This window comes from Anaerocolumna sp. AGMB13025, assembly GCF_029689925.1.
Taxonomy (GTDB): Bacteria; Bacillota; Clostridia; order Lachnospirales; family Lachnospiraceae; genus Anaerocolumna.
Genome location: NZ_CP121445.1, coordinates 6,223,871 through 6,281,541, shown reverse-complemented (window position 1 = coordinate 6,281,541; position 57,671 = coordinate 6,223,871). Strand labels below are relative to the sequence as shown.

The 57,671-nt window shown below is 37.7% G+C and carries 49 protein-coding genes and 1 pseudogene (2 of these 50 running past the window's edge); 28 read left to right on the top strand and 22 right to left on the bottom strand.

Annotated features, from left to right (window positions below):
- Nucleotides 1-2,353, top strand: partial view of a GH36-type glycosyl hydrolase domain-containing protein gene (locus QA584_RS26290; protein ID WP_278272062.1) — the 3' portion only. It extends 62 nt beyond the left edge of the window; the window shows 2,353 of its 2,415 coding nt (coding positions 63-2,415); its start codon lies beyond the left edge, outside the window; it ends in the stop codon at nucleotides 2,351-2,353.
- A 225-nt stretch (nucleotides 2,354-2,578) separates the two neighbouring features.
- Here the strand turns inward: QA584_RS26290 and QA584_RS26285 are convergent, their stop codons facing one another.
- Nucleotides 2,579-3,349, bottom strand: a complete 771-nt coding sequence (locus QA584_RS26285; RefSeq protein ID WP_278272061.1) for a helix-turn-helix transcriptional regulator — start codon at nucleotides 3,347-3,349, stop codon at nucleotides 2,579-2,581.
- A 252-nt stretch (nucleotides 3,350-3,601) separates the two neighbouring features.
- On the bottom strand, nucleotides 3,602-4,198 hold the full coding sequence (locus QA584_RS26280) for a TetR/AcrR family transcriptional regulator (protein ID WP_278272060.1): 597 nt from the start codon (nucleotides 4,196-4,198) through the stop codon (nucleotides 3,602-3,604).
- Nucleotides 4,199-4,472: 274 nt separating this feature from the next.
- Here QA584_RS26280 and QA584_RS26275 point away from each other — a divergent pair, with 274 nt between their 5' ends.
- The 13 genes and pseudogenes from QA584_RS26275 to QA584_RS26215 all read left to right on the top strand — a co-directional run bounded on the left by QA584_RS26275 (nucleotide 4,473) and on the right by QA584_RS26215 (nucleotide 20,680).
- Nucleotides 4,473-5,006: a nitroreductase family protein gene (locus QA584_RS26275; RefSeq protein ID WP_278272059.1), complete on the top strand. Its 534-nt coding sequence runs from the start codon at nucleotides 4,473-4,475 to the stop codon at nucleotides 5,004-5,006.
- Nucleotides 5,007-5,266: 260 nt separating this feature from the next.
- Nucleotides 5,267-6,481 carry a hypothetical protein gene (locus QA584_RS26270; protein WP_278272058.1) on the top strand — a complete coding sequence of 405 codons (1,215 nt, stop codon included), beginning with the start codon at nucleotides 5,267-5,269 and terminating at the stop codon, nucleotides 6,479-6,481.
- Between the two features lie 191 nt (nucleotides 6,482-6,672).
- Nucleotides 6,673-7,341: a 4'-phosphopantetheinyl transferase family protein gene (locus QA584_RS26265; RefSeq protein WP_278272057.1), complete on the top strand. Its 669-nt coding sequence runs from the start codon at nucleotides 6,673-6,675 to the stop codon at nucleotides 7,339-7,341.
- A gap of 132 nt (nucleotides 7,342-7,473) precedes the next feature.
- Nucleotides 7,474-8,225 (top strand): annotated as a pseudogene (locus QA584_RS26260) (GNAT family N-acetyltransferase).
- Nucleotides 8,226-8,720: 495 nt separating this feature from the next.
- Complete coding sequence (locus QA584_RS26255; RefSeq protein WP_278272056.1) at nucleotides 8,721-10,493, top strand: glycosyltransferase; 1,773 nt, start codon at nucleotides 8,721-8,723, stop codon at nucleotides 10,491-10,493.
- A complete protein-coding gene (locus QA584_RS26250; RefSeq protein WP_278272055.1) occupies nucleotides 10,471-11,925 on the top strand; it encodes an MFS transporter in 1,455 nt (484 codons plus the stop codon). Before QA584_RS26255 ends, QA584_RS26250 begins: the two co-directional genes overlap by 23 nt.
- Nucleotides 11,926-12,365: 440 nt before the next feature.
- Entirely contained in the window at nucleotides 12,366-13,481 is a 1,116-nt protein-coding gene (locus QA584_RS26245) for a GntR family transcriptional regulator (RefSeq protein ID WP_278272054.1), read from the top strand.
- A 405-nt stretch (nucleotides 13,482-13,886) separates the two neighbouring features.
- A complete protein-coding gene (locus QA584_RS26240) occupies nucleotides 13,887-14,765 on the top strand; it encodes a carbohydrate ABC transporter permease (protein ID WP_278272053.1) in 879 nt (292 codons plus the stop codon).
- Nucleotides 14,766-14,786: 21 nt separating this feature from the next.
- Nucleotides 14,787-15,653: a carbohydrate ABC transporter permease gene (locus QA584_RS26235; RefSeq protein WP_278272052.1), complete on the top strand. Its 867-nt coding sequence runs from the start codon at nucleotides 14,787-14,789 to the stop codon at nucleotides 15,651-15,653.
- 53 nt (nucleotides 15,654-15,706) lie between these two features.
- A complete protein-coding gene (locus QA584_RS26230) occupies nucleotides 15,707-17,038 on the top strand; it encodes an ABC transporter substrate-binding protein (RefSeq protein ID WP_278272051.1) in 1,332 nt (443 codons plus the stop codon).
- 193 nt (nucleotides 17,039-17,231) lie between these two features.
- The gene (locus QA584_RS26225; protein WP_278272050.1) at nucleotides 17,232-18,257 is read left to right on the top strand and encodes a glycoside hydrolase family 76 protein; all 1,026 of its coding nucleotides are present in this window, start codon (nucleotides 17,232-17,234) and stop codon (nucleotides 18,255-18,257) included.
- Between the two features lie 17 nt (nucleotides 18,258-18,274).
- On the top strand, nucleotides 18,275-19,474 hold the full coding sequence (locus tag QA584_RS26220) for a glycoside hydrolase family 76 protein (protein WP_278272049.1): 1,200 nt from the start codon (nucleotides 18,275-18,277) through the stop codon (nucleotides 19,472-19,474).
- Nucleotides 19,475-19,816: 342 nt separating this feature from the next.
- The gene (locus QA584_RS26215; RefSeq protein ID WP_278272048.1) at nucleotides 19,817-20,680 is read left to right on the top strand and encodes a DUF368 domain-containing protein; all 864 of its coding nucleotides are present in this window, start codon (nucleotides 19,817-19,819) and stop codon (nucleotides 20,678-20,680) included.
- Nucleotides 20,681-20,979: 299 nt separating this feature from the next.
- On the opposite strand, the gene QA584_RS26210 is transcribed toward QA584_RS26215, so the two are convergent.
- The 7 genes from QA584_RS26210 to QA584_RS26180 form a co-directional block, all read right to left on the bottom strand.
- Entirely contained in the window at nucleotides 20,980-22,755 is a 1,776-nt protein-coding gene (locus QA584_RS26210) for an oleate hydratase (RefSeq protein WP_278272047.1), read from the bottom strand.
- A 131-nt stretch (nucleotides 22,756-22,886) separates the two neighbouring features.
- On the bottom strand, nucleotides 22,887-23,471 hold the full coding sequence (locus QA584_RS26205; RefSeq protein ID WP_278272046.1) for a TetR-like C-terminal domain-containing protein: 585 nt from the start codon (nucleotides 23,469-23,471) through the stop codon (nucleotides 22,887-22,889).
- A 250-nt stretch (nucleotides 23,472-23,721) separates the two neighbouring features.
- Nucleotides 23,722-24,486 (bottom strand): ABC transporter permease, encoded by a 765-nt coding sequence (locus QA584_RS26200; RefSeq protein ID WP_278272045.1) that lies wholly within the window; start codon nucleotides 24,484-24,486, stop codon nucleotides 23,722-23,724.
- The gene (locus QA584_RS26195; RefSeq protein ID WP_278272044.1) at nucleotides 24,487-25,245 is read right to left on the bottom strand and encodes an ABC transporter ATP-binding protein; all 759 of its coding nucleotides are present in this window, start codon (nucleotides 25,243-25,245) and stop codon (nucleotides 24,487-24,489) included. It abuts the gene before it with no gap.
- 15 nt (nucleotides 25,246-25,260) lie between these two features.
- The gene (locus QA584_RS26190; protein WP_278272043.1) at nucleotides 25,261-25,611 is read right to left on the bottom strand and encodes a DUF1048 domain-containing protein; all 351 of its coding nucleotides are present in this window, start codon (nucleotides 25,609-25,611) and stop codon (nucleotides 25,261-25,263) included.
- Nucleotides 25,612-25,620: 9 nt separating this feature from the next.
- Nucleotides 25,621-25,968: a DUF1048 domain-containing protein gene (locus QA584_RS26185; RefSeq protein WP_278272042.1), complete on the bottom strand. Its 348-nt coding sequence runs from the start codon at nucleotides 25,966-25,968 to the stop codon at nucleotides 25,621-25,623.
- Nucleotides 25,968-26,300 carry a PadR family transcriptional regulator gene (locus tag QA584_RS26180; RefSeq protein WP_331487763.1) on the bottom strand — a complete coding sequence of 111 codons (333 nt, stop codon included), beginning with the start codon at nucleotides 26,298-26,300 and terminating at the stop codon, nucleotides 25,968-25,970. The genes QA584_RS26185 and QA584_RS26180 overlap by 1 nt, the downstream gene beginning before the upstream one ends.
- A 467-nt stretch (nucleotides 26,301-26,767) precedes the next feature.
- Between QA584_RS26180 and QA584_RS26175 the strand changes: the two genes are divergently transcribed.
- The 4 genes from QA584_RS26175 to QA584_RS26160 all read left to right on the top strand — a co-directional run bounded on the left by QA584_RS26175 (nucleotide 26,768) and on the right by QA584_RS26160 (nucleotide 31,077).
- Nucleotides 26,768-28,048: an O-acetylhomoserine aminocarboxypropyltransferase/cysteine synthase family protein gene (locus QA584_RS26175; RefSeq protein WP_278272041.1), complete on the top strand. Its 1,281-nt coding sequence runs from the start codon at nucleotides 26,768-26,770 to the stop codon at nucleotides 28,046-28,048.
- 25 nt (nucleotides 28,049-28,073) lie between these two features.
- The gene (locus QA584_RS26170; RefSeq protein WP_278272040.1) at nucleotides 28,074-28,835 is read left to right on the top strand and encodes a GNAT family N-acetyltransferase; all 762 of its coding nucleotides are present in this window, start codon (nucleotides 28,074-28,076) and stop codon (nucleotides 28,833-28,835) included.
- A gap of 906 nt (nucleotides 28,836-29,741) precedes the next feature.
- Complete coding sequence (locus QA584_RS26165) at nucleotides 29,742-30,098, top strand: PadR family transcriptional regulator (RefSeq protein WP_278272039.1); 357 nt, start codon at nucleotides 29,742-29,744, stop codon at nucleotides 30,096-30,098.
- Complete coding sequence (locus tag QA584_RS26160) at nucleotides 30,085-31,077, top strand: HAAS signaling domain-containing protein (protein WP_278272038.1); 993 nt, start codon at nucleotides 30,085-30,087, stop codon at nucleotides 31,075-31,077. Before QA584_RS26165 ends, QA584_RS26160 begins: the two co-directional genes overlap by 14 nt.
- A 205-nt stretch (nucleotides 31,078-31,282) precedes the next feature.
- Here QA584_RS26160 and QA584_RS28775 read toward each other — a convergent pair whose 3' ends face one another.
- The 3 genes from QA584_RS28775 to QA584_RS26145 are packed head-to-tail and all read right to left on the bottom strand — an operon-like array spanning nucleotide 31,283 to nucleotide 32,271.
- On the bottom strand, nucleotides 31,283-31,396 hold the full coding sequence (locus tag QA584_RS28775) for a cysteine-rich KTR domain-containing protein (protein ID WP_278272037.1): 114 nt from the start codon (nucleotides 31,394-31,396) through the stop codon (nucleotides 31,283-31,285).
- Nucleotide 31,397: 1 nt separating this feature from the next.
- A complete protein-coding gene (locus QA584_RS26150; RefSeq protein ID WP_278272036.1) occupies nucleotides 31,398-32,051 on the bottom strand; it encodes a DUF998 domain-containing protein in 654 nt (217 codons plus the stop codon).
- Nucleotides 32,038-32,271, bottom strand: coding sequence for an AbrB/MazE/SpoVT family DNA-binding domain-containing protein (locus QA584_RS26145; RefSeq protein WP_278272035.1), 234 nt, complete (start codon nucleotides 32,269-32,271; stop codon nucleotides 32,038-32,040). Before QA584_RS26145 ends, QA584_RS26150 begins: the two co-directional genes overlap by 14 nt.
- 472 nt (nucleotides 32,272-32,743) lie before the next feature.
- On the opposite strand from QA584_RS26145, the gene QA584_RS26140 reads away from it, so the two are divergent.
- A complete protein-coding gene (locus tag QA584_RS26140; protein WP_278272034.1) occupies nucleotides 32,744-34,009 on the top strand; it encodes an MFS transporter in 1,266 nt (421 codons plus the stop codon).
- A 282-nt stretch (nucleotides 34,010-34,291) separates the two neighbouring features.
- Nucleotides 34,292-35,389, top strand: a complete 1,098-nt coding sequence (locus QA584_RS26135; protein WP_278272033.1) for an ArsR/SmtB family transcription factor — start codon at nucleotides 34,292-34,294, stop codon at nucleotides 35,387-35,389.
- A gap of 9 nt (nucleotides 35,390-35,398) precedes the next feature.
- On the opposite strand, the gene QA584_RS26130 is transcribed toward QA584_RS26135, so the two are convergent.
- Nucleotides 35,399-36,424, bottom strand: a complete 1,026-nt coding sequence (locus QA584_RS26130) for a DUF2804 domain-containing protein (protein ID WP_278272032.1) — start codon at nucleotides 36,422-36,424, stop codon at nucleotides 35,399-35,401.
- Nucleotides 36,425-36,897: 473 nt separating this feature from the next.
- Here QA584_RS26130 and QA584_RS26125 point away from each other — a divergent pair, with 473 nt between their 5' ends.
- Nucleotides 36,898-37,452, top strand: coding sequence for a TetR/AcrR family transcriptional regulator (locus QA584_RS26125; RefSeq protein ID WP_278272031.1), 555 nt, complete (start codon nucleotides 36,898-36,900; stop codon nucleotides 37,450-37,452).
- Nucleotides 37,453-37,499: 47 nt separating this feature from the next.
- The gene (locus QA584_RS26120) at nucleotides 37,500-37,625 is read left to right on the top strand and encodes a hypothetical protein (RefSeq protein ID WP_278272030.1); all 126 of its coding nucleotides are present in this window, start codon (nucleotides 37,500-37,502) and stop codon (nucleotides 37,623-37,625) included.
- A gap of 172 nt (nucleotides 37,626-37,797) precedes the next feature.
- Here the strand turns inward: QA584_RS26120 and QA584_RS26115 are convergent, their stop codons facing one another.
- The gene (locus tag QA584_RS26115; protein ID WP_278272029.1) at nucleotides 37,798-40,467 is read right to left on the bottom strand and encodes a cation-translocating P-type ATPase; all 2,670 of its coding nucleotides are present in this window, start codon (nucleotides 40,465-40,467) and stop codon (nucleotides 37,798-37,800) included.
- 834 nt (nucleotides 40,468-41,301) lie between these two features.
- Here QA584_RS26115 and QA584_RS26110 point away from each other — a divergent pair.
- From QA584_RS26110 to QA584_RS26090, 5 genes are all read left to right on the top strand, one after another.
- Nucleotides 41,302-43,773 (top strand): heavy metal translocating P-type ATPase, encoded by a 2,472-nt coding sequence (locus QA584_RS26110; protein WP_278272028.1) that lies wholly within the window; start codon nucleotides 41,302-41,304, stop codon nucleotides 43,771-43,773.
- 17 nt (nucleotides 43,774-43,790) lie between these two features.
- On the top strand, nucleotides 43,791-44,474 hold the full coding sequence (locus QA584_RS26105; protein ID WP_278272027.1) for a hypothetical protein: 684 nt from the start codon (nucleotides 43,791-43,793) through the stop codon (nucleotides 44,472-44,474).
- Nucleotides 44,475-44,769: 295 nt separating this feature from the next.
- Entirely contained in the window at nucleotides 44,770-44,892 is a 123-nt protein-coding gene (locus tag QA584_RS26100) for an LDCC motif putative metal-binding protein (protein WP_278272026.1), read from the top strand.
- Nucleotides 44,893-44,896: 4 nt separating this feature from the next.
- Nucleotides 44,897-45,661 carry a response regulator transcription factor gene (locus tag QA584_RS26095; protein ID WP_278272025.1) on the top strand — a complete coding sequence of 255 codons (765 nt, stop codon included), beginning with the start codon at nucleotides 44,897-44,899 and terminating at the stop codon, nucleotides 45,659-45,661.
- A complete protein-coding gene (locus tag QA584_RS26090; protein WP_278272024.1) occupies nucleotides 45,654-47,057 on the top strand; it encodes a sensor histidine kinase in 1,404 nt (467 codons plus the stop codon). The genes QA584_RS26095 and QA584_RS26090 overlap by 8 nt, the downstream gene beginning before the upstream one ends.
- A 223-nt stretch (nucleotides 47,058-47,280) precedes the next feature.
- On the opposite strand, the gene QA584_RS26085 is transcribed toward QA584_RS26090, so the two are convergent.
- The 8 genes from QA584_RS26085 to QA584_RS26050 form a co-directional block, all read right to left on the bottom strand.
- Nucleotides 47,281-47,694, bottom strand: a complete 414-nt coding sequence (locus QA584_RS26085; RefSeq protein ID WP_278272023.1) for a four-helix bundle copper-binding protein — start codon at nucleotides 47,692-47,694, stop codon at nucleotides 47,281-47,283.
- 123 nt (nucleotides 47,695-47,817) lie between these two features.
- Nucleotides 47,818-49,758 (bottom strand): endonuclease MutS2, encoded by a 1,941-nt coding sequence (locus QA584_RS26080; protein ID WP_278272022.1) that lies wholly within the window; start codon nucleotides 49,756-49,758, stop codon nucleotides 47,818-47,820.
- Between the two features lie 1,185 nt (nucleotides 49,759-50,943).
- Nucleotides 50,944-52,644, bottom strand: coding sequence for a MutS-related protein (locus QA584_RS26075; RefSeq protein ID WP_278272021.1), 1,701 nt, complete (start codon nucleotides 52,642-52,644; stop codon nucleotides 50,944-50,946).
- Between the two features lie 98 nt (nucleotides 52,645-52,742).
- The gene (locus QA584_RS26070) at nucleotides 52,743-53,396 is read right to left on the bottom strand and encodes an ABC-2 transporter permease (protein WP_278272020.1); all 654 of its coding nucleotides are present in this window, start codon (nucleotides 53,394-53,396) and stop codon (nucleotides 52,743-52,745) included.
- The gene (locus QA584_RS26065; RefSeq protein ID WP_278272019.1) at nucleotides 53,393-54,136 is read right to left on the bottom strand and encodes an ABC transporter ATP-binding protein; all 744 of its coding nucleotides are present in this window, start codon (nucleotides 54,134-54,136) and stop codon (nucleotides 53,393-53,395) included. Before QA584_RS26065 ends, QA584_RS26070 begins: the two co-directional genes overlap by 4 nt.
- A gap of 28 nt (nucleotides 54,137-54,164) precedes the next feature.
- A complete protein-coding gene (locus QA584_RS28770; RefSeq protein WP_278275238.1) occupies nucleotides 54,165-54,476 on the bottom strand; it encodes an ABC transporter permease in 312 nt (103 codons plus the stop codon).
- Between the two features lie 376 nt (nucleotides 54,477-54,852).
- On the bottom strand, nucleotides 54,853-55,803 hold the full coding sequence (locus QA584_RS26055) for a helix-turn-helix transcriptional regulator (protein WP_278272018.1): 951 nt from the start codon (nucleotides 55,801-55,803) through the stop codon (nucleotides 54,853-54,855).
- 315 nt (nucleotides 55,804-56,118) lie between these two features.
- Nucleotides 56,119-57,060, bottom strand: coding sequence for a helix-turn-helix transcriptional regulator (locus tag QA584_RS26050; RefSeq protein WP_278272017.1), 942 nt, complete (start codon nucleotides 57,058-57,060; stop codon nucleotides 56,119-56,121).
- Nucleotides 57,061-57,418: 358 nt separating this feature from the next.
- Between QA584_RS26050 and QA584_RS26045 the strand changes: the two genes are divergently transcribed.
- Nucleotides 57,419-57,671: the beginning of an acyl-CoA thioesterase/bile acid-CoA:amino acid N-acyltransferase family protein gene (locus tag QA584_RS26045; RefSeq protein WP_278272016.1), read on the top strand. 1,001 nt of this gene lie beyond the right edge of the window; the window shows 253 of its 1,254 coding nt (coding positions 1-253); the start codon lies at nucleotides 57,419-57,421; its stop codon lies off the right edge, out of view.

The following is a 57,671-nucleotide window of genomic DNA, read 5'->3' as shown; positions in this document are numbered from 1 at the left end:
TGCGCCATGGGCGAATTACCTGGGTTCCCCAGAATATGGAGCTATTATTTCCAACAATGCGGGGGGTTACAGTTTTGCAAAATCAGGTGCGAATGGAAGAATTCTGCGCTACATATTTAATAGCTTTGACCAGCCAGGTCGTTATATCTATATTCGGGATAATGAAAGCAAAGATTACTGGTCGGCCTCCTGGCAGCCGGTGGGAAAGGATTTAAGCACTTATAAAAGCAAATGCTGTCATGGTACGGCTTATACCAGAATGATTGCAGATTACAGTGGTATTCATTCAGAAGTATGTTATTATGTACCACTGAATCAAGCCTATGAGGTATGGAAGTTACAATTGACCAATGAGTCAGAGAAAGAGAGAGAAGTAACAATTACAGGCTATGCTGAATTCACCAATAACAGTAATTACGAACAGGATCAGGTGAATCTGCAATATTCCATGTTTATTACCAGAACAGAATTTAGAGAAAACCAGATTCGTCAGTTGATTCATGGTAATTTAGATGGTTTGGAAGACGGGAAAGATGTAGATGAAAAAATCGTTACAGAACGTTTTTTTGGTTTGGCAGGTTCAAAGGTTACTTCTTGCTGTGGAGATAAAGAAAAATTTTTAGGAAATTACCGTGGATATGGGAATCCCATAGGGGTAGAAAAGGGAGAACTAAGCGGAGAAATGAATTACAATGGCAATAGCTGTGGAGCATTATCTTCTAAGCTTGTGTTGCAGCCAGGTGAGACTATAAATATGGCATTTATACTGGGAATGAAATACGAAGACGAAAGTAAGGAAATTCTTAAGAAGTATCAGAAGGTTGCTGAGACCTGTGAAAAAGAAGTATCCGAGTTGATTTCCTATTGGCATGAAAAACTTTCCCATCTTCAGGTAAAAACCCCAAGCCAGGAATTTGATACCATGATTAACACCTGGAATTCTTATAACTGTTTTATGACCTTTATCTGGTCCCGGGCTGCCTCCTTTTTCTATTGCGGTCTGCGAAACGGATACGGATACCGGGATACCGTACAGGATATCCAGGGGGTAATACATTTAGCACCGGAAATGGCAGTGGAGAAAATCCGCTTTATGCTATCCGCACAGGTAGACCATGGTGCTGGACTTCCCCTTGTTAAATTTACCCACAAACCGGGTCATGAGGATACACCGGAGGATGCTTCCTATGTAAAAGAAACCGGTCATCCTGAGTACCGTGCAGATGATGCATTATGGCTGTTCCCAACGGTTTATAAATATGTGGCTGAGTCCGGAAATCTTGCCTTTATCGATGAGGTGATTCCCTTTGCCAATAAAGACGAAGGAAGCGTTTATGAACATTTAAAGCGCGCCATTGATTTTTCCATAAAGCACTCAGGTATTCACGGAATGCCGGCAGGTTTATATGCGGACTGGAATGACTGTCTGAGACTTGGCAAAGATGGAGAGTCAACCTTTGTAGCTTTTCAGTTCTATTATGCCATGACAATAATGAAAAAATTTGCTGAGTATAAAGGTGATACGGATTATATTGATTACTTAAATAAACAGCAGAAAGAATTAGCAGTAAAAATCGAAGCCTTATGCTGGAATGAAGACCGGTTTATCAGGGGCTTTACGGATACTGGAGTGGTAATTGGAAAAAGGACCGATCCAGAAGCAAATATGTGGTTAAATCCCCAAAGCTGGAGCGTAATCAGTGGATATGCTAAAAAAGAGCAGGCGGAATTAGCCCTTGATAATGTATTTCATAAGTTAAATACCAAATATGGTGCAATTTTAATGGATCCCCCCTATCATGAACATGCCTTTGCAGGTGCCCTGGGGGTAATTTATAATGCGGGTTCCAAAGAAAATGCAGGGATTTTTTCTCAGCCTCAGGGATGGATCATTCTTGCAGAAGCCTTGAGAGGACAAGGAGAAAGAGCCTTTACCTATTTTATGGAAAATGCACCGGCAGCGCAGAATGAACAGGCTGAAATCCGTACCCTGGAGCCATATTGCTATGGTCAGTTCACAGAAGGAAAGGCAAGCCCGTATTTTGGACGTTCCCATGTTCACTGGCTTACCGGAACCGCGTCCACGGTTATGGTAGGCTGTGTGGAGGGTATTCTTGGTCTTCGCCCGGACTTCTATGGATTAAAAATTGAGCCTGCTATACCTAAGTCATGGGATGCTTTCGAAATCAAAAAGGATTTTAGAGGCAGACAGCTTCATATTCAAGTGAAGAATCCAGGACATGTGGAAAGCGGATGTAAAAAAATGATTGTAAATGGAAAAGAATTAGAAGGTAATTATATTCCGGCAGAATTACTTGAGGACCAAACAGAAATTGTACTTTTTATGTCCTAGTATACTATTTGGATAGGTTATTAATTAATAAACCAAGAAAGACTTTTGAAGGTGATAATCAAAAGAATTTCTTGGTTCTTTATTAATATTAATATATTCATCTGACATTATTGAATACAATATCTATGTATACTATAGAATCTTTATTATCCGGTGTAACTGCTTGATAGCTGGTAACAACAAGATTATCATGATTCCGTAATATTTCTGCAAATAAATATGTGATTACGTTCTCTGTTTCTTTGGGTCTATACTATCCCATTTCATTCTAAAATTCTTTGTGCGGAATTTGTGAGGTGTTAGTCCGGTCTTTTTCTGGAATACTTGTATAAAGTGACTTTGGGAAGAGAAGGAGAGGTAGTTTGCAATATCAATGATGTTATATTCTGAATACTGTAATAGGTTTTTTGCCTTTTCAATCTTCAGATCGATAATATATTGGCTGATGGGTAATCCCATCTCTTTGTGAAACAGTTTGGATAAATAACTTTCAGATAAGTTTAAGTAATCAGCAAGTTCTTTCATGGTAATTCGGTAATGAATATGACTGTAGATGTAGTCAATACAAAGGACAATAGGTTTGGACAGGACCTGACTGCTTCTAAGGATATACATCTGTTTACAAAAATCAAGGCACATAATATCGTGGAGTCTTGCAATCTCAGGAATTGATTTGCAGGCATCCATCTTGTAGATATAAAAATCACTTAAATTGTATGCTTTTTCCTGTTCCATTCCGGCATGTACGCAGTAACGGGTAATCATAGCGGCGGTAACCACAAAGTGATATCTAAGATTCTGCAAGGGCTTTTCTGATAGCTTCCCCATTCCGGCCGGATTTGTAAAGGTATTCCGCTTACAATCTTTTTTTACATATTCCAGGTTTCCATTGGCAATGGCATCATAAAAAGCAAACTCCGTTTCTATGATCCGGTGTCCTTCTAACATTTCATGGTTAATAAATTCACTTCGATACCATTCCTTTGATATATCCATATTAGGTTCTCCCCAGGCAAACCAGCATAATAAAGTTTAATATTAAGTTAGTATTATTTTATCATAAAATAATACTTAAAATCAACACTAGCTTATAGCATGGGAGCAGGTCATCCAAACAACTCTTTCATGATTACACACTGTCAAGTAGTAAAAGGAACATTAATATTGTCGGATGATTTTATCAAGTATTTTATCAAGTATGCAAATGAAAAAACAACTATGAAGTTTGCATTAAAATTAATTAATTTGTTATGATAATAAATGATAGATTGTATTAACTATTTGACCTTTTAGAATCTCATAATTCAAGTTATTGTGTGGAAATGAAGACTTTTCACGGTTCAGAGAATCAACTAAAATACAAGATGCGTATACTTTTTCAGATAAATTGTCAGCAGATGTGCCGTTATTCATAAGTATTTCTACTATTTTTAAGAAGTAATCATTTTCGGAATTGCAAAAGTGCCGGTTAATTTCGGCGTCTTCTATCATCATCATTCTTAATTTTACCAAAGCCTGATTTGCCGCAGCATATATATCGACATAGCAAGAAATCCAATTTTCGATGAAATCAGACAGGTTAAAGGGGTTTGGTAAGGATTCAAGTTTTTCAAATAGAAGTTTAGATCGGGAATCGAGATATTGATCGAATGCAGCAATAAATATATCACGCTTGTCCTTGAAATAACTATATAATGCTCCAATTGAGATACCGGCGTGTTTCGCAATTTCTATGGTGTTAGTTCCATAATATCCCTTTTCACAAAAAAGCTCAAAACCGACATTTAAAATTTTCTCTAGTTTTTCTATTGACCGGTTTTGTACGGGTTTTCTTACTTTACTCATCTACATTACCTCTTTCTTTTATTGAATAATTATACTTCTGATACAGCAATCGGTCAATATAATACGAAGGATTATTCACATTATATTGACAAGCAAGATATATCATGTTACTCTAAAAACATGAAGCATTATTCGCATTTTAGATTGATATGAAAGTTGAATCTATTTCATAAAATATCTTTCGCGGGATATGAGGAACCCACCCATGGTTCTGTCTGGCATGATAAAGCTTCAAAGTGCTAGAGCTTTTATTAACAGAGATTGGAGAAAAAATATGGATTTTTTAGAATTGGTAAAAAGCAGGTGTACAACACGCGGATTTAAGAATAAAGCGATAGAGAAAAACGACCTTATTCATATTTTATCTGCCGGACGTGTTGCACCGACAGCGTGTAACAGGCAGCCACAAAGAATTATTGTTGTTCAGCAGCCAGACAATATAATCAAGCTGCAAAAAGCATATAAAACTTTTGGTGCACCATGTGTTCTCATTGTGTGTCAGGATAAAAGAAATGCCTTAATACGTCCCTTTGATGGAAAGTGCTCAGGTGATTTGGATATTGGTATTATTTGTGATCATATGATGTTAGCGGCAAGGGAACTGAATATCGGTAGTGTTATGGTTGGACTGTTTGATCCCGAAATTGTTCGAAAAGATTTTGATATACCGGACTACATAGAACCTACTGCACTGCTGATCTTAGGATATCCTGAGAAAGGCTTTTTAAATCCAGAACGTCATGACACGGAAAGAAGACCGCTTACAGATACAATAATGTATGAAAAATACAATGAAGAGAATAAGTAAGCATCATAAATCAATTCATAATCACAATTAACTTATTGCATTAAGACTTGATAAGTTAAATAATTATTATTGTCTAAAAGCATAGATTCCTGTTGAAAACTTCTGGAAAAAAATATACAATTATATAACACCCTGAATTACAGGATTGTATGTTTTCCCAGAAGTTTTTTGATAGGATATCAAAAGAGAATATACATATCAGAGCGCTGCACCATAGACACCAGTAAATAATAAACGATTATGAGGACAAAGGTGAGAGAATGAACAAAAGAATTGGTATTAAGAATGCGGTATCAAAACGAAAGATTAGTTGTGTTTTACTTATAATTTGCCTTATGTTGTTAACTGCCTGTATGTCACGGGAGGAAAGGGAATTAGCAAGTAAGAATGAAGCATTAGCCAAGACCATTGTACAGGAGTATTTAGATTTAAATTATGGAAGCGGAGAAGTTACGTCTGAAATGTGTTTAATTATAAAGAATGATGATAAATTGTCTTTTCTTGCTACAAAAAGACCCAGTTCATATGTAAGAGTTTCCGTCTTGGTAAATAAAAAAGAGTTTCAAGTCTTTACCAATATAGAAACAGGTCAATGTTACGACAATTATAATGATGAATTGATTGCGGAGGATTTTAAAAACTATGCAATAGATACTTTATCTATTGATAATCCATATGAAATCGAACTTCATTACTACCGGAAGGGTTTATATGAAGAATTGATAGGCGGTGACAATGTCAATTTTGCGGAATATGGCATCAAGTCAGCAGAAGATTTATTTAAAAATAATCAGTACGATATTTATTTAGAATGTAAATATATTGACAGTGATATGGACTTCGGAAGTATTGATACCAAAGGCTTTTTTCCGGCAGCAGAGGTATCTGATATATATCTGGCACTAATTAATTTTCGCAGCAAGGATAGATATAATAACGGTAATTTAATATCACATCGCTCTTATTATAGATTATCTGGTCCTGAATATGGATATAGGGCAAGTGATATTATCACTTCCTATAGAGTAAGAAATTACGATGAAGATTCAGATACTTACATTTACGACGATACTGTATTTTGCAGTTATTCCCGTTATCGTTCAGAGACTATGAATGGCATAGAATTCGTTTGGAATGAGCGTGCTTATGCTTTAGATTTAAAAGAAATACCTGCTGAAAAAGAGATTAAAAAGGAGAAAGAGACCTATCATTCCATAGACGGAAAAGCGGTATCAGTGGTGTGTACACCACTTCTAGTGAATAAATATGGTATGGACGATAGTATTCATTTTTATTTTGATAAATCCAAGACAAAAAATAAATTAATTATAGATGAAAGAAATGGTAACCCCGAGGGTTTTATAAAAGTATATATGTACGGGTCAGGATTGCGGGATGCGGACTACTTATTTGATTTTAAGATGATGCATGACGATGTTGAATCCTTTACCGTTGGTTTATATAAAGAAGAATAATAGAGACGCGACCAATAAATATAATGAGCAAATAAAGCTTAAAGCTATTACATAAAATCTTTAAAAATCTCCTTTATCATTTGAGTAGATGGATAAGTTTGTCACATCTTCAATAAATTTATTCTATTTGATTATTAAAGGAGATATTCCGATTATATTTAACCCAATGGAATGGACAAGAGGATTTATTTATGAAAACAACGATATATTTTATAGAGCTCAGTGAACATGAGAATTTGAAAGAATATGAGAAATTCATAAAGTTTGTGTCACCAAAGAGACAATTACAAATAGATAAATTTAGATTTGATATAGACAAGAAGCTCAGCCTGTTCTCTGATTTATTTGTCCGTTATTCTGCGTGTAAAGCATTGGATTTAAAAAACTCTGATTTACTTTTTGATAAGAATACTTATGGTAAACCATACTTAGTTGGATATCCGGACTTCCATTATAATATTTCCCACACAAGATATGCAATCGCAATTGGTTTATCAGAAACTCCAATTGGTGTTGATATTGAGAAAAATAAAGCAGCGGACTTACAAATTGCTGAGCGGTTTTTCAGTAAGGGTGAGCAGCAATATATCTTGTCAGACAATCAAAAGCAGGAAACGTTATTTTATGAAATATGGACTAAAAAAGAAGCCTATATCAAATGGCTTGGCAAAGGACTAGCAATTCCTCTAAATACCTTTGATGTAACCGATACCCAGATAGGCAGGATGTTTAACACCATTGAAATCAATGATTATTTGGTTTCGGTATGTAACAGAGAAGAATTTAATTATATGGAATTCTTACAATTAAATGAAAATCAGGTATCTATATTACTATCAGAGTTTATAGAAAACACCTAAATCAGAATGAAATTTTAAAGTCACAAAAAGTTTAAAGTTGAAATTGTTATAGCTTACTTAACAAAGTAAAGCTGAGAGCAATAATTTTTACAGTCTGATAAATGGCAGCTGTAATTTAAAGCGAGGGTACACATGAATGAAGAATATATAAATTTAACTACAGAAAACCTTAACAAGGAGCATTTATGCTGCATTATCCGTAGTAAAAAGTCACATCCGGGTATTGATGCAAAGCGGCAATGGCTTTCAGACCGGCTTAAGGAAGGTCATGTCTTTAGAAAGTTAAATGAAAAAGCTACGGTTTTCATTGAATATGCTCCTCTTGAAACTGCGTGGGTTCCTATTGCCGGTGACAATTATTATTATGTTTATTGTTTATGGGTTTCTGGCAGTTACAAAGGTAAAGGGTATGGGAAAGAGTTAATGGAGTATTGCTTGGCGGATGCCAAAGAAAAGGGTAAATCGGGCATCTGTATGCTTGGAGCAGAAAGGCAAAAAGCATGGCTTACGGACCAGTCATTTGCAAAAAAGTTTGGCTTTGAGGTGGTTGATTCTACCGATAATGGTTATCAATTGCTGGCACTTTCTTTGGATGGAACAGCTCCGAAGTTTACACAAAATGCAAAAAACTCAAAAATTGAAAACAAAGAGCTGACCATTTATTATGATATGCAATGTCCCTTTGTCAATCAGAATATTGAGATAATCAAACAGTATTGTGAGTTGAATAAGGTTCTGGTGTCTTTAATTCAGGTGGATACGCTGCAAAAAGCAAAGGAATTGCCTTGTGTTTTCAATAATTGGGGTGTTTTTATAAAGGAAATTTTGAGACAGTTAATTTGTTATTAGATATCCAAAACTTAAAGAGAATACTAAAAAAATGAAGTCATGAAGATAATTTATGAAATAAAGAAAAATAATTAGATACTTAATGAATCGAATTATAATTTCGGTTTTTTCGTTGCTTATTCATATTTTATAATAAAACAGTAGAATGAAATAGTTATTCCAAATACATAAAGTGAATATGTTATTACATTGGCTCGCGCAAACAAAACGTTTTGTACGGGCTTTTTTCTATACCCGTTATAAGTGTCGGGCATTAGCGGTTGCGAAGAAATTTTACGAAAAATTTGCAGACACGAAAGAAAAGATTACTTGACAAATATTGCAAATAATTGTAAATTAATAGTGGAATATGTTGTAATTATATGTAAGCATATGTAATTATATGCAAAATATGCAGCTATATATTTTATATCCAGCTATATGCAAGATATACAGCATATTTAATTATATAACATCAGCATATACCGGTATATTCAAGTTAGCATATACATAAACATGCATATGCAACCAATTATGAGGAGGGTATAACTATGTTTGAAAAGGACAAAGACAACGAAAGGATCAGACAAAAGGACTTACAGGTATCACTAATCATATGCACCCACAATAATTTTGACGGTCTAAAGGACACTCTTGATGGCATCTACCAGATGAGCTATGAATTTCATGAAATTATTGTATTTGATGATGCCAGCACAGATAATACGTCGGATAAGACAATGTATTATTTTGGCGACAAACCTAATTTTACTTTGGTAACTTACACCAATCAAAAAGGATTTCCTGCTGCCAGGAATGAAGGTATCCTAAGAGCAAAAGGAGATTACATCCTGTTTCTGGATGCGGGATTTCTTATTACAGAAGACTCCTTAACTACCCTGCTTGAGGAATGTCCCCATTACAGCATTGTTTATCCAAAGATTACCAGGTTAACGACTGAGGACTACGCAAGATTTGAAAAAGCACATGAAAAATACATAAAGTTTTCCTACTGTTATCTTATTCAAAAAAGCGGCTTATACTGCTTTAACGGGTTATTCTATGATACAACCCTTGAAGAACCTGTCTGTGACTTTGATTTTTTCTGCAGAGCCCATGTATTTGGCTTGTCTTCCTATTTCGTAAATACTGCACAAGTAAAAGTTTCAGAAGCAGCCAGGGAAAAACTAAATGGCTCTGAACACTTTACTGACAGCAATAAAGCTTTAATGGAAAGCTGCGACCTGTTTAAAGCAATATACCATGATATGGGGACCTTAGAAACGATTCAATTCGTGCTGGAAGGATTAAACTATAAAGAAAATATTATAATCAAATCTATTCTTGGCTTACCCGATAAAGTTAACTACATAAATAAGAAGAGAGCAGAGTTATTAGATAATAACAATTCCTTCTATTACAGATATAGGGATTCCTATTTTAAGAATTTAAGTGATAAGCACTTCACCCTGATTGAAATAACCAATTCCTGCATTAATAAATGTTCCGGCTGTTCCCGTGCAGTTAGTCTGCTGAAACAGCACCAATATATGACTTTGGAGGAAATTGAGACTGCCTTAAAATCCCTTGAAGGTTGGACACGTCCGGTAGGAATCTTTGGTGGTGAACCAACGCTCCATCCTGACTTTCCACAAGTTTGTGAACTGCTAAGTAAATATTTCCCTAAAGAACAAAGAGCAATATTTACGTGCGGCGGCAGCAAATACGAAAAATATAAGGACATGATTGAGGAAACCTTTGGTGTCATTAACTTCAATGACCACAAAACGCCCTCGTTACATCAACCGATTCTGGTATCTGGTTATGAGGTGATTGATGATAAAAAAATGTGTGATGTCTTAATACGCCGCTGTTGGGTTCAACAGATTTACTGTCATATCATTACAAAGCGAGGAGCATTTTTCTGTGAAATAGCATCCACTATCGACCTGCTGCATAATGGTCAGAGCGGTGTTAAGGTTACCCCGGGCTGGTGGAAGCGGGATGCAACACAATGGAAGGATCAAATTACGAATAATTGCAGAAATTGCGGCTGTTGTCTGCCCCTTGCTGCAATTCCAGATAACTCAGCGAGGGAAATTATAAGCGGTGAACAGTATAAGACACTAAAGGACAATATCAGTGAAAAAAATAGCACAATAGATATTTACGATGAAATGCATGATACCATGTCAATTTTTAATACTGCAAAAGAGTCAACGAAAGAAAACTATGCCCTAAGAAATAGTAAGTCCTATTGGTATAAAGAAAATTGGCTGGATTCAAGGAGACGAGAGGATTATGAGAAAATGTTCCACCAATAAAAATAAAATCAACCCTAAAGTTGATGAGAACTATCCGCCTTCGGATAAACTAGACATTCCCTCAAAAGCCTCGTATGCTTTTGGGGGGACAATAGACAGCTTTGGCCGTTGGTTATACAGTGGACTTGCCAATCAGGTTTATGTTACTTATTTTAAACTGGCCCCATCTAGTCTTAGTATTGCATTGTTTTTATCCTGTTTCGTAGAAGCATTTACAGATCCATTATTTGGATGGCTTTCCGATAATACAAGATCGAAGTGGGGAAGACGCAGACCCTATATCTTATTCGGTTCTCTGGCAGCAGGTGCTGCGCTGCCCTTTTTATTCACGGCATCAAAACACTGGGATAAAGATATGGTATTTTTATATATGATACTTTCTTCCTGCCTTTATATGCCGTTAGTAAGTGCCTGCAATATGCCCTATCAGAGCTTGGGAGCTGAAATGACGCCGGATTATAATGAACGCACCAGTGTTATGTCCTGGAAAGCAGTGGTTCAGACGATAGCGTTAATGATGGTTTCCTGGGCCTGGTGGTTTGCCAGCCGGCCAATCTTTAACGACAAGGGAACTGGTCAGCTAAACCTTGCAAAAGGTGCTGCCTGGGCAGGGGCAATTGCCGGATGTATTATGATTCTTTCCGGAGTTTTATGCTTTTGCTTTACCCGTGAGCGATACTACCAAAAGGCACTGGCACAAAATAAAGTTGGTTTTGCTAAAATGATGAAACAAACGTTTCGCTGCAAACCCAATCTTATACTTTTAGGAGCGGTACTACTGTTCTCCATTCCGACGGCTTTGTTTAATAACTTAGGGTTTTATGTACAGACTTATTATGTATTCTCTGGTGATGCAGTGGCAGCTTCTGCAATAAATGGATGGTCCGGTGTGAGTTTTGGTGTCTTTAGTTTAGTAGGCATACCAGTGGCAACAGCCTTATCAGCAAAGCTTGGTAAGCGTGATGCACTTAAAATTATATTCCTCTGTTGCGGAAGTGCCTTTTTATTAAGTTATTGGCTTTATACCCCAGCTCTTCCGTGGCTTTGTATTATCTGCAGTGGTCTATATGGTATTAGTGCCACAGGTGTATGGGTTATACTGCCCTCTATGAGTGCAGATGTTATTGATTATGATGAATTATCCACCCATGAGCGGCGTGAAGGGGCATTTAGCGCCTCCTTTTCCTGGGTACTTAAAGTTGGTATGGCGCTGAGCATGCTAATCGTTGGTCCTATCTTAGGTCTGGCTGGATTTGATAGTAATATTAAACTCCAATCTGCCGGTACCATACAAACAATCCGGCTATTGTATGCTGGACTGCCTTTGGCAGCATGTATTTTGGCTTTTACCGTTATTGCTCTTTATCCACTTACCCAGGAACAAATGCTTAAAATACGATATGAACTGGAAAAACGCAGAGGCCAAGTTTAACTTTCTGCATAGGATAATAAAAAAACAAAGGTATCAGGACAGCAAATCTTGATACCTTTGTTTTAAATTTGAAAGAATGCAGCCATATTAACGATTGTTCGATTATTTTAGCTATTTCATTAGCCGTTTTAGTCAATCAGAATTTCAGCCAATGTTTAAGTTTATACTTATTATTTTATCCATTGGTTAACTATAAGATAACACTACCGAGTATTCAATCGTAAAGATCGTGTCACGTTTTGTCTCTGCAAAATCAGAACTGTTTTACTGAAACATAATGAAGAATTTGATACAAAAACTCATTGCACATATCCAGGTTGACATATCATTAAATGATATATATTATATATAATATAAAACTGGACATGTTTGACATATAAGAAGCATTCTTTATATAAAAATGACCGGTTAAAATACTAATGTATTGAGAGGTGGAGTACATGAAGAAAGAATCCTTATACGAAAAAATCTACAATGATATTGTTGAGGGAATCAGGACGAAGAAATACTTACCCGGAAGCAGACTGCCTTCGGAGAAGGAATTATCCGAACAATATAAGGTAAGCAGAATTACCAGTAAGAAAGCATTGGAGATGTTGTCGGAGCAAAACCTGATTTTAAGAATGCCAGGGAAAGGATCTTTTGTATCAGATGAAACACAGGATACAGATTTCGGACAGATAGCGGGTAATAAACATAACGGTCAAGGGAAGAATATAGGTGTAATTATGGATGCATTTGGTGCAAGTTATGGTTATCAGCTTTTATTAGGCATTGAGCGGGAATGTAAAAAGCACAAATTAAACTTTATATTAAAATGCACTTACGGCAGTAAAAGGTCGGAAACAGAAGCAATCGAAGAATTATTAAATATAGGGGTATCCGGTATTATCATCATGTGCGTCCACGATGAAACCTATAATGAGGAAGTACTTAAGCTTACGGTGGAGAATTTTCCTATTGTGCTGATTGATAGGAAATTACAAGGAATTCCCATTCCTTATGTTGGCACAGACAATTATAAAGCTGCGAAAGAGTTAACGCAGTGGCTGTTTGATCATGGCCATACAAATATCTGTTTTGTCACCCATGTTTCTTTGCAGACTCCTACAATTTTAGAACGTAAAAATGGATTTGTTGACAGTCATCTGGAACATAATATTATAACCAATGAAACCATGTGGATTACTAATCTGAAATCCATGCTTCCATCTGCATCCGGTTTGGAGCAGTCAAATAAATTTTTGGATTTGGACCAAATCAAAGAATACATTATTAAGAACCCGGATACGACAGCTTTTTTTGCGGTGGAATATACCGTAGGGATTCTGGTTTATAAAGCTTTAAAAGTGCTGGGACTGGAAAAAGAAAAGGCGGTTGTATTTTTTGATGGAATTGATGAACGCTATGATCCCCAGCCGGTCTTCACCAGAGTGAAACAGGACGAATATAATATTGGGACGAAGAGCGTGGACTTGATTGTTGATAAGATGAATGGAAAAGCTGGTTCGGAGACAATTCTGGTTCCCTATGAAATTGTGGAAGGTAAAAAATAGGCTAACATGTTTTATAAGATTAAAAACCCTTATTTCGTGATATGAAATGAAATAAGGGTTTTCTTTTTTGTCATGAATAATAAGATGAATGGTATAAATGTAATAAATGATATAAATAATATAATTAATGTATTGACAATTGATTCGCAAAATGTTAGTATATGGATACAATTAACAAGCAAAACATAAATAAACCGTAATAAGTATACAATATACATAATGTATTGTGAACTGATATTGAAAATCATAAAAGCATTAATTAAATTATTTATATTTTTTAATATGGTGAAATGGTATAAATGATATATATATTGGTGATTTATACATGATTAAACTGTTTTTTTATGATTAAACTGCTTTTTTTATGATTAAACTTGCTTGTTATATAGGAAAGGAGATGGAAGTTTGAAAGTAAAAAGCCGTGCAGCTACCAAGCAAAATTTTATTGGAAAGTTATTTGTTGCACCTCCGGTAATTTTGTTTTTTGTATTTACCCTTTTTCCAATGATAATGGCAATCGCATTAAGTTTTACGGATTATGACATTATTAACATGCCAAGATTTGTTGGATTCAAGAATTTCCAAAAAATAATACAGGATGAGTTCTTTTGGATTTCTCTGAAAAACACTTGTTATTATACGGTCTTATATGTGCCTGCCGGATTGTTTTTATCCCTTGGCGCGGCGTTGTTTTTAAATTCTGAAAGAAGAATGGTTGGGTTATTCCGGACTTTGTTTTATTTACCGGTACTTTCTTCCAGCGTAGCAACCGCTACGTTATGGTTCTGGATATTAAATCCTCAGTTAGGTCTCTTAAATGGAATCTTAAGTATATTCCATATCGATGGACCTGCGTGGTTATATGATTCTAAGCTAGCTATGCTTGCTATTGTAATGATGAGTTTATGGGCAGGTTTCGGTGGAAATATGATGATTTTTTTATCTGGTTTAAAAGGTATTCCGCAAATCTATTATGAAGCAGCCAGGGTAGAGGGTGCCGGCAGGTGGCAGATGTTTAGGTTAATAACTATGCCATCACTTACCAAAACCACATTTTTGGTATCTACAATGCTGATTATAGGTACTTTGCAGGTATTTGACCAGGCTTTCATATTAACAAAAGGCGGACCGGGGAATGCAACAATCACCTTGGTTTATTACATATATAACAGCGGCTTTAAAAACCTGAATATGGGTTATGCGTCCAGTATTTCACTTGTATTATTTTTGATTATTTTAGCTATGACCGTTCTTAACCAGAAAATCAATAAAGCAGATATCTAAAAAAGGAGGCAGTATGTAAACATGAAAACAAAGAAAAAAATTGGTGACTTTTTGTGGTATACAGGAGCAGTCTGTATTGCTCTGATAACTGTTTTCCCTTTTTTATGGATGATATCCACGTCATTTAAACCGGAGGGAGAAATTTACTCCAATTCCCTCTCCTTAGTTACAAAAAACTTTTCCTGGAATAATTATCAGAAAGTTTTTGATACCATACCGTTTTTCCGTTATTTTCTAAATTCATTGGTTTTGGCGGCAGCAGGAGTAATCACGAATGTATTTTTGGGAGCCCTGGCAGGGTATTCCTTTGCTAAATTAAAGTTCAGCGGAAGAAAATTAACCTTTTCCCTACTGTTATCTTCAATGATGATTCCGGGTATTGTAACAATGATACCGCAGTTTTTGATATTAAAGTATTTTCCATTGGTTGGCGGTAATAATTTATTCGGACAGGGAGGAGCCGGGTTTATCAATCATTATTCGGCTATCATTATTCCCGGCGCAGTAGGAGCTTTTGCAGTATTCTTTATGAAACAGTTTTTTGAGACCCTGCCGGATGACCTGGCTGAAGCGGCGAGAGTAGATGGATGTAATGAATTCCGCATATTCTGGCAGATTTATTTACCACTTATTAAACCGGCTGCCATGACTTTGGGAATTATGACCTTTCAAGCCGGATGGAATTCCTTTATGTGGCCAATGATTGTTCTTAACTCCAAAGAGATGATGACCATACAGGTTGGTTTATCTACGTTCCAGTATCAGTATAACACCAGCTATGGTCCTCTTATGGCCGGAACCGTCATTGCAACATTACCAACTATTTTGATTTTTGTTTTTGCACAAAAATATTATATCCAGGGCATTGCTTTTACCGGCAATAAATAAAAGCATTCGTGTCATTTACCCTGAATGGCACCAAAATTAAAGGAGGAAGATTTATGAGGAAAGCAGTAAAAAGTATGTACAAAAAGGTTGGGGTAGTCCTGCTTGCCGTTATTCTGACAGCTGGATCCCTTACAGGATGTTCCGGTTCCAAAAGTGCAGTAGATGACACAACTGCTAATGGGTCAGAAACAGGAAACAAAGGAAATGGAAAAGCTGAGGAAATTACCATGTGGGGTTCCTGGAGCGGCGACCAGGTAGGGCAATTAGAGAACCAGCTAAAGACTTATAATGAATCACAGAATAAGTATCACGTTACTTACGCAGTACAGGATGGGATGGAGCAGAAACTGCTTACTGCTATTGTAAGTAACCAGGCACCGGATGTTGTTTTGTGGGACCGCTTCAATACCAGTGTATATGCTCCAAAAGGCGCATTTACACAGCTTGATGATATGGTAACAAAAGATGGCGTAGATTTAACTAAATTTTATGAACCTGCTGTAGATGAACTTACCTATGACAATAAACTATATGGTATTCCATTAACAGTAGATACCAGAATATTATTTTACAATAAAAAAATGTTTCAAGAAGCAGGAGTTGACCCAGCCTCCATTATTGATTGGGAAAGTTTAAGACAGGCAGCGATTAAACTGACGAAGAGAGATGGGAATAAATTAGTCCAGGCCGGATTTTCTTTAAAAGATGTTGGTCTATTTAATAACTGGATTCAGCAGGCAGGAGGAAAGATGATTGACGATTCGGTTAATCCTGCAAAAACAGCTTTTAATTCACAGTCAGGTCTTGAGGTTCTAAAATATTGGAACCAATTGTTAAATGAAGATAAAGTTTATGATTTAGGATTTGAAGACGGCTTTGGCGGTGATGGATTTAAAGCAGGGAAAGTCGCCATTACCTTTAACGGACCATGGACCTTGCAGAGTTATAAGGAAGCGGGGATCGATTTTGGTGTAATCGGACAGCCGGCAGGACCAAGCGGTGGGAAATCAGCTATGATGGGTGGTTTTGGTCTGATCATACCTAATAAAGCAAAAAATCCGGAGGGTGCCTGGGATTTCATTAAATGGTGGACAACGCAGCCTGCTAACGGTGTAGAATTTGCGAAAATCAGTGGAAATCTTCCAGCTAATAAAGATGCAGCGGCAGATCCTTATTTTATGGAGGATGAAGTCCTTAAAGTATTTTCTGATACGATGCTATATGCCAGCATCCGGTCAAAAGTCCCGGGATATTCCGATGTGGAAGGCTTAGCATTAATCCCTCAGCTGCAAAAGTACGTGGCAGGGGAAACCAGCGCAGAGGAAGCATTAAAAAATGCACAGTCCCAAGGAGATGGAATCTTAGCAGACGCAGTAAATAAATAAATAAATTATCAAAGAGGGTGTTAATAATCCTGACTGGATTGCGCTACTTATTTGACTTAAGGCAGAATAAGAGACATTCCTGAATGATTATTACATCCTTTTTCGTAGTAATAGGCATTAATTGCATGGTATATCAATGTAATAAGAGAGTTTAGTAATTCCCTAAAAACTTTGAGATGGAAAGGAAAGGATTATGATTGATACGATAACAGAGAGTTGCGATAAAGTTCAGGAAAGCCTGGTTAACTATTTTTGGAGTGATGACGAGGGAACTTTTGTAAACCATTATCCGGTAACGGAACCTGAAAATTGGGTATATTGGTGGCATGCCCATTCCTTAGACTGCCTCTTAGATGGTTATAACCGTACAAAGGATAATAAATACCTGAAACAGATTGAAAAAGAATATAATGGTACCTTTATTAAAAACGGAAATACGTTTCTGCATAATTGGTATGATGATATGGAGTGGATGGCATTAGCCCAATTAAGACTTTATGATGCAACAGGAGTATTAACATATAAGGAACAGACCCTAGCTCTGTGGGAGGACATCAAGACTGCCTGGAATGATTTTATGGGCGGTGGCATGGCCTGGAAAAAAGACCAGCTGGACTATAAAAATACACCTGCCAATGCTCCGGCAGCCATACTGGCGTTCCGTCTTTATCAAAGATTCCGTCAGGAGGAGGATTTAAAATGGGGTGAAAAGATCCTTCGCTGGAATATGGAAAATCTAATGGATCCGGATACCGGATTCATATGGGATGGTATCAATCGTCTGGGAGATAAATCAATCGATTATGAATGGAAATTCACCTATAATCAGGGGGTGGTAATTGGTGCCCTGGTAGAACTTTATAAAATCAATCCATCTCAGGATTACCTTCAAAATGCAGCAAAAGTTGCTAAAATTACAAAAGCATTGTTAGCAGATGCGAATCAGGGAATTCTGCCTTATGAAGGGCTTGATGACTGTGGGTTATTTAAAGGAATACTGGTAAGGTATCTTTATGAATTATTTTTGATCTATCGGGAATTAGATGAAATAAAAGAGATGATACTAACAAATGCCCAATGTGTAATTGAAAACGGTATGAGTGAAAATGGGTTAATTGGTGGAGACTGGAAGAAAAAACCAACAGGTTGTGTTGATCTTGCCCAGCACTTAAGTGGAATTATGCTGCTCGAAACAGCAGCAAAACTCCTTGCGGATTGAGAGGAGACAGAGTGGGGATGAAAAGAAATGCTGACTGGAATAACAGAGTGAAAAAGAGTATTATCCTGACTTGCATCTTATTAATCCTAATGATTGGAACTATATGTTATGTCTTTATATCAGGCAATATTCACAAGAACGAAAAGAGAGAAGAGAAGATGAGTAATAATACGAATAAGGAATGGCAGAATACAAACCAACAAGAAACAAATGATTCCACTGGATTAGTCCAGAATAGTCCCACGTTAGATATGGCTGAAACTGCCCTTGATAAATATCTTGAGAGTTTTTATGTGAAAGAGGAAGCAGGTGGTTATATCGTAGGGGAAGACTTCTGGCAGCAGGCAGAAATCTTTGAAGTAATCCTTGATGCCTGTGAGCAGACAAAAGATAAAAAATATCTTACAGTGTTAGAGGATATGTATCAGGGTTTTGTTACGAACCATGGCGAAGACTGGTCTTATAATGAATTTAATGATGATATCATGTGGATGACGATTGCTTGTGCACGGGCTTACCTGATAACTGGCGATAAAAAATACCTGAATCAGGCGGAAAAACATTTCAATTTGGTATATGACCGGGCTTGGAGTGAAGATTTAGGCGGAGGCTTATTCTGGAAAACCGAAAATAAAACCAAGAATTCCTGTATCAATTGTCCTGCTGTCATAGCAGCCTGTCTGCTTCGTGAAGCAACTGGTGATAAGAAATATATGGATAAAGCCCTGCTGATTTATCAATGGGAAAAAGAGAACCTGTTTGGCACTACAGGTGCGGTTTTTGATGCATATGATCTTGAAAGCGGGATTAATACGTGGTGTTCTACCTATAATCAAGGCACGTTCATAGGAGCAGCTATGAAACTATATCAGTATTCTGGAGATGAGACTTATCTTGAAGATGCAAAGAAGGCTGCTGATTATACTGTAAATACCATGTTTTCAGATCAGGTCATGAATACGGAGGGAGATGGCAATGATCTCCCGGGTTTTAAGGGAATTCTGGCAAGGTGGATGGGTAAATTTGTCCGTGATTGCCATCAGTACCAATATACTGGCTGGCTTAATAAAAATGCAATGGCTGCCTGGAGTAATCAAAACAGTAACGGCATTATGTGGACTTTATTTTATACAAAAACCGAAGATACTTTTTATTCTGCCTGGGGGTGTTCGGCAGCGGTATCAATGCTGATAAATTGCCCAAAGGAGCTGAAGTAACGGAAGAATTCCATAAGGTCAGCATACCAGACGTCATACTTGGCCGACATAATTCTGCTTGATTGACTGCCGACATAATTCTACTTAATTGACTTGACTTTTTATTAAATTCTGTATAAAATGGCGCAAAGAAGGTACTCCAGCCTTTGAGCTGCCGTTTAAAACAGCCTCAGACCGGATGTTCAGGGGTCAACTGCGACTGCTCAATACCCAAAGTATCAACAGAATGGAGTGAGTGTGAAAGAAAATTATATAAGAAAGGTTGCCACACGGAGCATCTTTCACATATCTTATTTGTGGCAGTATCCCAGGCCAGCCGGGGATATGCAATGGGTGTACATTATGAATTTAATAAAAGAGTTTTTAAAGGGCATTTTAATCGGGATAGCCAATATTATTCCGGGAGTCAGCGGCGGAACCATGGCAGTTTCCATGGGGGTATATGATAAAATTATAATGGCTATTACAGGCTTTTTAAAACACTTTAAGAAGAGCGTGCTAATTCTTCTTCCTTATGTACTTGGAGCATTAGTTGGAATCGGAGCATTATCCTTTTTCGTAGAATATACGTTGAGTAATTACCCTATGCAGACCAGCGGTGCCTTTATCGGGTTGATTATTGGCGGCATACCAGTGATTGTGAAACGAATGAAAGGTGCTAAGCTTAATGTGCAAAATGGGGCAGCTTTCCTCCTATTTTTCTTACTAGTTACCGGTATGGCTTTTTTAAGCGGAAACGAAGGTGCTGCAACAGATATTGCGATTAATGCAGGTACCGTGCTTCAGTTGTTCTTTGTAGGTATGATAGCATCTGCTACCATGATAATTCCAGGCGTTAGCGGCTCTATGGTTATGATGATATTAGGCTTTTATGGTATTATAATAAACAGCATAAGTTATTTTATCAGTGCTCTCGTTAACTTTAATATGACAGTATTACTGCATGAAGTTGGGGTATTAATGCCCTTTGGCATAGGGGTTTTATTAGGAATCGGCTTGATTGCTAAACTAATTGAACTATTATTTACCAGGCTTCCGATTGTAACTTACTGTGCAATCCTTGGATTAATAATTGGGTCGCCAATCGCTATTCTAAAGAAGATTGGTCTTTCTTCTGTAACTTTACCTGCTGTTTTGGTAACGATTCTTACTTTTTGTATAGGATTTGCTATATCATTTCTTTTAAGTAAGGATGAAGGAGAATAAAAGAGGTTGGTTTGCCCAAGGGATTACTAAGACATCACTATAAGGAACCGGATAAGGATGAATGGCAAGGTTAGTTTAGTTGAGAATATTCCCAAATAAGAATATAATTTTAAAAGAGCAAAGGTATCAGGACAGTAAATCTTGATACCTTTGTTTTTATATATGGTGATCGGAACTCTGTAGCATAGAAAAACCGCCAATCACAAATTAGGAAGCGATTGGCGGTGTAACGTGAGTAGTTCATATAGTTTGAGGTTAAATTTAAATATTTTTAACGATGGGTTCTCTATAAAGACTCACTAAATTAAATGATACTCTTTCAGCAGTTTTCCAATATCGGTACCTGCAAGCTTTTTAAGAGCTTCTCCCAGAACTGCCTTGATATTCGGGTCAAGGTCTAATTCAGTAAGCTTTTTACCATCTCCTAATTTTGAAGTGGCATTTAAAAGATCACGGACATCATAGGTACTTCCCCAGACTTCGGGAACGCCTCTGTCAATATCTAAAAGAGTATAAACACTTTCCATTGCGGTACGTACAGAGTATTCAATGGTAAAGATGGTGTCGCGTTTTGTCTCTGCAAATTGACCCAGGAATGCAAAGTTTACACTGCCTTCTGGTATAACATCAGGACGGTCACCGGCTTGCCGGGGCATAAAGAATGCAGTGATATAAGGCATCATACAAGGAACTGTATTCGCACTGTTCTCTGCCATGTCCTCGATTTCATTTACCGGAACACCAAGGTGATACAGCCATTCCATACAGATTTCCTTACCGGTACATTCCCTCATAGGCTTTTTCACAAAATTACCGGGCTTGTCAGTAAATAATCCATAAATCCAGCCAACTAACTGATCCTTTGGCTGACTGCTAAAATGAGGCTGGCGGTTAAAGGTCCAGCTAAGGAGCCAGTTGGAATCCTTAACGGTTACAATACCGCCGGTAACTACTTTACCGCTGAAGGGATCGCGTTTGCAGATTTTTTGGATATAAGGAGGAATACGGTTGTCAAGGGTGGTTACGGTTGCAGACATCCAATTGCTTTGCTCTGCATCATAGCAGAATTTATCCGGATGTCCGAAGGCAGGGTCCTGAGCCGCAATTTTGCGCCACATATCCCAGCCGCCGCCCTGCTTGATTTCATAGTTGAAAGCCGCAGGAGTGTTTTGGCTGCCAATCGTTGAGTTTTCAACACAGCCGCCGTTCGTAATGAATACCAAATCATTTTCAGTCAGATCGATATGTTCTTTTGTATCGTTTTGGATCACTTCGATGCTGGTAGCGATTTTTTTATTATCTTTGGTTTCAAACAGGATATTCTCCACTTTAGTACCGTAATGGAACTGAACATCATGAGCCTCCAAATATTTTACTAAAGGAAGAATCATGGATTCATACTGATTGAGCTTTGTGAAACGGACTGCTGTAAAGTCAGGCATTCCTCCAATATGATGAATGAAACGTTTGATATATAATTTCATTTCCAGTGCACTATGCCAGTTTTCAAATGCAAACATGGTTCTCCAGTACAGCCAGAAATTTGAATTTAGTACTTCATCACTGAACACTTCCGATATTCGGCGGTTATACAAAGCTTCATCCGGAGTGAAGAATAATTTCATTATCTCCTGCATACCTTTGTCGGATATAGCAAATTTACCGTCTGTGTGTGCATCTTCACCACGGTTAACGGTTGCACGCATGAGGGAACTGTTAGGGTCGTGCTTATTGAGCCAGTAAAACTCATCTAATACACTTGCGCCTTCTGTTTCCAGGGAGGGAACGGAATGGAATAAGTCCCACAAACATTCATAGCGGTTATCTACCTCACGTCCCCCGCGAATTACATATCCTACATCATCATATTTATAGCCATCACAGGCACCGCCTGCAAGGGTATCCTTTTCTAAAATATGGATTCTTTTTCCGTCCATCTGTCCGTCACGGACAAGAAAGGCAGCAGCAGCCAGTGAGGCAAGACCGGATCCGATTAAATAGGCTGATTTGCCGTCAACTCCCTTGGGTTTTTCTGGTCTGGCCAGTGATTCATAATTTCCTTTTGAATAATACATAGTACCTACCTCCATGATTATTTTTTTGTTTGTCTTAACACTCACCAGTATAATATTTATAGGAATTAATACAATCATCAATAACATGGTTTTGTTAAGAATCACATCATGGGGAAGTTATTGTAGGTTTTTTAATCAATTCGGGGCTTTTGATTAGAACGGTTCGTATGATACTTATCTAAGGCTCTTGATATATCACCGCTTATCAACGCGCTGACTTGATCTATGATTATTTGAGGGTCCTCCCTCAGATCCTTTTTGATCCAATCCAAAAGCAGACCAACAAAGGCAAAGTTATAGAAGTTGGCAATAAACTTTTTCTCTGCCTCCGTAACGGAAAGACCTGCTGCCTTTTCCTCTACAACTCCCATTAATAGGTCAAACGTGATTGCATAAAAATAGTCTTCGATTTTTTCCCTGCTGATCGAATGATATACATTTAATACAAATGGTTTATTTTCAAGAACCATTTGAAATGTCTGCAAAAACCCTTGCTGCCAGGTTTCATAGGTTTTCTTTTCATTAATTGCTCTGGACGTTTCTTCGATACAGATCCATTCAATCAAATCATAGATATCTTTGAAATGATAATAAAAAGTCATCCGGTTAATCCCGCAGTCAGTCGCAATATCTGATATTGTAATTTTAGTTAGTGGTTTCTTTAATAAAAGATTTTTTAGCGAGGTTTCCAGAGCCCGCTTTGTAATTTGTGACATGGAACAGGCCTCCTTGGTATTAGGTATTATAATTCTTATTATATCATATTTTGTGTGAAGGTGGTAGGTTAGCTTTTATAGCCAGGGATAAACCAAGGAAGGTAGGAACTGTAAAGGGTGGGGCAGTATTTTGGCATACCAGGATAATAATTGGTCCAATAACAAAAACCATCTAACGATTAAGTCGGAAGATGGTTTTGTTATGCCCCGAAGGATAATACTTGGATGTACTAATAAAAGACAGCTTGTGCTACACCCGCTTTTTATATGCTCTCATAGCAAAGATATAAGCTATAATCATAATTCCGATACACCATGCGAGAGCGACCCATATAGCATTACCCACCGGCTGACCAAAGAGCAATGCGCGAATCGCTTCTACGATGGAGGTCACCGGCTGGTTTTCGGCAAAGGCGCGAATAACTGCGGGCATGGATTCCGTTGGAACAAAGGCTGAACTGATAAATGGTAAGAAAATAAGAGGGTAAGAAAATGCTCCAGCACCATCTACTGATTTTGCGGACAATCCAGCAATCGCTGCAATCCATGTGAGGGTCAGTGTAAACAGCACGAGTATACCCGCAACGGCAAGCCAGGACAATATTCCTGCCTGGGAGCGGAAACCCATAAGCAGTGCAACAAGAATAATTACAATAACAGAAATCCCATTAGATACCACTGAGGTAAGCACATGCCCCCAAAGTGCTGCCGAACGCGCAATTGGCATGGAGTGGAACCGATCGAAGATTCCGCTTTGCATATCCATAAACAGTCGGTAAGCTGTATAGGCTATACCGCTTGCGATTGCAATTAAGAGGATGCCGGGCAGCAAGTAATTCACATAGCTGCCTGTGCCGGTTTGTATTGCTCCTCCGAACACATAAACGAATAGCAGCATCATTGCTACCGGAGTGATGGTGACGGTGATAATGGTATCCATACTGCGGAAAATATGACGCATGGAACGTCCGAGCATAACGCATATATCGCTGAATAAATGATTGGTCAATTCCATCTACTTCTCCTCCTTTGTACCAATGATTGAGAGGAATATTTCCTCTAATGTCAGCTGTTTTTCCACATACTCCACCTTAGCAGGCGGGAACAGTTTTTTCAGCTCTAAAAGGGTGCCGTCTACGATTATTTTACCTTCATGAAGAATGGCAATTCTGTCTGCAAGCTGTTCCGCTTCTTCTAAGTACTGAGTAGTTAAAAATACGGTAGTGCCGCCCTTTGAAAGCTCCTTTACCGTCTTCCAGACCTCGATGCGGGCTTCGGGGTCAAGGCCGGTGGTTGGCTCGTCGAGAAATATGAGCTGTGGTTTTCCAATCAGACTCATGGAGATGTCGAGCCTGCGGCGCATACCGCCTGAATAGGTAGATGCCCTGCGATCTGCGGCTTCCGTCAAGCCAAAGCGTTTTAACAGATCCTCAGCTATTTGGCGGGGATTGGCAAGGTGCCGCAGTTTGGCAATCATGATGAGATTTTCCCGTCCGCTTAAAATTTCGTCCACGGCGGCGAACTGTCCGGTCAGGCTGATGGACTGACGCACATAGTCGGGTTTTGTAAGGGTGTCAAAGCTGTTAATGGTGGCAGTACCAGTGTCTTGCTTAAGCAGTGTGCTGAGGATTTTCACAATTGTTGTTTTACCCGCACCATTGGAGCCGAGGAGGGCGAAAATCTCACCGTGTTTTACTTCAAAATCTACGCCCTTTAGCACTTCTTTGTCCTTGAAAGACTTTCGCAGTCCTTTTACTTCTATTGCTTTTTCCATTCTGATACCCCCTTTTTACTTTGCTTTATCTGTTGCTTTTTTGATAGCCTTATTAACTGCCTGGCAGGCAGCTTCCTGGTAAAGGTCAGAGTAAGTTTTGGAATCTTTAATCAGATCATCGCAGAAAGCAGCTACGTCACTGCCCGTCACATCAAGCACATGCTTCCCCAAGGCTGCCCCCTCTTCAAAAAAATCAACAATCTCCGAAAGCGGGCCCGTTCCGTCGGTTAGCTGCACAGGGCCGACCTTAAAGAGATATTTTTGAATCTCTTTATAAGCAAATTGATAATCTTGCGGGAGCGCCTTGACTCGGGCCATGTGAGCCCGCCATTCTTTTTTGCCTTCAATAATATCTTGTATTTTCATGGTATCCTCCTATTTGCCTAATTTTTTAACAATAGTATTATTAAGTTGTTCACGCCACTTATCGCGATAAGACTTTGCCCCTTCTTCACCGACCAGCGCCAAACAGAAGCCTTTGATATCGTCACCTAAAACCTCTTCGATACTCTGGCCATCGGCTGCTGTTTCCTCCAGCAGACCAAGCACACCATCTAAAATCGGCATGAGATTACGACCGGTAAAATCTGAATACGACCAAAGAATCGTAGTAATTGTATCCCATGCTGCCTGATAATCAGCCGGCAGTTTTTTGATTCGTAATTCAAAAGTTTTCATCTCTTTTGTCATGTCACTGCCAGTTATTTTATCCCAAAAATTCATTATTTTCTCTCCTTTAGCTCATTGATTTTTGAAGATACGAATTCCCATTTCTCCCAGAACCTTTCAAGTTCCTTATGTCCAGATTCATTTAACACATAGAACTTACGAGGGGGTCCCATATCGGATGGTTTTTTTTCTATGTCTACGAGTTTATTTTTCTCTAGCCGTACCAAAATGGTGTAGACCGTTCCTTCCACAACATCTGTAAAGCCAAGGGCATTCAATCGCCGTGTGATTTCATAGCCGTAGGTTTCGCCGCGGCTTATAATTTCAAGGACACAGCCTTCAAGGGCGCCTTTGAGCATTTCTGTTAGATTTTCCAGTATAATCACTCCTTACTATTCTGTATGACTGATATTCAGTATTACTTAGTACTGCTATATAGTAACACTGAATAGTGATGCTGTCAAGTACTAATTCTTTTGAATTACCAAAGAACTGTTTGTGGGACTTATAGTGGGAAATTAGACAGTAAGAAAAACGTATGTAAAGCAGTCTGCTATGTATAAAGCAGCAAGCAAAGGGCTTTCTGCTCACTTTTTATGTAAGAAGTTAATAAAAATATTGTGTAAAAGCACATATAACTTAATATGTATAAAAATACATAAAATTATTCTTGTATTACCCAGGTTGAAATTGTACAATGTGTAATAGAAATGATAAAAACTTTTATGGTTACCATGAAGTAGAAGGTATAAACTGGGATTAGGGTATTTTATCTATTGTCGTGGCGGCCAAAAAGGGACGATCAAGTTGGCAGCTAAGATAATAAGTAAAATTATGAATAATTAGAAGGAGAATGAGTATGAGCAGAATAGAAACAAAATGTATTCATGAAGGCTGGAAGCCGGAGAAGGGTGCAGCCAGACAATTACCAGTTTATCAGAGTACAACCTTTAAATACGATTCCAGTGATGAGATGGGACGGCTGTTTGATTTAGAGGCAGAGGGCTATTTTTATACCAGACTGCAAAATCCAACCAATGATGCAGTAGCTGCAAAAATCTGTGCCTTGGAAGGCGGCGTGGGAGCAATGCTTACCTCCTCCGGACAGGCAGCGAATTTTTATGCAATTTTTAATATCTGTGAAGCAGGGGATCATTTTATTGCATCCTCCTCTATTTATGGCGGAACCTATAACCTCTTTGGCGTAACCATGAAAAAACTTGGAATTGAATGTACCTTTATCGATCAGAATTTACCAGAAGTAGAATTGGAGAAATATTTCAAACCAAATACAAAGGCAGTATTCGGGGAAACCATTACAAATCCAACTGTTTCGGTGTTTGACCTTGAAAAATTTGCACGCCTGGCTCATTCCCATGGAGTTCCGTTGATTGTTGATAATACCTTTGCAACGCCCATTAATTGCAGACCCTTTGAGTGGGGAGTGGATATTGTGACACATTCCACTACAAAGTACATGGATGGACATGCGGTAAGTGTGGGCGGCTGTATCGTGGACAGCGGAAATTTTGACTGGATGGCTCATAAAGACAAGTTTCCTGGACTTACTACGCCAGATGATTCTTATCATGGTATTACCTATGCCGAGCGATTTGGAAAAGGAGCTTATATTACCAAGGCAACGGCCCAATTAATGCGTGATTTTGGCTCAACCCAGTCACCGCAAAATGCTTTTTATATCAATCTTGGTCTAGAAACCCTACATCTTAGAATGGAAAGACATTGTGAAAATGCATTGGCAGTCGCTAAGTTTTTAGAGCAGCAGGATAAAATTGCCTGGGTAAATTATCCGGGACTTGAAAGCAATCCATACTTTGAACTGTCTCAGAAATATCTCAAAAAAGGTTCCTGCGGGGTATTGGCCTTTGGCATTAAAGGCGGCAGAGAACGTTCCATTCAGTTTATGGATCGCTTAAAGCTTGCTTCCATCGTAACCCATGTTGCCGATAGTAAAACCTGTTTACTGCATCCGGCAAGTCATACCCATAGGCAGTTAACCGATGAACAGTTAAAAGAAGCAGGAGTAGCCCCAGATTTAATCCGCCTTTCTGTTGGAATTGAAAATGTCGATGATATTATTGAAGATCTGGCTCAGGCGCTGAATCAGATTTAGTGAATACTAAAGGATTAATTATAAAATGACAACAAACATTGATATTAAAACAATTGAAGATTTATCACTGAATGCCTGGCCGTCCTTTCAAATGGAATTGTATGACGGATGGATTCTTCGCTTTTCTCATTTTTACACACATAGAACCAATAGTGTGGAGCAATTTGGAACCTCCTCTCTTACCTGGCGTGAAAAAATTCCTTATTGTGAGACTGCCTATAGACGCTGGGGTACACCGGCAATCTTTAAGATTAGTCCCCTGGTGTCAAAGGACTTCGACTATATGTTAGAAAACCGTGATTATGAGATACAGCATACCACCAATGTTATGGTTGTAAACTTAGAGGATGCTGTTTTAGACGCACCTACCGATGTGGTTACCGTCAGTCAAACGATACAAAGGGAATGGATTGACAGCCTCCTTACTTTAAATGGTACCACCAATACCATACACAAAACCATTGTACCAACTATGTATGACGCCATAGCCAAGGATACCATCTGCGTCTTTGTCCAGAGTCAGGGTGAAATTGTAGCTACCGGTCTTGGTATTCTTGACAGGGATTACGTCGGTGTATATGCCATCTATGTAAGGGAAGATTACCGAAAGAAAGGACTGGCCCGCTCCATGTGTACCTGTATTTTAAAGGAAGGTATCACAAGAGGCGCAAAGAAGGCATATCTGCAGGTAGTTGATGGTAATGACAGGGCCTATAGGCTTTATGAATCGTTAGGTTTTAAGTATTTATATCATTACTGGTTCCGTGTAAGTAAGGATATAAGTTAAATATGTGGTTATGAATCGTATGATTTGGAATCGTAAGTTTGGATTTGAAAAAATTACTTTGATTTAGAACAATTAGTTTGGATTTGAAAAAATTAGTTTGATTTGTAACAATTAGTTTGGATTTGAAAAAATTAGTTTGGATTTGTAACAATTAGTTTGGATTTGAAAAAATTAGTTTGATTTGGAACAATTGTTTAATTTGGAACAATTAGTTAGGAGTTATATTAGTTGGGTTTTACAAGAGCCGAACTTACAAATAATATAAAAATGTCTAATTATGAAAGTTATTGTCACGACGGGAAGGCAATAGCATATTATATTATTGGGAGTGACGTTCCCAAGGTAGTATGCAAAGAGTGCAATGTATGAAAAAACGAGGCAGAGCCTGCGGTGCTTGCAGCGTTCCACCGGTTTTGGCGTTCAAATTGCAATTGCCAAGACAATTGAGGGGTACAAAGAATGTTCGTGAAGTTTAGGAAGTATAGTAATAGCAGAAGGCCAGGAAGAACCGCATAAACACAGCTTTGCTGCTATTTCTGGTGAGGATTGTTAAAAGCAATGACAGATCAGCATGAATTTATGTAAAACTCCGCTTTTAAACAGAAACCATATAGGATGCCTCATTGTGGCGTTTTATATGACATATAGTAGTAGGATTTAGTAGGCAGTAAACGTAATCCATGGTTAACAATAAGAAATTAAACCCTTTCGCAGAGGAGCTGTGGAGGGGTTTAATTTTTTTATGTTAAGGTTTGTTATACTATTTTTTGGAGAGAGACTTGACGCGTCAAGGTACATAACAATCAAATAAAATTGTCAATAATAAAATAATAATGATATTTTAATAATAATATATTGACAATAGTGTATGACGTACAGTATAATGAATTCGAGGTGATAACAAACATGGATTCTATAGAAGATATAATCGGTTCGCTTACTGTCGAACTAAAAAGAGGTACTTTAGTATTAGTAGTTCTTAGTCAGCTTCGTACAAGGGAATATGGTTATTCACTGGTTCAGAAGCTTGAAGATAAGAATGCTCCCATTGATGCCGGAACCCTGTATCCGCTGCTGCGAAGACTGGAAAAGCAGAAGCTGTTAATCAGCGAATGGGATACCAATGAGAGCCGGCCCCGTAAGTTTTATAAGTTAAGCGGGGAGGGGAAAGAAGTTTATAAGAGATTAAAAAATGAATGGGAATCCATTTCTAAGCAGATGGAATCCATATTATTGGAGGATGAGAATCATGCAGATGATTGACCGTTATGTATATGCAGTTACCGGGCATTTACCAGAGGAGATAAGAGAAGATGTGGGGCGGGAGCTAAGGTCCAATATTGAGGATATGCTGCCGGATAAAGCAACGGATGAGGATATTAAAAAGGCTCTTACTGAGATGGGAAGTCCGGCTAAGCTTGCCGAAGAATATAACCCGAAGAAAAGATATCTGATTGGTCCTGGACTTTATGATAATTATATTACTGTACTTAAACTGGTACTCGGGATTTGTGCGGTAGTATTTGCTGGTATTGCTATAATAGATTTTGCATTAGATCCATCTAGTGCCGGGAATTCAAGTTCTGATGTAACAAGGCTGATTAGCAGGGTAATAACTGGAGGAATAGAAGGCTTACTGCAAGGCGGGCTGTGGGTAACACTGGTGTTTGCTATATTAGAGAGAAGCGGCGTGGAGGAAGGACATATGCCCTTTTCCAATAAAAAGTGGACTCCGGATGACCTGCCGGATTATCCGTTATATAGCAAAAGAAAGATTTCCAGAAGAGAAGCAGTATTTTCAATTTTCTGGACCATTCTTATCACCTCTGTGGTTTGTTTGAAACCAGAGCTTATTGCTGCATATATTAACAATGGGAATGGGACTACAGTAATTCCGTTTTTTAATACAGAACGGTTACAGCCGTATTTGGTATTTATACTTATATTGGCAGCGATACAATTAGGTTTATTCATATGGAAGATTATTGCCGGAAGCTGGAGCACGCCTATGGCGGTCTGCAATGCCATTTATAATGGAACATTCTGCATCCTGCTAGTTATTTTGTTAAATGATAAGGTCTTGTATCAAACAGACAAGATTGCCCTTATGACAGATACAAACCTGACAGCAGCCATATCTCAATGGTGGAGCAGAGGAATCTATGTATGCGGGGCTGTTATCATTGTAATATGTATTTGGGACAGTGTTTCTGCTTTCCTAAAGTGCAGGAAAACCTACTGATTATATGAATGAAGTAGCTTTTTATATACAATTATTCAGAACAGGCTATAGGCAGGTATTTATATGGAATATAGTTATTAAAGAGAAATTTTGCTATGCTACCGTCGACACATCGGTTTTGCTATCGTTGTAGTTTGTCAGTAATCATAGCATTGTTATCATAAAGAAAGAGCCGATAACCATGAGTATGATGAAACCTCAATGGTTATCGGCTCTGCGTCTTAGCGTCTGGCTCTTTGATAACCCTTACTCTTATCCGAGTTTTGTTTTCACATATCGGGCAAATTACCCACTCCCTTTTATCCCAAACACACCCCAATTCAAAATACTTTCTTGAATGCAACTATGAAAATCGGCGCATACATACAAATTAAGCTTAATCGCTGCCATAAACCCTCATTTGCAATGATTGTTTGGGCAAATACTTTCTTATCTGCCATAACAAAGAATGCAAAAAACATGACTGCTAAAACAAAAAATGAGATTGATATAATTCCCATTGGTAAATGTTTTGAGCGTAATGATAATATACCAATAATTAAGGGTGCAAAAGTTAAAGCAAAAAAACCAAAAACAGAACCATAGCCATGTATTTTTGCTGATACGGTTAATAATTCCTTTGTTTCACCTACTGGAAATATACCAGACAAAATACAACCCCCAACGGCATATAATAAAATCACACTAAATAGCCATGTTGCAAATTGGGCTGATGTATTTGCGTATAATTTATATAAACTTAAACTTCCGCAAACAAGCATTAAGCCTGCTATTACTAACCAAGTATTATAAAGAACACAAACGGGGCTATTTCGATTTCCTAACAAGCTCATTACCATAGTAAGATGATTGTATTTGTTGCAAAAAGGAGCCAATATAAAAGGGATAACTATATCGCTAAGGGTTGCAATTATGAGTAAATAAAATCCCACATTTGACGACTCAAAGACCTTGTATAAACTATTGTTCATCATCAGGTTTAAATCCTCCTAAACCTTTCAATATTTTAACAGCAACTTCTTTCATAATATCAGCTTTAGCAATGGCAAGCCCTTGTGCTTCATCGCCCAAAACCAACAATGTATCTCCGGGTTTTATATCAAACAATTCCCTTGCTTCTTTAGGTATTACTATTTGTCCACGCTCTCCAACCTTTACTGTTCCAAAAATATGCTTTCCCTTTGGCATTGACATTTTTCAATCCTCCAATTCATACTTTTCATACCGATATGAAAAGTATATGATATTTCAAATAAAAAGTCAATACACAGGGCTTTTTGCTCTTAATATGCTCTAAACTGTGCATACTAATCAAAAAATCAAAGCTCCCTGTTTCATGGTAAATCCTCCTTTTCAGTTAAAGGCTTTCGCCCGGTTTGTAGAAATATTAGTCTGCGTCACCAAACTGCGTTTTTTCGATGAGAGTGCGCCGCTTGCCATATCGTGAACGACAAGGCTGCGGCTGCTCAAATATGGTGTATACAATCACCGTCATTAAAAACAGTAATAACTATAAAATAGTTATTATTATATAAATGACTAAGAAAATACCAACTAGATTAGATATTCGATGAATATAGAATATTATAATTGACAAACATAAAATGATATGTTAGCATATGATAAAATATAATATTCGATATGAATCGAACATAGGAGGTTACACATGAGTGAGATAGCAACTACCGAGGTAAACCCAAAGATTGGTTACAAAGACGTAATAAAGCAGAAAGAATATATGAAGCTTATCTTTGCTAATATCATAAACCGTTTTGGAGATTCCATTGATTCCATTGCCTTTTCCTGGCTGGTATTTTCTTTAACCGGAAGTGCTGCCTGGTCTGCGCTGATCTTTGGTATTAACAGAGTGCCCACTATATTTTTGCAGCCTTTTGCAGGTGCTTTGGTAGAGAACCTGAATAAAAAGTTTATTATGGTAGTAACGGATATAATCCGTGGGATTTGTGTAAGTCTAATAGCAGTCCTGCTTATCCTTAAGCTTTTAAATCCCTGGATACTGCTGTTAATGACTGTGATAATATCCAGTGCGGAGGCTTTTAGAGGTCCTGCCGGAACGGCGGTATTGCCAAGAATATTAGATAAAAGCTGTTATGACTTTGGGATATCCTTAAATTCCACCCTGACCAATATTGTAGAACTGGCAGGACTTGGGTTAGCCGGAGCTATTATAGGAATTTTTGGAACACAGACTGCAATCTTTATTGATGCAGCTACCTTTTGGGGTTCTGCTCTTGTTATCTTATTTATCCATACGGGGGAAGAGAAAAAAACTTATAAAAAAATTAATTTAAAGGATTATTTTGATACCTTAAAAGGAGGAATCAGCTATATCAGAAGGAACCGGATTATCATAAATTTTATTCTGCTGGCCATGGCAGCCAATGCAATTCTTGTTCCCTTGAATTCCTTGGAGGCTCCACTGGTAAGGGATATCTTAAAGCAGGGAGGATATCTGTTGTCTGTCCTTGGTTTTTCCCTGTCTTTAGGTCTGGGGATTGGTTCTGCTCTTTATCCTTATATTGCAAAAAGACTGGGCATCAGGACAATTATTTTAACCTCCGGCATGATGTTAAGCTTCTATTATATCATCCTGATTTTAAGCAGCTATATAAGTACTTATAAAATTCTGGTAGGTATCATCTGTGCGGCTTCATCCCTGATAACCGGCTGTTTACTGGCTTTTATGTTAGCAGCCTTAAATGTCCAGTTCATGAAAAATGTTGAAACGGATTATCTGGCAAGAGCCGGCGCTATTATGAGTTCTGGCTGTGTATGCACCATGCCGCTGGTTTCCTTTATCATAAGCATTCTCACAGCATTCCTTCCTGTATCGGTAATCTTTTATGCAATGGGCGGAATCGGAATTGTGCTATTTTTATTAATATACATAAAAAAGATGAAGTTTGAATAAGTATGACCCTGCTGTTTCGATACACATCACTGCTGATTTGATAGGGGTTTTGTTTTTTCTTTCTATCTGTTATTATATAGGTGGAATTCTATATTATGCTTTTGGTAATTAAGAAACTCTGCTATTGTATCTATATACCATGCAATTAAAACAATTTCAGAGCTGAATCTTGCCCGGAGGGCAACTGAAGCTATGAAATTCGTATTAATTGTAGGTTATATTCAGAATACTAAATAGTTTCGCAGTTACCAATATATTATACTTATGAGTGAGGTGTAAGCAATGCAGGCAGTTATAAAGAAAGAAATCAATTATGTGGAAGAAGCCCATGTATTATTATTTAATTATGTTAATGGAATTACTTATGATAAAATGATGACGGAAAGCTACAAGAATTTTGCTTACAGTAAAGAGATTTTTGATAAAAAATATGAACGTATTCTTGGCATACATCACTATGTAATCAATAATATGCGCTTTGATAAAAATAAACTGGATTTTTATTTTAAAGAAATCGGCAGTTCCAAAATGAGCCTGTCAAATTATTTGCTGCCTATTTATACCGGCACCCAGTATGGATGTTTAAAGGAATATGAAGAGGCTGCCAGGAGAAAAAGCAGCGAAGAAGTCATTAAGGATTTTGACTATATATTATCCCAGTACATCAGCATAGGTAAATCCGGAGATGAAAGTAAGGTCGAAACTTTTGAAGATCTGATGCGCATTATGGATAAGACCGATTTATCGGCAGAAGAAAAGTGGAAAATCATTCAGGCTTTTATCGACCGGTCTGCTTATCTGGAGGAAGTCCTTTTGATATTAGATAAGACAATACAATTATTAAAAGAATGCCAGAAGGAAATCAATGAATTGGAGCAGGAATTTTATGATTACTGGCTGGATTATACGAAAGATACCGATATCATAAAGCTTTTGCAGGACTATACCAATATAGTCTGGGAGTATAACGCAGAAGGCACCTATATCCTTCCCTCCATCTTCTGTCCTCAGTCCATTTCCTTTAGTATCAATGATGAGGAGGAGAAAAATCCGGATTTAATACGTTTAGGTGTTATTTTAGATTCGAACCTTGCTTTTAAACATCCGGAAGTAGACAGTGAGAAGTTAAATACTGCACTAAAACTCCTAAGTGATAAAAGCAAGTTCGAAATACTTAAGTTAATTAAGGATAAACCGGCCTACGGATTTGAAATCGCAAATACCTTAAACTTATCCACCTCTACCATATCCTATCATATGAACAGTTTAATAATGGCTAACCTGATTAAAATAGAAAAAGATGCCAATAAGATCTATTACACTACCAACAAGGAGACGGTTAACCGGTTTTTAGAGGATATCCGTACCTTACTATTGTAAAGCAAAGGACTACCATTTGTTTTTTACATGTTCTGCAAAACCTAAAAAGTCATGGATATAGACGGTACGGCCGTCATCAAAAACTGCCGTGCCGGTGAATTTACCAAATACCTGGTTCTGATTGGTTGCAAGAATGACTGCGGATAAATCAAATTTCCGGTCATAAATAGGGGAAAAGGTCAGATCAAGCCGGTTATCCTCCGTGGTAATAAGCCAGGGCTTTAAGTAATCATACCGGTTCTTTTTATCTTTCGGTATCTGGAATTTAACTTTGGTCAGCTTGCTTGCCGTACCATTAAGAAACAGCATGTTCTCAGTAGCATTTTTCGTATCCCCGAAACCGCAGCCAAGGTTAAAACCAAAGATATTATCAGCAATATATCCCTGTGCCGCGCTCCAGTACCAGGTGGTTTTATGAGGCCAGATTCCCCGCCCCCAGTCAAGAAGTCCAAAGGAAGAGTAAGGAAGATAAGAATAACCGGTATCTTTAAGTTGTACATATCCAGAGGCATTCATTCCGATGATTTTCTGATTGTAATAGAAGAATTTTTGGTTCTCTTTAAAAGGGGTCGCAATGACCATAGAATCCTTAGGTTCTTTCATAAGCAAAAGGGAAGCGGTTAGGTCTGAACCCTTCATAAAATCTCTGATGTAAAGTGAGATTTTCCGATCCTCATTTACATGAAGGATGCTTAAGTCTATCGTATTATCTTTATAAACAATATCCCCATAAAGGGAGGTTGCGGGTAAATAAAATTTAGGGACATATTTAACCGCAGATTTTGACTGTTCTTTTCCATTCTTTAGATCTATAATCGATGCACTGATTAACAGAAAGTTAGAAGTGTTACCCACCGTCAGTGCAAAAGCTGACTCCTCATTGTATAATAAGTAATAATCCCACTCTTTTAAACGAAGCTTATAAGCTGCATTTTCTCTGTTATACCGAAGCAGCGGGGTAGTTGCATACCCGGTCTGAATCAATTTACCGTTTGGGTCCAGTAAATCCGAAGGCGCTGTAATCTTATGCTGCATGTCTGTTCTCCGATTCCATAAATATATAATATAATTTATTATAATTCGGGTAGTGAAAGAACCGGAATCCATAATAAATCTATTCCAGTGAGATCATTTGCAGCAGTGTCTTAAGGTATCGATTTTTTTGTACGCCAAAGTTTGGCTGTACTTGAAATGCCGAAGGCGCTCTGTTATAATCAGGTTTAAATTAAAATTATGCACACGTTCAATATAGGTTTGTTTTGACTAGGGGCATTATTCATAAAAAGAGGTAGGTGTAAAGAAAAACATCACCGTAAGGTTTTATAAGCTTAACCTGCATTTTGCCAGATGCCACAGAAGTGGCATCATGACGGGAAGGTTAATAAAAAATATATGAATTGAAAGGTGCCACAAACGATTCTTCCAACCTATGTAACTTGTTTCACAGCTTGGAAGAATCAATTGTGGCAATATCGCAAGAAAACTTGCGATATGCAGTGGGTATAACTATGTCTCAAATAACAAAAATAGCACTGGCAAAGTCCCTAAAAAAATTTTTAACTCATAACACGCTGGATAAAATTACAGTGAAAGACATTGTGGAAGACTGCGGAGTAAACCGACAGACCTTTTATTATCATTTTCAGGATATCTATGATCTGGTGGAATGGATTTTCATTACAGAGGGCATGAAAGCACTGGATGGCAAAAATACCTCCGACAGCTGGCAGGAAGGATTCCTTCAGGTATTTTACTACGTACAGGAGAATAAGCCCTTAGTCGTAAACACCTTTCACTCCATAGGAAGAGACCACCTGGAGCGCTTTTTATACAACGAAGTCTATAAAATGCTGATTGATGTGGTAAATGAACAGGCGGAAGGATTAAATGTATCGGAGGAAAGTAAAACCTTCATAGCCGACTTTTATAAATATGCCTTCGTAGGTATTATGATGGAATGGATTCGCACCGGTATGAAAGAAGACCCAAAAGAAATTACCAATCACGTCAGTAAGCTTATTACCGGAGATATCCGTAAAGCCCTGCTAAAATATCAGGGATAAGCATTCGTCTTCACAACACAGCCAAAGTAATGATCCAGGAAAAAGTAATGATCCAGGAAAAAGTAATGATCCAGGAAAAAGTAATGATCCAGGAAAAAGTAATGATCCAGGAAAAAGTAATGATCCAGGAAAAAGTAATGATTCAGAAAAAAAGATACTATAGAATAAGATAATTTACAGAGTTTACCCTATTACAGTTCAGATTATGATATCCCGAGGTGTGTTCTGTAGAAGAAAACTACAGAACACCTACGAGAAATCGCTGCACTATGGCCTTGGTCAGCCATGGCGCAGCGATTTTGTTCAATTGCAGTTTAGCCGTTAACCCAAAGGGTAACGGGTTTTTTAATTAGTATCATTTTTAACAGCAGTTTTTGAAAATAACTTAATGATTTCATTAACAACCAGTGGTATCAAGGCAAACAGGATAACAATTCCCCAGTCTCTTAAACTTAAATTGTGTACTTTAAAAGCCTCTGCTAAAAATGGAACAGAAATTACTCCTAATTGAAGAACGAATCCAATAATAATGGAACCAATCAGATACTTATTGGAAAATACACCAATCTGAAAGATGGATTTGGAGGAACTTCTTATGGTTAAGGAGTAGAACAGCTGGGAACCTGCCAGTACTACAAAAGCCATGGTTCTGGCATAGGTTAGTACCTCTTCCGGTATATTTTTAGCCCCTAAACTATAACCGTGTTCGCTTAGTCCAAAATAAAATGCCGCCAGGGTAAGAATACCGATTAAGAGACCTCCGATGATGGCACGAAGACCTGCGCCTCTGGCAAAAAAGCTTTCTTTGGGATCTCTGGGCTTTTTCTTCATAACATCCTTGTCACCGGGATCAATACCAAGAGCGATAGCCGGCAGGGAGTCGGTAATTAAGTTAATCCAGAGAATCTGGGTAGGCATCAAAGGAACCGGCCAGAAGAAGAGGATTGAGGCAAGAATGGTAATTACTTCTCCTAAATTACAGGATAATAAGAAAATAACTGCCTTCTTGATATTATTGTAGATATTCCTGCCTTCTTCAATGGCATTTACGATGGTGGTAAAATTATCATCGGTTAAAATCATATCACTGGCGCCTTTGGCAACATCCGTACCGGTAATACCCATGGCAACACCGATATCTGCATATTTTAAGGAAGGCGCATCATTAACCCCGTCACCGGTCATGGAAACAATATTCCCATGGGATTTAAAAGCTCTTACGATTTTAACCTTGTGCTCGGGAGAAACCCTTGCAAATACACGGTAATCATTAATTTTCTTAGAAAACTCTTCCTCAGAAAAATCATCAATTTCTGCTCCGGTAATACTTTGTTCCAGGGAAGTAGCAATGCCCAGTTCCTTGGCAATTGCAACAGCGGTATTCTTATGGTCACCGGTAATCATAATTGGTGTAATACCGGCAGCTTTTGCTTCTTTAATAGAATCTCTGACTTCCAGTCTTGGAGGATCGATCATGCCTACAAGTCCGATGATGGTTAAATCTTGTTCCATATCTTCAGGAACCATAAGTTTGGGTGTATCTTTATAAGCAACCCCTAAAACACGGAGGGCATCGTTTGACATCTCTTCTGTAATTCTTAAATAATCGGCTTTCAGGGCATCTGTTAAGGGAACAATCTGACCATTTATAAGGGCTGAGGTGGATATACTTAACAGATTGTCAATAGCACCTTTGGTATGGACACGGTAACCGGCACCTTCTTCATTTAAAGTAGACATTAATTTACGGTCGGAATCAAAAGGTTTTTCAGAGACCCTTTTGTGTTTGGCATTTAACTCTGCTTTGGTAAGGTTAAAGCGGTTACCTAAGAGAATCAGGGCTACTTCCGTAGGATCACCTGTACCCTGACCGTTTTCATAAGTAGCATCGGAACATAGAACCAGGGATTTAATTAAATCCGCCTCATCCTTACCTGCCTGCATAGGCCGTACATCCTCGACGGGAATATCTTTTAAATTATGGAGGGTGTACTGCTTGACCACGGTCATTTTATTCTGGGTAAGGGTACCAGTCTTATCGGAACATATAATATTAACAGAACCAAGGGTTTCAACAGCAGGAAGTTTTTTCACAATGGCATTTATTTTGGACATCCTGGTTACTCCAAGGGCTAATACAATGGCAACTATGGCAGCCAGACCTTCGGGAATGGCTGCAACTGCCAGGCTGATGGCGGTTAAGAACATCTCAAACAAATCTCGTTTTTGGATAATTGCAACGATAAAAATAACTGCGCAGATACCGATTGCGATGAATCCAAGGATTCTGCCCAACTCATCCAGCCTTTTTTGAAGAGGCGTCAGTTCATTGTTATCCTCCTCCAGGATCTTAGCTATTTTACCAATCTCTGTATCCATGGCAGTAGCAACTACCACGCCTTCTCCACGGCCATAGGTAGCAAGAGTCGACATAAAAGCCATATTTACTTTGTCTCCGATGGGAGTTTTGGGATCCTCTAATATCTTTCCGGCATCTTTGGAGGTTGGAACGGATTCACCGGTTAGGGCAGATTCTTCAATTTGAAGATTCGCACTTTCCACCAGCCTTAAATCTGCGGGGACATAACGGCCGGCATCCAGGATAATGATATCGCCAGGTACAACTTCTTCGGAGTTGATCTCTTTTGCTTCCCCATCACGGCGGACTAAGGATCTTGGAGTTGTCATCTGCTGGAGGGCCTCCACGGCCTTTTCTGCTTTCGCCTCTTGCACAACACCAATTACTGCATTTAATATCACTACCAGAATGATGATAACGGCGTCTACATATTCTCCAATAAATAGTGTAATTACTGCAGCTCCCAAAAGAACGTATATCAGCATATCCTTAAGCTGTGCCAGAAAAAGTGATAGCAGGGACTTTTTTGGCTTACCCTCTAACTTATTCATACCGTACTTTTCAAGTCTTGCTTTGGCTTCACTGTTTGTGAGTCCGGTTAAAGGGTTTACATCTAATTCTTTAAAAATTTCTTCCGTGGATTTTGAAAACCACATTTAATAACACCTCTTTCATATCTTCCGCATTAGCGGGTATCTTTATTTCTATTTTTTTCAATTCTTTACAGCTTTATACTTTGGTAATTTATTGTACTATAATTTCTTTCACTAGTAAATTAAAATTAGATTAGATTTCACACAAAGATCGAAGAGATGTTTTGGCACTGGAATCAACTTTATAAATATATTATAGATACGTGTTAGGTCATATATTAATAATAAGAATAAATTACAGGTATATATATGGAAATTTATGTGGTTCAACCGGGAGATGATCTATATTCAATTGCAAGTAAATATGGGGTGAGTCTGACGGATGAATTTTTACAGGCTTTCTTCTAACATACAACAATTCATTCTGTCATCAGGACAAGCCTGTTATTATCAGGCAGACAGGGTACTATATGGAAAAAAAGGATTTTTTCATTATATGCCCGGGAATGAAGATTTCAGTAAGGACAGCAGGTATTTTTTTTGAAAAATTACCAAATATAATAGAATATAGTATAGTGATAAAATATATCAGTTAATATCCATAAAAACTCCATAAACCTCTGCTACTATTTTAAATAACAAATTAGTATTCCAATAGGATAGGAGGAAATTAAATGTATCGGCTGTTTACTGCCGCTTATTATAAATAACTGTTCTGCCGCTTTTAATATAGAGCAAACATCGGAAGCTAATGAGGTATTTGCTTCCTTATCTTCCCGGATTTGTCCGGTCATATGGGTATCATGAGATTTCGCATGTTTCAGGAAGAAAAACAGAAAGTTTGCTGTAAAGAGGAACAGAAAGAACTGGAATAAGATTAGGAGGTTAAGTAAAAGAATGAAAACGGAACAACTTAAAATAACAGGCATGACCTGTGCAGCCTGTGCCAAGGCCGTTGAAAAAGCAGTGGGGAAATTAGAGGGAATCACTACGGCCAATGTAAATTTTGCCACAGAAAAACTGCATCTGGAATACGATGATACCAAAGTAGATAAAGAACGAATTAAGTCTGCAGTAGAAAAGGCAGGTTATCATGCTTTAGACGAAACGGGGGCGAAGGAAATAACCCTTGGTATTTCCGGTATGACCTGTGCAGCCTGTGCAAGAACCATAGAGAAAGCCGTAAGTAAATTAGACGGTGTAGAAAGCGGTGCGGTTAATTTCGCTACGGAGAAAGCAACCCTTAAGTATGATCCCCAGAAAATCAGGTTGTCAGAGATAAAGGACGCCATTGCAAAAGCCGGTTATAAAGCTCTGGATGCCCAAATAGGGAATAAAACCGATGAAGACCGCATTCGTAAGCAAAAGGAAATTAAAACCCTTTGGACAAAATTCATTGTATCAGCCATTTTCTCAGTACCCTTGTTATACATTGCCATGGTGCCTATGATATCCTTTGTCAACCTTCCGTTCCCCGGAGGTCTTGATCCCATGCAATACCCTTTGGTGTATGCCTTAGTGGAATTATTCCTTGTAATACCGGTGCTGATAGCCGGCAATAAGTTTTATTCCGTTGGTTTTCGTGCAATCATCAGGAGAAGCCCTAATATGGATTCTTTAATTGCCATGGGAACCACTGCGGCAGTTTTATATAGTATTTATTCTGTTTTCCGGATTGCTTCGGGAGAGTTTGGACATGTAGAGGATTTGTATTTTGAAACTGCAGGTGTAATTATAACACTGATTCTATTAGGAAAGTCACTAGAGGCAGTGTCAAAAGGCAAGACCTCCGAAGCCATTAAAAAACTGATGGGTCTTGCACCAAAGACTGCTATCGTAATTAAAGACGGTAAAGAGATGGAAATGCCCATTGAAGAAGTGGAAGCAGGGGATATTCTGTTAGTGAAACCCGGTGAAAAGATTCCGGTTGACGGAGAAGTGTTAGAAGGTTCCTCTTCGGTGGATGAATCGATGCTTACCGGGGAGAGTATTCCGGTGGAAAAGAAAATCGGTGATAAGGTCATCGGAGCAAGTATCAATAAAAACGGACTTATTAAGTTCAGAGCTACCAAAGTCGGCAGCGATACGGCCCTTGCCCAGATCGTAAAACTGGTGGAGGATGCCCAGGGCTCAAAAGCACCGATTGCACAGATGGCGGATATCGTATCCGGCTATTTCGTGCCTATCGTATTTGCAATTGCAATTCTCTCAGCCCTTGCCTGGTATATCAGCGGTCAGGGAGAAGTATTTGCCCTTACCATATTCATATCAGTATTAGTGATAGCCTGCCCCTGTGCTTTGGGACTTGCAACCCCTACCGCAATCATGGTTGGTACCGGTAAAGGTGCGGAGAACGGAGTACTGATAAAAGGCGGGGAAGCCTTAGAGAGCACCCATAAGATACAGACGATCGTATTAGATAAGACGGGTACCATTACGGAAGGAAGACCTGAGGTCACGGATATCATAACGACGGGAATTATCCAGAAAGAAAAGCTCTTACAGCTAGCTGCCTCTGCGGAAAAAGGATCGGAACATCCTTTAGGGGAAGCAATTGTAAGAGGAGCGGAAAAGGAACATCTGGACATCATAAAACTTGACCGGTTTACCAATATACCGGGTCATGGAATAGAAGTAGAATTAGACGGCAGACTTATCTATTTAGGCAACCGCAAATTAATGCTGAATAAAGAAGTTGATTTAACCAGTCTTGAAACGGAATCAGACCGACTGGCAAGCGAAGGTAAAACGCCGATGTATATATCCTTTGGCAGTGAGCTTGCAGGTATCATTGCAGTTGCAGATATCGTTAAGGCAAGCAGCGCAGGTGCGATTAAAAAATTACACCAGATGGGTATAGAAGTTGCCATGATTACCGGTGATAATAAGAGAACGGCGGAGGCTATTGCGAAAGAGGTAGGGATAGACCGGGTATTAGCGGAAGTATTACCGGAGGATAAAGCCAATGAAGTAAAGAAACTTCAGGCAGAAGGTAAAAAAGTTGCCATGGTCGGTGACGGTATTAACGATGCACCGGCTCTTGCCCAGGCTGATATTGGTATTGCCATTGGTTCCGGTACGGATGTGGCCATGGAATCAGCCGATATTGTATTAATGAGAAGCGATTTAATGGATGTTCCTACTGCCATCCAGTTAAGCAAGAGCACCATCCGCAATATCAGGCAGAATCTGTTCTGGGCTTTTGCTTACAATATTGCAGGAATTCCGGTAGCAGCAGGCATTCTCTTTGCCTTTGGAGGTCCCAAACTAAATCCGATTCTGGCAGCAGCAGCCATGTCCTTAAGCTCTGTTTCCGTATTATCCAATGCCTTAAGACTTAAGAGATTTAAACCATATAAAACTGTTTAGATGTAAGGGAGAAAATAATGTTTAGAAGAAAAATAGCCATAGTTATGACCGTGCTGACCCTTGCCGGAGTGCTCTCTGCTTGTGACCAGGTCGACGTAGTAGGTAAATCAGCCGTAACATCCTTTGATACTTTAGTAAATAAACTAGGGGACAAAGTGACCTTTGATGAAAGCAAGAATTCCTGGGTTATCGTTTCGCCAACTGGTGAAACCTTGGAACTTAGTAAAGATTTTAGCAGTGATGAACCGGATGCCATAGTGGAATTTGATGCGGCGCCTTTTATCAATGCAGGTCTGGAGGTTACGAAACTTCCAGTCAATCAGTATGTATATGATTCAGGAGCAGGTAAGATAAGAATGCCTTATGAGTTTGGGCAGGAGGAATTTACCTATTCGGGAGAAGCTACCGTGGTGGATACCTTTAGACAGCTTGTAGATACCAACCGGAAAGTAATAGGGTACCATGCCCAGCTTGGTCATTACGGCATAGCACTTGGTGATGGAAACATGTTCGAATGGGCCAAGGATATGGATAAAAATGATAAAGATATGGTATTTGTATTAAATCCACAGCCCTTTTTGGAGGCCGGTGTGGATCCTGCCAAAGTGGAAGGGTGGGTATTTGGCACCGTAAAGGTGGATAATGGTAAGGGTAAAATGGTAGAGGTAGAAAAACTTCTAAAACCTTTTGATTTGAAATAACAGGCTGCATCCGTTGTGAAACCGGGGATTCTGTAGTATACTTAAGTTCAGTAAAGTATATGTAGATACCGGGTTTTGCAGGGGATGCTTTTCCTGTAGCTGGGTTAACTAATTTAACTTGAATTTTTAATGGATAGGAAATTATCAGGCACTGATGTGAAGTTTTATAAAGTGATTCGAGTGCCGAAAGGTCAATTTTGCGCATCGAATATATATATACTGGTATTGATAAAATATACGTTGAGAGACTTTTGACACTCGAATCATAAAGTTAAACATAATAGGAGGATACACTATGTTTAAAAAAATAAAAAAAGCGATTCACAATTTTCTGCTTCAAATGGCAAAAGAAAATGAAGAATTATACGGGAAAGAGAGAATGGACTGTTGTAAATTAAACAGTACGAAAAAGAGGTGAACTTGTGGGAACGGATACGAAGCGGATCCTTGTGGTGGAGGATGAGGAAAAGATAGTTGAATTCATAGAATCCTACCTGTTAAACAGCGGGTATGAAGTATATAAAGCATCTACGGGCCTGGAAGGACTTGAAATCTTTAAACGTCAGAAAATTGATTTAATTCTGCTGGATTTAATGCTTCCGGATATTTCCGGGGAAGAAGTCTGCAAAGAAATCCGCAAAAACTCCGGTGTACTAATTATTATGCTGACTGCCAAGAGCAGTGATGAAAATATCATTGACGGTTTGGATATGGGAGCCGATGATTATATAGTCAAACCCTTTAGTCCCAGACAGATGATAGCAAGGGTCAATGCCTTATTCCGCCGGATGGATACCCCTACATCCCAGGAGACTTCTAAAAACTTACCTGGCAGAGCCTCGGAGGTCGTATCCCACGGGGCTAAAGAAAGCGATTCCGAATTCTTATCTTTTAACCAGGGAGACCTGACTATTAATATGTTAAATTATACGGTTAAGAAGTCGGGAACCGTTACCTGTTTAACTCCAAGTGAATATAAAATCCTAACTACCCTGGCAAAGCGTCCCAATAAAGTATTTACCAGAGAAGAACTGATTCAGGTGGCTTTTGATGGTGATTATGACGGTTATGACAGAACGATAGATTCCCATGTTAAGAATCTTCGTGCCAAAATAGAGGATAACCCAAAGGACTGTACTTATATTATAACTATCCGGGGAATCGGTTACCGTTTCGGAGGTGAGTAGGCTGAGACTTTCCATACGAAGTAAATTAACCCTTTCGTATATTTTTATTGTAGCAGTGGTGGTAGGGCTTACAACACTGGCAGCTAATATGGGTCTAAAAAGACAATTTGAAAATTATGTGATTCACCGGCAGGAAAAGCAGACTGCCGAACTTATTGATTTAATAACAATGAAGTACCAGGAAGAAAAGGACTGGAATTCCGGATATCTTGAAATAATCGGTATGAATGCTCTGCAAAACGGCATGATTATCGTGGTGAAAGATAACAAAAAGCAAACGGTCTGGTCCGCTTATGAACACAACAACGGATTATGCCAGGCTATGATTATGGATATGCGGGCGAATATGTATAGCTATTCCGATAAGTGGAATGGAGAATATGTTGAAAAAACCTATCCCATTGTTATGGATCAGGGACAGATTGGTACCTTGACCACCGGCTATGTTGGTCCTTATTATTTTAATGATGAAGAATTGATTTTTATAAAAGCGTTGAACTCCCTGTTTCTATTCACAGGAATCTGTTCCCTGGTTATTGCGTTTGCCCTGGGCATATATATGTCGGTACGGATAAGCAGACCACTAAAGAAAATAGCTACAAAGGCTTCTTCCCTTTCAGAGGGCAACTATAAGGAACGGCTTGAAGATGAAACCCACACCCGGGAAATAGAAGTCCTGAGTGATACCATAAACGGCTTATCCGATGCGCTGGAACAGAAAGATAAACTAAGAAAGCAGCTTACCCAGGATGTGGCTCATGAACTAAGGACGCCCTTAACTTCTGTCCAGGGGCATATGGAAGCCATGATTGACGGCATCTGGGCAATGGATAAAGACAGACTTAACAGCTGCTATGAAGAAATTATCCGAATAAAGAAGTTAATTGGAAGCATAGAAGAATTGTCCGGAGTTGAGAATGAAAACGTAATTCTGCACAAGGAAGAGTTTGATGTATCAAAACTGATTCAGAGACTTGTTAACAATTACGAAAATGACTTTATGCAAAAATACCTCCAGGTTAACTATACAAAGGAACCGGTAATGCTTTTGGCCGATCCGGATAAGATGAGCCAGGTACTCAATAATCTTATCTCCAATGCAGTGAAATATTCCGAAGCGCACGGTTCTATCACTCTCGAAGCGAAAAAAGGTGAAGAGGAGGTATTGCTTCGGATAAAAGATACCGGCATTGGAATTTCAGAAGCCGATTTGCCTAACATATTTGAACGTTTCTACCGGGCGGATAAATCCAGGAACCGGCATACCGGCGGAGTAGGAGTCGGACTTACCATTACCAAGGCTATCATTGAAGCCCATGAAGGAGACATTACGGTAAGCAGTGAATATGGTAAAGGAACAGAGGTTATGATTAAACTGCCACAAAAAGTATCCTAAACCAGGGTGATACCGGTGTATGTCATTGGTTGTTTTAATACTGCGAATGGGGATAAACACTGGTAACAGATAAGAAGGAGATTGTTAAAGAAAGCAGCAGAATGATAAAGGAACCAGCAGATTGTTAAAGGAATCAGCAGATCGTTAAAGGAACCAGCAGGGAAAACTAAGATTATCTCCCACTGGTTCCTTTATTGAATTCTGCTCATATTAGGCTTGGTACTTAATGTGTGCAATCCATATTGTTCTCTCTTTGCCGTTTCATGCCCGGCATGCCGATAGCAGCAAAAGCTCTGCAATGTTTGGCACAGTTTAAGCAAATCGTACCGCATTGCTGTGACATATCATCTGAATGGCTTAAGCATTCCGTTCCGCAGGCCTGGCATATGTCTGCGCACAGAGCAGCCAAATGTCTGGCATAGATGGCTTCGCGAGCTGCAAATTTGGCGGTAAGACCACAGATATCCGCGCATTCTCTAAGTAAGATCGCCTGGGAAACCCGGTCCTCCATACGCATTCTCATAATATGATGGCTCATGTGTTCACAGACGGCTTCACAGTCCTGAATTGTCATAACAAAATCCTCATTCATATAATGGATATTATCAGGAGCAAAGGACATATCATCATGATTCATGTTGACCCCTTATATACATACTTCTACAGAATTAATATATTCCTGGAAGGCAATAATGACCCTGTATTATCCTTGTATTGTTTTAAATTACCAGGAAAATCCAAAAAGTAGCTGTGTGATTTGTCATAGATCTTCCTTGTCATAGCTGACTTCAAGATCCGGCTGATACCCTTTCTCCATTTTATGTCTTGCTTTTCGGTTTTCCACTGTATCAAATATAATGGAGAAATCATAGTTTTCCGGATACATATCCTTTGCAGAAGCTTTTAACTGAAGCCTTTTATGATTAATGTGCAGCTTGTGTTTCTGAAGCTGAACACCTACTTCACCCATTTCATTGGCTGTTTCATAAACAATACCTATTTTTTTCTGAGGGTACACGACCACGCTGTCCCCAATCTGAAACCGCATACTTCTTGTATTTACCGGTTTTTCCTTCTTTTCTTTTCTTATATGCTCTGTAATTACGGAAACCGTATCCTCCTTAGCATCCTCTAAGAAGGAGCTGTCAGGCAGGGTTTGTTTCATTTCGCTGTAGGATTTTAAATAAGCTTCCTGATAGGCTCGGTCAAGCATCCTCTTTGGCAGCCCCAGCCGTTTGGCAATATATAACGCGCAGCTTTCTCCGGCTTCTCCGATTTCCAGACGGTATAAAGGTTTTAAACTTTCTCTGTCAAAGGCCATTTTCGCATTGAGTAACCCTGCCGTTAGATCGGCATATTCCTTTACTTCCGGATAATGAGTGGTGGCAAGGAAAAGGCACTCTTTGGTCCTTAGTTCTTCCAGGATTGCAATGGCGATGCCCATGCCTTCTGCCGGGTCAGTGCCGGAGCCTAATTCATCTAGTAAAACAAGGCTTTCTTTGCTGGTATGGCTCAATATTTCAATGATATTGGTAATATGGGCGGAAAAAGTAGAGAGATTTTCCGTAATGCTCTGTCCATCGCCAATATCACACAAAATCAGGTTGTTTAAACATAATTCCCCGGATTCACAGGGAATATGAAGACCGCACTGGGCCATAAGGGACAAAAGACCAACGGTTTTTAGGGCTACGGTTTTACCGCCGGTATTGGGACCGGTGATAATAACCCCCTGGGTTTCATTTCCCAGGGTAAAGTTAAGGGGTACACAATCGGCTGGTTTTAACAGGGGATGTCTGCCATTGATTAGGTTTATATAACGATTCGTATTCATAACGGCAGGGACAGCTTTCATATCGATACTCAGTTTCGCTTTCGCAAAAATAAAATCAAGGGTTTCTAAGCCCTCCATATTTATCTGAAAGGACATCATATTGTCATGAACCAGTGCTGTTAAAGTATACAGTATGATACGTTCCTCATTCTCTTCCCGGATTTTAAGAAGGGATAGTTCCTCTTCCAGTTTTAAAACCGCATTTGGTACGATAAAGTAAGTGGAGCCGGTGGAAGAGATATCAAGGGTAGAGCCGCTAACCTGGTTTTTATGTTCCTTTTTGACCGGCAGAACCAGATGACCGTTTCTGGTGGAAATGAAACCTTCCGTAAACCATTCCTTTTTACTTCGAAGCAGACCCTCCAGTTTTGATTTGATTTCTGCATTCACTTGCTCTTGTTTGCGACGGACATTCTTTAGTTCCGTAGAAGCGGAATCCTCCACTCTGTTACCCCGTATTGCCAGATTGATTTCTTTTAGCAGTGGGTCAAGGTCTTGTAAGGAGTTGCCATAATAGGCAATATCCACTCCAAGGAATTCTGATTTTTTCAGATAATTCTTAACCCTTACACAAGCCGTAATAAATTGTGCGGTAAGGCTTAACTGTTCCGGCAGGAGCATGGAACCTTTTTCCGTTAGTTCCAGTAGGGTTTCCATATCCTTCATTGACGGCAGGGGCGGTGTGCCCATACTGTCAAGAATCTTTCTGGCTTCTGTGGTTTCTTTCATTTTCGCATTTACCTCGGTTAAGGACAGGTAAGGTCTTAAGTTTAAAAGCTTTAACCTGGCTTTTTCAGAAAATGCGTTTTCGCTTAACATGTTTAGTATTGTATCAAATTCTAAGGCTTTTATTGTTTTTTCAATCATTTTATATACCATAATATATCGCAGCTTATTGCGATACTGCCACTAAAAATTTGAAGTGAAAGACGTTTGATGTGGCGTTCCTTTTTCTTGATATTTTCTTTCACTTATAAGGGAGGATACTGTTTTTGCAATATCTTATATAACTATAAGGCAACTAAGAAGGACAAAGTTTTTACTCTGAAACAGGCTATATATTCTGAACAGGCTAAATGCTTTAAAACAGGCTAAGTGTTTCGAACAAGCTACATTCTTTGAGTTCATAATTCTTTCAAGTTTAAGTTTCTATAATTAAAATTCTTATAATAAAAACACCCACAGGGATATCCTTCCTTTACAAAGTCAGAATATTCCCTGTGGGCATTCAATCAATAAAAAACTCTTCTTCTTAAACAGACGTAAAAAAAGCATAACAGGATATACCTATTATGCCAGCTTATAATAAACAAATGTCCGGTATTACAGTCTTATTAATGGCAAGCTATATTGATGTAAGATATATAGCTGTGTTAGGTAAGATAGTAAAGGCGGATAAATGCATTCTATAACAAGTCTGGTTTTCTGAGTATTACTGTAAAGGTTGGTAAGTAAAGGCATAACAAAATAAGGCTTTAAAAAGCCATGTTCTGTCCTTACTTCATAATGAAATTATGTGCTAGATAGCACGAACCTCTTTTACAAATAATACCGACATCAAAACCATCCTTTCAAATCATTCATAATTATTATTGAATTGCTAGAACATAAAATTTATTCCAACGATTGCATCTTATCATAGAAGTAAAAGAATGTCAAATATATTCTTTTACTGATCGGTATTCTTTTACGATGTCCGATGTTAGTACCGATGAACATAATAATTTTGTTGTGATTGATTATTTAAGTACTGTAAAAAAGCAGGGTAGAGAAGAGCCCAAAGTACAATGTATAAATTTTGCATTAGTACAATTGCAGCATTGGATATGATTATTATAACGAGTGATATACGCTAGTTGGTATGAGAAATGGGCAGAATCGTGTATTGACCTGATTTGATAGCCTAACTTGTTTGCTGGATAACAGGGTCAAATTATGAAAATTAATATAAGTATAAAAGAGCCGGGAAAAACTTCCCCAGCTTGAATTACATTAACAAGAGAGTAGCTAGAAAATAAGATGAAAGTAAGGTTTTACCCGTAATTTATAATCTTAAGTCCACTTTCCGCTGCTAATGTAAGTATTAGCTCTGCTTTTTGCATCATCTATAATATCTTCTGAATAACCCATAAATTTTAATAAATTTATGGCATTACGGGTATAGGATCTCCCGGCATATAATTTAAAGTCACAAACAACCCCATAACTATCCACGCTTTCTTGAAAATGATAATTTTTATAAGAATCCTCAACAATATAAGTCAGCTCTAAATCATGACTGGCTACCAGGCATAAAACATTACTTTTGGCTAAACTCTCTAATATCTTTGAGGAGGCAGCAATTCTTTCAATGGTATTCGTGCCACGCAGAACCTCATCAATGCAGCATAAGATTGGTATTTCTGCATTGATAGCGTCAAGTATCCGCTTTAGAGCCTTTATTTCCATCATATAGTAACTTTCACCACGATAGATGTTATCCCGTAAGCTCATAGAAGACATGATTGTAAAAAAGGATGCAGAATAACTTTTGGCACATACCGTATAAATGGTTTGGGCTAAAATTGCATTTAACCCGATGGTCCTTAAAAAAGTTGATTTACCCGTTGCATTAGAGCCTGTAATTAAGATGGAAGCAATGGTATTAATTGAATTGGTAACAGGTCTAATTATTAAAGGATTATAGATATCCTGGGCTATGTAGCATAATTGATGGGTACAAAAATCAGGTTTGCATATATTTTCTTTCTGCAACTCTAAAACTTTATGACGGAATGCTGATATTGCAATCATACTATCCAGAAAGCCGACAGTTTCATAAGCTACAATTAAGGTAGACATATTATTCCTGATAAAGTTGATTAATTTAAGAAAGACTATAATATCAGTGTGCAGAAAAGGTTTTATAATGGTATCATAGAACATATCGATATCCGGTATTTTACCAAAGGTAAGAGAACCAAAAAACCGATAATACCGTTTGTAGGATTTCGTGAGTTCAGAGATTTTTGATAGTATATTAGAATACTCTATTAATTCTGCATCCCCTTGCATATCGTTCATGTCTTTTATTGCTTCTAGTAAGCTGCCGATCTGCATAATTACAGGCAGATAACCCTCTATATGTTTACTTCTTTTATAATACGATACAAGGTTTACGGATAAGGCAGCAATAAACAATGGTATTCCAAGATTGCTGTTAATAACTAGTATAAAGATTGATAGTATCTGTAATATAGGAATCATAATATGCCATGCTATGTTAAAAGGCGGTATTGATTCGATCAGTTTACTATACTCGTAAATCGATACTTTATTGAATTTGCCTATATTATTTAGTTGATACTGTTTTAATACTCTAGCTTTTTTATTGGTTGCATAGTATTCGATTATGCGGTCTCTTTCTTTTAAGATACTAATATTATTAGTAGGATTTCTTAGCATATTGTAAAGATAGATCTCACCAATGGTAGAGTAAGTATAATTAATTTTGTCAAATACACCATCCATCTCAAAATCATTCCAGGTTATATCGTCCACTTTCATACTTTGATTTTGATCTTGGTGTTGATATATCTTGTATAAATAGTCTATATAGGATAAATCTTGTTTATCCTCTTTTATAAAATCCCAATCATCTTCAATAATTTTAAGTAATAGTTCTCTTTTTCTACGTTTTTTGGCTTGTACCAGATAAGTATAGATAATTAAAACTAGAATGATAATAACCGTAATCAGTACATATATCTCCAATTAGGTATTCTCCTTTAATTTTATGATTGTTTTGCTTTGGAAAAATTGTAGTTATAAAATTATAAGAACCTTATGATTTGACAATAGGGTTATACATTTTATAAATCTTTTGAATGGAATATCAGGACAGATGCATAATAAGATATCCCAATTAAAACAAAGGAAACTATCACCATAATAAGTACTATACTTCCGGTTTGTTCAATGAACTGTTTAAATATGGTAGTCCCTCCATATCTACCTATAAGACCGATTAAAAAGGGTGTAAAAAGCATTGCGGCCATAAAAAAATACTTCACATTTTCATAGCCTAATTTTAATTCTAAAGGTACATAAAAACTAAGAAATAGGCTGTTAGCCGTCCAAACAGTTACAACAGCCGTAAAAGAAAGAGGGCTAATAAAAGGAAACAATAAATAGGATACCCCATATCCTGCCAAACAAATAAAAAATATAAGTAAAAGAAATATATATTTAGACAGTACGATATCCCTTCTGCGAATGGGGGTCAGGGTCAAATAAGCAGTCCCTCTGTACTTGTGTTCAATTAAACCTAATTTACTAAGGGACAGAAAGAAACAGAAAAAGGAACTCAAGAATAATGATACAAAATCCGTCCCTTTTTGGAAGCCTAAGTCTTGTAAGGAATAAGATAAATAAATCGGAATTCCAATCGATATAAGGAAAACCAGTATCAAATTAGCCTTATCCAAGGTAATGTCTTTTCTTAACAGGATAATTAAATTTCTCATAAAGCGCCTCCTTGTTTCATATGCTCAATAAAATCCAACATACAATTTTCCAAAGATTCATAGGATTTACCTAATGTTTTTTTATGTAAGGCAGGGAGATTACTCAGTGCTTCGTCAAATATAATCCTTCCATTGTGAATAAAAAGAATAGTATCTGCCGCTTTTTCAAGGTCAGAGGTGATATGAGTTGAAAAAAGAACGCTTTTCGTACCATCGGCAACAAATTCTTTCAGTACCTTCATTGTCTCCTTCCTGACCAATGGATCCAAACCACTGGTAGGCTCGTCCATGATAAGCAGACGGGCATTATGGGATAGCGCTAAGGTTAAGGCATATTTCATTTTATTACCTTTCGAAAGTTCCTGGATTTTCTGCTTTTCCTCTAATTGAAACAGTTCTATATAATGCTGATACTCCGTTTCGTTCCAGTTTTGATATGCACTGGAAATAATATTTTTTACCGCTTTTAAAGTTTGCTTCTCATAAAAATAGCTGCTATCCATTACATATCCGATCTGCTCATTTATGTTTTGTTTGGTCCGGTCGGTGCCAAAGAACTTTACGGTTCCGCTATCCCCTCGAATCAAATCGGCTATGATTTTGATGGTGGTACTTTTCCCTGATCCATTAATACCAACAAAACCAGTGATACTGCCTGGTTTTATCCGAAAACTGACTTGTTGCAACTGAAAGCGCTTGTATTTCTTACTTACATTTTCCAGCTCTAATACATATTCCATATATGCTACCGTTCCTTTCGTAGTACTTTCAAATGTGAAGAATGAATTTATCTTGTTTATGATAAAATAAAAATATGCCAATGAGAAGAGAAACTAAACTAAAGATTATCGAAATTAGAAATGCTTTCATATCAATCGGCAAGCCGAATATAGAATTTCGAAAGTTAATTATGATTGAATATAATGGATTGATATCAAGTATCCATCCATAGTGTTTTTCTATTATTTTTTCTGGTTTATAAAAGATAGCACAAGTGTACATAATTAACATCAAAATAACGGACCAGAGATATTCCAAATCACGAAAATCTATTATAATATTAATTACAATTATAACCATTTGCTGTAAAAATGTAAATATTGGCATAAAGTAATTATATTGATTGAACTAATGGAGAAGAGTATACACAATCCCAATATGTTAAGAGTTAATGAAAACCTCATCAATCAGACAAATCGTATTGCATCTTTATCTTTTTACTAATACTATTTTTGTTTATCTAAGCAATTAGTAAAATCGGTAAAAAATTGCTTTACATTATCTGTATATTTTGTTCGCTCTTCTTCTGTTATATCCCTATTACCGATATATACGATTTTTAATAAAATAAAAGAGTGTCTGTTTGTCATAACAAATTGGTCAAGGTATGGTGGTATATTGACTTCTTTAACGTAATTCAGTTCTTTTATTGGTGGAAATTGTATTGTTATGAGTTTTATTTTTTAATTTCCTTGAAAATCTCAGGGTACTCTATTATGGAGTCAGCTACTAAATTAGACAGCTTATTTTTCTTATCGGTTATTTTATATAAATAAACAGTTTGATCAAAATAGACCCTAGCTTCCTCATACTTACGTTCTATATAAAGAATTTTTAATTTCATCAAAAATAAATCAGGAAGAAAACGAGTATTATATTCTTTTATAGAAAACTGAATGCCCTTTTCCACATAATTTAAAGATGCTTGTACTTCACCTTTTTCAAATAATATGTCGCTGATATTACATAATGCTGCCTGATAAATTTTCTTAGAAAATTGAGATATTTCAAATAAAGGATAGGGAGGATTTATATAATGAGTTTCCAACACAGTTAATAGTTCTTTTAAAATATGTATACCAACATTGTACTGATTTAATGAAAAATAATTCAGACTTGTACAATTTAGTAGTGATATCCCAATATTTGAGAATATATTATTAGAGATATCCTGTATCGAAAACTTTGGATTATCAACTTGAATCCCTTTATAGCAATAGTCTAAGGATGTATTATAATCTTTATCTATCAAGGATGAGCAAAGTGCTTTACCGTAATAAATGTATTGTAAATTTTGACCGTTTTTGAAATCCTCAAGTGTTTCATAGGTGCTGATTAATGATTGCAATAACGGTAAATCTCCGCTTTCTATAGCCGTATTTATGGCTTTCGTACCTTCTAACCCTATAATACTATTTTTAGTAAAATACATCTTATAATATTCATTTAAATCCAGATTAAATTTAATAGATAACTGATGCAAGAGATAGATGGAAGGTTCTGAATATCCTTTTTCAATTCTGTATATTTGCTTTGGAGTACAAATATCTTGAGCCAGTTTTTCCCTGGATAGATTATATTTTAATCTTAATTCCTGTAATAAATTACCGAAATGTTCGTATTTCATGACATCCTCCAATTTACAAATTTAGACATAAGTGTCCATTTACATTGGCGCTGTTTATGATTAAACTAAAAGTAAATAAGCTACTGGATGAGCCAGCCCCCCCTCCTTATCTGGTATCAACCGCTTAGATAGCGATTACTATCTAGGCGGGGTTAGAGCAGATAAAGCTGGCGCAATTTATATAGATTCCATATCAATTATCAGTTACTAACAAATACTAAATGCCTGACAGAAAATAAGTATAAGTGAAACTAGGATTCAGAACGAAAGAAAAGTGATGTTATATGGTGCTTGAATCTGATTGCCTTATGTAGGTTATACTTTAAAGATTTCAGGATAATCCCCTTTGGCTGAGTTTTCTAAATTAGTTATAGCAATTTTATTATCAGTAATTTTATAAAGGGAAAGAGTGTGATCATAGTATTCTTTGGCGTGATCATAATCTTTTAAGGAATAAAGGATTTTAAATTTCATAAAAATTAAGCCAGGAAGCCTTCGCATATTATATACTTTTAAAGAATATGAAATACCCTTTTCAGTATATGTGAGAGAATCTTCTATTTCGCCATGCTCAAATAAATGAATAGCCATACTATATAGTATTAATTGATACATCTTTTGCGCAAATTGCGTGGCTTGAAACAGTGGGTAAGGGGAATCGATTATAAAAGTCTCTAACATCTTTAGGACTCCGGTAAGTACCTTTAAGCCGTTGTCATACTGATCTAAAGCAAAGAAATTTTGGCTTATACAATTTAGGATACATATTCCAATATTGGAATACATATTTTCCGAAATGGTATCAATATTAAAATCAGGGCATTCTATTTGAAGAGCTTTGTAACAGAAGTCTGAAGAGGTATTGTAATCCTCATCCAAGAGGGCAGAGCAAAGTGCTTTACCGTAATAGATATGCTGAAGATTTTCTCCGTGTTTAAAATCCTCCAACTTTTCATATTTTTCAACTTCAGATTTTATTAATGGAGTATCATTATGTTCAATTGCAGCATTAATTGATTTTATCCCCTCCAAGCCTACAATCGTGTTACTGGTAAAATGCATCTTATAATATTCATTCAAATCCAAATTAAACTTAATCGAAAGTTGATGCAATAAGTAGATGGAAGGTTCAGAATAGCCCTTTTCAATCCGGTAGATCTGTTTCGGTGTACAGATATTCTGAGCGAGCTTTTCCCTGGACATATTATATTTTACCCTTAATTCCTGAAGCAAATTGCCAAAATGTTCATATTTCATTATAATCACCTATTAACTATCCTTTGTGTAAAATCTTGGGGTTCCCATATACTATTATATACATTTTTTGTAATTTTTAAATAGACATAAATGTCCATTTTATTGTATATTTAATTTGGAATTGTAATGTTAAGGTTTAAACAAAATTACCCGTATTTAAGTAAATTAAAGTACCTTTAACTGGAAAGAAGAGACTGATACATCTAGTGTGCATTTATAGACAAAGAAAAGAAAGCAGTATTGAATTGCATAAACAGATAAAAATTAATATCAAATAATAACTTAATTATAATTATTACTACTAATGAAACATACAAGAACATACAGACAAATAATATTATGATTGGAGACAGCTAGTATGAAGTTTGAAATTATCGGAAACATACATTATGTAGACGAAAGGCTAAATTTCATTATTTCTGATATAAGTGCATTTGAGGTATGCAGAATAGATTTATGTGTCGTTCATTCATGGTCAGACTGTCCTTCGGATTCATATGCCTGCTATGAAGCTGATTCATTTGGTGAAATTAATCTAGCTAAGGCAGCACCTGTGAAAGGTACGTATTCTGGCATCGATTCTATGGGATTGTTTGCGGGACTAAAAGATG

What these genes read in the sequence shown, in the direction of transcription:
- QA584_RS26270 (WP_278272058.1), top strand. Translation starts at nt 5,267, where the DNA reads ATGAACAAAAGAATTGGTATTAAGAATGCGGTATCAAAACGAAAGATT.
- QA584_RS26220 (WP_278272049.1), top strand. Translation starts at nt 18,275, where the DNA reads ATGAAAAGAAATGCTGACTGGAATAACAGAGTGAAAAAGAGTATTATC.
- QA584_RS26250 (WP_278272055.1), top strand. Translation starts at nt 10,471, where the DNA reads ATGAGAAAATGTTCCACCAATAAAAATAAAATCAACCCTAAAGTTGAT.
- QA584_RS26215 (WP_278272048.1), top strand. Translation starts at nt 19,817, where the DNA reads ATGAATTTAATAAAAGAGTTTTTAAAGGGCATTTTAATCGGGATAGCC.
- QA584_RS26140 (WP_278272034.1), top strand. Translation starts at nt 32,744, where the DNA reads ATGAGTGAGATAGCAACTACCGAGGTAAACCCAAAGATTGGTTACAAA.
- QA584_RS28770 (WP_278275238.1), bottom strand. Translation starts at nt 54,476, where the DNA reads ATGGTTATAATTGTAATTAATATTATAATAGATTTTCGTGATTTGGAA.
- QA584_RS26225 (WP_278272050.1), top strand. Translation starts at nt 17,232, where the DNA reads ATGATTGATACGATAACAGAGAGTTGCGATAAAGTTCAGGAAAGCCTG.
- QA584_RS26230 (WP_278272051.1), top strand. Translation starts at nt 15,707, where the DNA reads ATGAGGAAAGCAGTAAAAAGTATGTACAAAAAGGTTGGGGTAGTCCTG.
- QA584_RS26085 (WP_278272023.1), bottom strand. Translation starts at nt 47,694, where the DNA reads ATGAATCATGATGATATGTCCTTTGCTCCTGATAATATCCATTATATG.
- QA584_RS26055 (WP_278272018.1), bottom strand. Translation starts at nt 55,803, where the DNA reads ATGAAATACGAACATTTCGGTAATTTATTACAGGAATTAAGATTAAAA.
- QA584_RS26145 (WP_278272035.1), bottom strand. Translation starts at nt 32,271, where the DNA reads ATGTCAATGCCAAAGGGAAAGCATATTTTTGGAACAGTAAAGGTTGGA.
- QA584_RS26205 (WP_278272046.1), bottom strand. Translation starts at nt 23,471, where the DNA reads ATGTCACAAATTACAAAGCGGGCTCTGGAAACCTCGCTAAAAAATCTT.
- QA584_RS26175 (WP_278272041.1), top strand. Translation starts at nt 26,768, where the DNA reads ATGAGTATGAGCAGAATAGAAACAAAATGTATTCATGAAGGCTGGAAG.
- QA584_RS26080 (WP_278272022.1), bottom strand. Translation starts at nt 49,758, where the DNA reads ATGATTGAAAAAACAATAAAAGCCTTAGAATTTGATACAATACTAAAC.
- QA584_RS26170 (WP_278272040.1), top strand. Translation starts at nt 28,074, where the DNA reads ATGACAACAAACATTGATATTAAAACAATTGAAGATTTATCACTGAAT.
- QA584_RS26195 (WP_278272044.1), bottom strand. Translation starts at nt 25,245, where the DNA reads ATGGAAAAAGCAATAGAAGTAAAAGGACTGCGAAAGTCTTTCAAGGAC.
- QA584_RS26050 (WP_278272017.1), bottom strand. Translation starts at nt 57,060, where the DNA reads ATGAAATATGAACATTTTGGCAATTTGCTTCAGGAATTAAGGGTAAAA.
- QA584_RS26185 (WP_278272042.1), bottom strand. Translation starts at nt 25,968, where the DNA reads ATGAATTTTTGGGATAAAATAACTGGCAGTGACATGACAAAAGAGATG.
- QA584_RS26190 (WP_278272043.1), bottom strand. Translation starts at nt 25,611, where the DNA reads ATGAAAATACAAGATATTATTGAAGGCAAAAAAGAATGGCGGGCTCAC.
- QA584_RS26275 (WP_278272059.1), top strand. Translation starts at nt 4,473, where the DNA reads ATGGATTTTTTAGAATTGGTAAAAAGCAGGTGTACAACACGCGGATTT.
- QA584_RS26165 (WP_278272039.1), top strand. Translation starts at nt 29,742, where the DNA reads ATGGATTCTATAGAAGATATAATCGGTTCGCTTACTGTCGAACTAAAA.
- QA584_RS26135 (WP_278272033.1), top strand. Translation starts at nt 34,292, where the DNA reads ATGCAGGCAGTTATAAAGAAAGAAATCAATTATGTGGAAGAAGCCCAT.
- QA584_RS26100 (WP_278272026.1), top strand. Translation starts at nt 44,770, where the DNA reads ATGTTTAAAAAAATAAAAAAAGCGATTCACAATTTTCTGCTTCAAATG.
- QA584_RS26125 (WP_278272031.1), top strand. Translation starts at nt 36,898, where the DNA reads ATGTCTCAAATAACAAAAATAGCACTGGCAAAGTCCCTAAAAAAATTT.
- QA584_RS26120 (WP_278272030.1), top strand. Translation starts at nt 37,500, where the DNA reads ATGATCCAGGAAAAAGTAATGATCCAGGAAAAAGTAATGATCCAGGAA.
- QA584_RS26130 (WP_278272032.1), bottom strand. Translation starts at nt 36,424, where the DNA reads ATGCAGCATAAGATTACAGCGCCTTCGGATTTACTGGACCCAAACGGT.
- QA584_RS26115 (WP_278272029.1), bottom strand. Translation starts at nt 40,467, where the DNA reads ATGTGGTTTTCAAAATCCACGGAAGAAATTTTTAAAGAATTAGATGTA.
- QA584_RS26210 (WP_278272047.1), bottom strand. Translation starts at nt 22,755, where the DNA reads ATGTATTATTCAAAAGGAAATTATGAATCACTGGCCAGACCAGAAAAA.
- QA584_RS26160 (WP_278272038.1), top strand. Translation starts at nt 30,085, where the DNA reads ATGCAGATGATTGACCGTTATGTATATGCAGTTACCGGGCATTTACCA.
- QA584_RS26105 (WP_278272027.1), top strand. Translation starts at nt 43,791, where the DNA reads ATGTTTAGAAGAAAAATAGCCATAGTTATGACCGTGCTGACCCTTGCC.
- QA584_RS26265 (WP_278272057.1), top strand. Translation starts at nt 6,673, where the DNA reads ATGAAAACAACGATATATTTTATAGAGCTCAGTGAACATGAGAATTTG.
- QA584_RS26285 (WP_278272061.1), bottom strand. Translation starts at nt 3,349, where the DNA reads ATGGATATATCAAAGGAATGGTATCGAAGTGAATTTATTAACCATGAA.
- QA584_RS26110 (WP_278272028.1), top strand. Translation starts at nt 41,302, where the DNA reads ATGAAAACGGAACAACTTAAAATAACAGGCATGACCTGTGCAGCCTGT.
- QA584_RS26070 (WP_278272020.1), bottom strand. Translation starts at nt 53,396, where the DNA reads ATGAGAAATTTAATTATCCTGTTAAGAAAAGACATTACCTTGGATAAG.
- QA584_RS26065 (WP_278272019.1), bottom strand. Translation starts at nt 54,136, where the DNA reads ATGGAATATGTATTAGAGCTGGAAAATGTAAGTAAGAAATACAAGCGC.
- QA584_RS26200 (WP_278272045.1), bottom strand. Translation starts at nt 24,486, where the DNA reads ATGGAATTGACCAATCATTTATTCAGCGATATATGCGTTATGCTCGGA.
- QA584_RS26150 (WP_278272036.1), bottom strand. Translation starts at nt 32,051, where the DNA reads ATGATGAACAATAGTTTATACAAGGTCTTTGAGTCGTCAAATGTGGGA.
- QA584_RS26255 (WP_278272056.1), top strand. Translation starts at nt 8,721, where the DNA reads ATGTTTGAAAAGGACAAAGACAACGAAAGGATCAGACAAAAGGACTTA.
- QA584_RS26245 (WP_278272054.1), top strand. Translation starts at nt 12,366, where the DNA reads ATGAAGAAAGAATCCTTATACGAAAAAATCTACAATGATATTGTTGAG.
- QA584_RS26235 (WP_278272052.1), top strand. Translation starts at nt 14,787, where the DNA reads ATGAAAACAAAGAAAAAAATTGGTGACTTTTTGTGGTATACAGGAGCA.
- QA584_RS26280 (WP_278272060.1), bottom strand. Translation starts at nt 4,198, where the DNA reads ATGAGTAAAGTAAGAAAACCCGTACAAAACCGGTCAATAGAAAAACTA.